The sequence below is a fragment of the Paenibacillus sp. J31R109 genome, assembly GCF_059692055.1.
Genome location: NZ_JCAUAR010000002.1, coordinates 574,882 through 631,025, shown reverse-complemented (window position 1 = coordinate 631,025; position 56,144 = coordinate 574,882). Strand labels below are relative to the sequence as shown.

Annotated in this window: 66 protein-coding genes (3 of these 66 cut by a window edge); 50 read left to right on the top strand and 16 right to left on the bottom strand. The window is 44.1% G+C overall.

Annotation, left to right across the window (positions count from 1 at the left end):
• Window positions 1-419: the 5' portion of an AraC family transcriptional regulator gene (locus tag AC58QT_RS08655; RefSeq protein ID WP_497408547.1), read on the bottom strand. Its footprint begins 376 nt before the window's first position; only the first 419 of its 795 coding nucleotides appear in the window; the start codon lies at window positions 417-419; the stop codon falls past the left edge of the window.
• A gap of 130 nt (window positions 420-549) precedes the next feature.
• Here AC58QT_RS08655 and AC58QT_RS08650 point away from each other — a divergent pair, with 130 nt between their 5' ends.
• Both AC58QT_RS08650 and AC58QT_RS08645 read left to right on the top strand, forming a co-directional pair.
• Window positions 550-1,320: a sugar phosphate isomerase/epimerase family protein gene (locus tag AC58QT_RS08650; RefSeq protein WP_497408546.1), complete on the top strand. Its 771-nt coding sequence runs from the start codon at window positions 550-552 to the stop codon at window positions 1,318-1,320.
• Window positions 1,321-1,373: 53 nt separating this feature from the next.
• The gene (locus AC58QT_RS08645) at window positions 1,374-2,393 is read left to right on the top strand and encodes a Gfo/Idh/MocA family protein (RefSeq protein WP_497408545.1); all 1,020 of its coding nucleotides are present in this window, start codon (window positions 1,374-1,376) and stop codon (window positions 2,391-2,393) included.
• Window positions 2,394-2,464: 71 nt separating this feature from the next.
• Here the strand turns inward: AC58QT_RS08645 and AC58QT_RS08640 are convergent, their stop codons facing one another.
• Window positions 2,465-4,582 (bottom strand): LTA synthase family protein, encoded by a 2,118-nt coding sequence (locus AC58QT_RS08640; RefSeq protein WP_497408544.1) that lies wholly within the window; start codon window positions 4,580-4,582, stop codon window positions 2,465-2,467.
• 210 nt (window positions 4,583-4,792) lie between these two features.
• On the opposite strand from AC58QT_RS08640, the gene AC58QT_RS08635 reads away from it, so the two are divergent.
• Complete coding sequence (locus AC58QT_RS08635) at window positions 4,793-5,659, top strand: YitT family protein (RefSeq protein ID WP_497408861.1); 867 nt, start codon at window positions 4,793-4,795, stop codon at window positions 5,657-5,659.
• Window positions 5,660-5,689: 30 nt separating this feature from the next.
• Here AC58QT_RS08635 and AC58QT_RS08630 read toward each other — a convergent pair whose 3' ends face one another.
• Window positions 5,690-6,379, bottom strand: coding sequence for a response regulator transcription factor (locus AC58QT_RS08630; protein ID WP_497408543.1), 690 nt, complete (start codon window positions 6,377-6,379; stop codon window positions 5,690-5,692).
• Between the two features lie 26 nt (window positions 6,380-6,405).
• Window positions 6,406-7,755, bottom strand: coding sequence for a sensor histidine kinase (locus AC58QT_RS08625; protein WP_497408542.1), 1,350 nt, complete (start codon window positions 7,753-7,755; stop codon window positions 6,406-6,408).
• A 146-nt stretch (window positions 7,756-7,901) separates the two neighbouring features.
• On the opposite strand from AC58QT_RS08625, the gene AC58QT_RS08620 reads away from it, so the two are divergent.
• Both AC58QT_RS08620 and AC58QT_RS08615 read left to right on the top strand, forming a co-directional pair.
• Window positions 7,902-8,825: a CPBP family intramembrane glutamic endopeptidase gene (locus AC58QT_RS08620; protein ID WP_497408541.1), complete on the top strand. Its 924-nt coding sequence runs from the start codon at window positions 7,902-7,904 to the stop codon at window positions 8,823-8,825.
• Window positions 8,826-8,838: 13 nt separating this feature from the next.
• Window positions 8,839-9,816, top strand: a complete 978-nt coding sequence (locus tag AC58QT_RS08615; protein ID WP_497408540.1) for an aldose 1-epimerase — start codon at window positions 8,839-8,841, stop codon at window positions 9,814-9,816.
• A gap of 1 nt (window position 9,817) precedes the next feature.
• On the opposite strand, the gene AC58QT_RS08610 is transcribed toward AC58QT_RS08615, so the two are convergent.
• From AC58QT_RS08610 to AC58QT_RS08600, 3 genes are all read right to left on the bottom strand, one after another.
• Entirely contained in the window at window positions 9,818-10,198 is a 381-nt protein-coding gene (locus tag AC58QT_RS08610; RefSeq protein ID WP_497408539.1) for a YmaF family protein, read from the bottom strand.
• A 57-nt stretch (window positions 10,199-10,255) separates the two neighbouring features.
• Complete coding sequence (locus tag AC58QT_RS08605) at window positions 10,256-12,349, bottom strand: LTA synthase family protein (RefSeq protein WP_497408538.1); 2,094 nt, start codon at window positions 12,347-12,349, stop codon at window positions 10,256-10,258.
• A 75-nt stretch (window positions 12,350-12,424) separates the two neighbouring features.
• Window positions 12,425-13,066 carry a DsbA family oxidoreductase gene (locus AC58QT_RS08600; protein WP_497408537.1) on the bottom strand — a complete coding sequence of 214 codons (642 nt, stop codon included), beginning with the start codon at window positions 13,064-13,066 and terminating at the stop codon, window positions 12,425-12,427.
• A 548-nt stretch (window positions 13,067-13,614) separates the two neighbouring features.
• Here AC58QT_RS08600 and AC58QT_RS08595 point away from each other — a divergent pair.
• From AC58QT_RS08595 to AC58QT_RS08560, 8 genes are all read left to right on the top strand, one after another.
• Complete coding sequence (locus tag AC58QT_RS08595) at window positions 13,615-14,199, top strand: transposase (RefSeq protein WP_497408536.1); 585 nt, start codon at window positions 13,615-13,617, stop codon at window positions 14,197-14,199.
• A gap of 91 nt (window positions 14,200-14,290) precedes the next feature.
• Window positions 14,291-14,515, top strand: coding sequence for a membrane protein insertion efficiency factor YidD (gene yidD, locus AC58QT_RS08590; RefSeq protein ID WP_310223216.1), 225 nt, complete (start codon window positions 14,291-14,293; stop codon window positions 14,513-14,515).
• A gap of 406 nt (window positions 14,516-14,921) precedes the next feature.
• Complete coding sequence (metG, locus tag AC58QT_RS08585; protein WP_497408535.1) at window positions 14,922-16,925, top strand: methionine--tRNA ligase; 2,004 nt, start codon at window positions 14,922-14,924, stop codon at window positions 16,923-16,925.
• A 120-nt stretch (window positions 16,926-17,045) separates the two neighbouring features.
• Window positions 17,046-17,468: a hypothetical protein gene (locus AC58QT_RS08580; RefSeq protein WP_497408534.1), complete on the top strand. Its 423-nt coding sequence runs from the start codon at window positions 17,046-17,048 to the stop codon at window positions 17,466-17,468.
• 171 nt (window positions 17,469-17,639) lie between these two features.
• Window positions 17,640-18,554 carry a metal ABC transporter substrate-binding protein gene (locus AC58QT_RS08575; protein ID WP_497408533.1) on the top strand — a complete coding sequence of 305 codons (915 nt, stop codon included), beginning with the start codon at window positions 17,640-17,642 and terminating at the stop codon, window positions 18,552-18,554.
• 23 nt (window positions 18,555-18,577) lie between these two features.
• Window positions 18,578-19,357 (top strand): metal ABC transporter ATP-binding protein, encoded by a 780-nt coding sequence (locus AC58QT_RS08570; RefSeq protein WP_497408532.1) that lies wholly within the window; start codon window positions 18,578-18,580, stop codon window positions 19,355-19,357.
• Between the two features lie 53 nt (window positions 19,358-19,410).
• Window positions 19,411-20,211, top strand: a complete 801-nt coding sequence (locus tag AC58QT_RS08565; RefSeq protein ID WP_310223227.1) for a metal ABC transporter permease — start codon at window positions 19,411-19,413, stop codon at window positions 20,209-20,211.
• 3 nt (window positions 20,212-20,214) lie between these two features.
• Window positions 20,215-20,928: a cytochrome c biogenesis CcdA family protein gene (locus AC58QT_RS08560; protein WP_497408531.1), complete on the top strand. Its 714-nt coding sequence runs from the start codon at window positions 20,215-20,217 to the stop codon at window positions 20,926-20,928.
• A 12-nt stretch (window positions 20,929-20,940) separates the two neighbouring features.
• Here AC58QT_RS08560 and splB read toward each other — a convergent pair whose 3' ends face one another.
• Window positions 20,941-22,002, bottom strand: coding sequence for a spore photoproduct lyase (splB, locus tag AC58QT_RS08555; RefSeq protein ID WP_497408530.1), 1,062 nt, complete (start codon window positions 22,000-22,002; stop codon window positions 20,941-20,943).
• A 158-nt stretch (window positions 22,003-22,160) separates the two neighbouring features.
• On the opposite strand from splB, the gene mntR reads away from it, so the two are divergent.
• Together mntR and AC58QT_RS08545 are read left to right on the top strand one after the other, a co-directional pair.
• A complete protein-coding gene (gene mntR / locus AC58QT_RS08550; protein ID WP_056614749.1) occupies window positions 22,161-22,586 on the top strand; it encodes a transcriptional regulator MntR in 426 nt (141 codons plus the stop codon).
• Between the two features lie 108 nt (window positions 22,587-22,694).
• A complete protein-coding gene (locus tag AC58QT_RS08545) occupies window positions 22,695-23,669 on the top strand; it encodes a patatin-like phospholipase family protein (RefSeq protein ID WP_497408529.1) in 975 nt (324 codons plus the stop codon).
• 2 nt (window positions 23,670-23,671) lie between these two features.
• Here the strand turns inward: AC58QT_RS08545 and AC58QT_RS08540 are convergent, their stop codons facing one another.
• Together AC58QT_RS08540 and AC58QT_RS08535 are read right to left on the bottom strand one after the other, a co-directional pair.
• A complete protein-coding gene (locus AC58QT_RS08540; protein WP_497282309.1) occupies window positions 23,672-23,929 on the bottom strand; it encodes a hypothetical protein in 258 nt (85 codons plus the stop codon).
• The gene (locus AC58QT_RS08535; protein ID WP_310225162.1) at window positions 23,926-24,816 is read right to left on the bottom strand and encodes a DUF1385 domain-containing protein; all 891 of its coding nucleotides are present in this window, start codon (window positions 24,814-24,816) and stop codon (window positions 23,926-23,928) included. Before AC58QT_RS08535 ends, AC58QT_RS08540 begins: the two co-directional genes overlap by 4 nt.
• Window positions 24,817-25,015: 199 nt before the next feature.
• On the opposite strand from AC58QT_RS08535, the gene AC58QT_RS08530 reads away from it, so the two are divergent.
• The 5 genes from AC58QT_RS08530 (at window position 25,016) to AC58QT_RS08510 (ending at window position 29,120) form a co-directional block, all read left to right on the top strand.
• On the top strand, window positions 25,016-25,507 hold the full coding sequence (locus AC58QT_RS08530; RefSeq protein ID WP_497408528.1) for a YqhR family membrane protein: 492 nt from the start codon (window positions 25,016-25,018) through the stop codon (window positions 25,505-25,507).
• A 79-nt stretch (window positions 25,508-25,586) separates the two neighbouring features.
• The gene (aroQ, locus tag AC58QT_RS08525; RefSeq protein ID WP_310223238.1) at window positions 25,587-26,018 is read left to right on the top strand and encodes a type II 3-dehydroquinate dehydratase; all 432 of its coding nucleotides are present in this window, start codon (window positions 25,587-25,589) and stop codon (window positions 26,016-26,018) included.
• A gap of 60 nt (window positions 26,019-26,078) precedes the next feature.
• Window positions 26,079-27,152 carry a M24 family metallopeptidase gene (locus AC58QT_RS08520; RefSeq protein WP_310223240.1) on the top strand — a complete coding sequence of 358 codons (1,074 nt, stop codon included), beginning with the start codon at window positions 26,079-26,081 and terminating at the stop codon, window positions 27,150-27,152.
• A 15-nt stretch (window positions 27,153-27,167) separates the two neighbouring features.
• On the top strand, window positions 27,168-27,731 hold the full coding sequence (gene efp, locus AC58QT_RS08515) for an elongation factor P (protein WP_171630165.1): 564 nt from the start codon (window positions 27,168-27,170) through the stop codon (window positions 27,729-27,731).
• 132 nt (window positions 27,732-27,863) lie between these two features.
• Window positions 27,864-29,120 carry an aspartate kinase gene (locus AC58QT_RS08510; protein ID WP_497408527.1) on the top strand — a complete coding sequence of 419 codons (1,257 nt, stop codon included), beginning with the start codon at window positions 27,864-27,866 and terminating at the stop codon, window positions 29,118-29,120.
• 9 nt (window positions 29,121-29,129) lie between these two features.
• Here the strand turns inward: AC58QT_RS08510 and AC58QT_RS08505 are convergent, their stop codons facing one another.
• The 3 genes from AC58QT_RS08505 to comA form a co-directional block, all read right to left on the bottom strand.
• Window positions 29,130-29,594: a DUF441 domain-containing protein gene (locus tag AC58QT_RS08505; protein ID WP_497282303.1), complete on the bottom strand. Its 465-nt coding sequence runs from the start codon at window positions 29,592-29,594 to the stop codon at window positions 29,130-29,132.
• A gap of 77 nt (window positions 29,595-29,671) precedes the next feature.
• A complete protein-coding gene (locus tag AC58QT_RS08500; protein WP_497408526.1) occupies window positions 29,672-30,391 on the bottom strand; it encodes a 2-phosphosulfolactate phosphatase in 720 nt (239 codons plus the stop codon).
• 3 nt (window positions 30,392-30,394) lie between these two features.
• Entirely contained in the window at window positions 30,395-31,198 is an 804-nt protein-coding gene (gene comA / locus AC58QT_RS08495; protein ID WP_497408525.1) for a phosphosulfolactate synthase, read from the bottom strand.
• Window positions 31,199-31,332: 134 nt separating this feature from the next.
• On the opposite strand from comA, the gene AC58QT_RS08490 reads away from it, so the two are divergent.
• The 26 genes from AC58QT_RS08490 (at window position 31,333) to spo0A (ending at window position 53,008) form a co-directional block, all read left to right on the top strand.
• Entirely contained in the window at window positions 31,333-31,596 is a 264-nt protein-coding gene (locus AC58QT_RS08490) for a YqhV family protein (RefSeq protein WP_497282297.1), read from the top strand.
• A gap of 72 nt (window positions 31,597-31,668) precedes the next feature.
• Complete coding sequence (gene spoIIIAA, locus AC58QT_RS08485) at window positions 31,669-32,637, top strand: stage III sporulation protein AA (RefSeq protein ID WP_497282295.1); 969 nt, start codon at window positions 31,669-31,671, stop codon at window positions 32,635-32,637.
• A gap of 21 nt (window positions 32,638-32,658) precedes the next feature.
• Window positions 32,659-33,177 (top strand): stage III sporulation protein SpoIIIAB, encoded by a 519-nt coding sequence (gene spoIIIAB, locus AC58QT_RS08480; RefSeq protein ID WP_497408524.1) that lies wholly within the window; start codon window positions 32,659-32,661, stop codon window positions 33,175-33,177.
• Between the two features lie 56 nt (window positions 33,178-33,233).
• Window positions 33,234-33,437, top strand: a complete 204-nt coding sequence (gene spoIIIAC / locus AC58QT_RS08475; protein WP_056614718.1) for a stage III sporulation protein AC — start codon at window positions 33,234-33,236, stop codon at window positions 33,435-33,437.
• 9 nt (window positions 33,438-33,446) lie between these two features.
• Window positions 33,447-33,836: a stage III sporulation protein AD gene (gene spoIIIAD / locus AC58QT_RS08470; RefSeq protein WP_310223261.1), complete on the top strand. Its 390-nt coding sequence runs from the start codon at window positions 33,447-33,449 to the stop codon at window positions 33,834-33,836.
• 25 nt (window positions 33,837-33,861) lie between these two features.
• Window positions 33,862-35,061 (top strand): stage III sporulation protein AE, encoded by a 1,200-nt coding sequence (gene spoIIIAE, locus AC58QT_RS08465; RefSeq protein ID WP_497408523.1) that lies wholly within the window; start codon window positions 33,862-33,864, stop codon window positions 35,059-35,061.
• Between the two features lie 13 nt (window positions 35,062-35,074).
• On the top strand, window positions 35,075-35,818 hold the full coding sequence (gene spoIIIAF / locus AC58QT_RS08460) for a stage III sporulation protein AF (protein ID WP_497408522.1): 744 nt from the start codon (window positions 35,075-35,077) through the stop codon (window positions 35,816-35,818).
• Window positions 35,819-35,822: 4 nt separating this feature from the next.
• A complete protein-coding gene (gene spoIIIAG / locus AC58QT_RS08455) occupies window positions 35,823-36,464 on the top strand; it encodes a stage III sporulation protein AG (protein WP_497408521.1) in 642 nt (213 codons plus the stop codon).
• An 82-nt stretch (window positions 36,465-36,546) separates the two neighbouring features.
• Window positions 36,547-37,290, top strand: a complete 744-nt coding sequence (locus AC58QT_RS08450; protein ID WP_497408520.1) for a SpoIIIAH-like family protein — start codon at window positions 36,547-36,549, stop codon at window positions 37,288-37,290.
• A 157-nt stretch (window positions 37,291-37,447) separates the two neighbouring features.
• On the top strand, window positions 37,448-37,945 hold the full coding sequence (accB, locus tag AC58QT_RS08445) for an acetyl-CoA carboxylase biotin carboxyl carrier protein (RefSeq protein ID WP_310223269.1): 498 nt from the start codon (window positions 37,448-37,450) through the stop codon (window positions 37,943-37,945).
• Window positions 37,946-38,011: 66 nt separating this feature from the next.
• Window positions 38,012-39,370 carry an acetyl-CoA carboxylase biotin carboxylase subunit gene (gene accC, locus AC58QT_RS08440; protein WP_497408519.1) on the top strand — a complete coding sequence of 453 codons (1,359 nt, stop codon included), beginning with the start codon at window positions 38,012-38,014 and terminating at the stop codon, window positions 39,368-39,370.
• Between the two features lie 184 nt (window positions 39,371-39,554).
• Window positions 39,555-39,968 carry an Asp23/Gls24 family envelope stress response protein gene (locus AC58QT_RS08435; RefSeq protein WP_310223273.1) on the top strand — a complete coding sequence of 138 codons (414 nt, stop codon included), beginning with the start codon at window positions 39,555-39,557 and terminating at the stop codon, window positions 39,966-39,968.
• Window positions 39,969-40,053: 85 nt separating this feature from the next.
• Window positions 40,054-40,614, top strand: coding sequence for an alkaline shock response membrane anchor protein AmaP (amaP, locus tag AC58QT_RS08430; protein ID WP_497282280.1), 561 nt, complete (start codon window positions 40,054-40,056; stop codon window positions 40,612-40,614).
• Between the two features lie 14 nt (window positions 40,615-40,628).
• Entirely contained in the window at window positions 40,629-40,856 is a 228-nt protein-coding gene (locus AC58QT_RS08425; RefSeq protein WP_310223276.1) for a DUF2273 domain-containing protein, read from the top strand.
• Window positions 40,857-40,976: 120 nt separating this feature from the next.
• The gene (nusB, locus tag AC58QT_RS08420) at window positions 40,977-41,438 is read left to right on the top strand and encodes a transcription antitermination factor NusB (protein WP_310223278.1); all 462 of its coding nucleotides are present in this window, start codon (window positions 40,977-40,979) and stop codon (window positions 41,436-41,438) included.
• A gap of 68 nt (window positions 41,439-41,506) precedes the next feature.
• Window positions 41,507-42,373, top strand: coding sequence for a bifunctional methylenetetrahydrofolate dehydrogenase/methenyltetrahydrofolate cyclohydrolase FolD (folD, locus tag AC58QT_RS08415; RefSeq protein ID WP_497408518.1), 867 nt, complete (start codon window positions 41,507-41,509; stop codon window positions 42,371-42,373).
• A gap of 7 nt (window positions 42,374-42,380) precedes the next feature.
• Window positions 42,381-43,751: an exodeoxyribonuclease VII large subunit gene (xseA, locus tag AC58QT_RS08410; protein WP_497408517.1), complete on the top strand. Its 1,371-nt coding sequence runs from the start codon at window positions 42,381-42,383 to the stop codon at window positions 43,749-43,751.
• Window positions 43,738-43,989 (top strand): exodeoxyribonuclease VII small subunit, encoded by a 252-nt coding sequence (xseB, locus tag AC58QT_RS08405; protein WP_310223283.1) that lies wholly within the window; start codon window positions 43,738-43,740, stop codon window positions 43,987-43,989. Before xseA ends, xseB begins: the two co-directional genes overlap by 14 nt.
• Window positions 43,985-44,899, top strand: a complete 915-nt coding sequence (locus AC58QT_RS08400; protein ID WP_497408860.1) for a polyprenyl synthetase family protein — start codon at window positions 43,985-43,987, stop codon at window positions 44,897-44,899. The genes xseB and AC58QT_RS08400 overlap by 5 nt, the downstream gene beginning before the upstream one ends.
• A gap of 114 nt (window positions 44,900-45,013) precedes the next feature.
• Window positions 45,014-46,906: a 1-deoxy-D-xylulose-5-phosphate synthase gene (gene dxs, locus AC58QT_RS08395; protein WP_497408516.1), complete on the top strand. Its 1,893-nt coding sequence runs from the start codon at window positions 45,014-45,016 to the stop codon at window positions 46,904-46,906.
• A gap of 32 nt (window positions 46,907-46,938) precedes the next feature.
• Entirely contained in the window at window positions 46,939-47,769 is an 831-nt protein-coding gene (locus tag AC58QT_RS08390; protein WP_497408515.1) for a TlyA family RNA methyltransferase, read from the top strand.
• A gap of 103 nt (window positions 47,770-47,872) precedes the next feature.
• Window positions 47,873-48,325 carry a hypothetical protein gene (locus AC58QT_RS08385; protein WP_310223290.1) on the top strand — a complete coding sequence of 151 codons (453 nt, stop codon included), beginning with the start codon at window positions 47,873-47,875 and terminating at the stop codon, window positions 48,323-48,325.
• Window positions 48,326-48,327: 2 nt separating this feature from the next.
• Window positions 48,328-48,777: a transcriptional regulator AhrC/ArgR gene (ahrC, locus tag AC58QT_RS08380; RefSeq protein ID WP_056614653.1), complete on the top strand. Its 450-nt coding sequence runs from the start codon at window positions 48,328-48,330 to the stop codon at window positions 48,775-48,777.
• A 15-nt stretch (window positions 48,778-48,792) separates the two neighbouring features.
• Window positions 48,793-50,520 carry a DNA repair protein RecN gene (recN, locus tag AC58QT_RS08375; RefSeq protein WP_497408514.1) on the top strand — a complete coding sequence of 576 codons (1,728 nt, stop codon included), beginning with the start codon at window positions 48,793-48,795 and terminating at the stop codon, window positions 50,518-50,520.
• A 117-nt stretch (window positions 50,521-50,637) separates the two neighbouring features.
• Window positions 50,638-51,978, top strand: a complete 1,341-nt coding sequence (gene spoIVB / locus AC58QT_RS08370; protein ID WP_310223295.1) for a SpoIVB peptidase — start codon at window positions 50,638-50,640, stop codon at window positions 51,976-51,978.
• Window positions 51,979-52,210: 232 nt separating this feature from the next.
• On the top strand, window positions 52,211-53,008 hold the full coding sequence (gene spo0A, locus AC58QT_RS08365; protein WP_310223297.1) for a sporulation transcription factor Spo0A: 798 nt from the start codon (window positions 52,211-52,213) through the stop codon (window positions 53,006-53,008).
• A 166-nt stretch (window positions 53,009-53,174) separates the two neighbouring features.
• On the opposite strand, the gene AC58QT_RS08360 is transcribed toward spo0A, so the two are convergent.
• Window positions 53,175-53,273 carry a YjcZ family sporulation protein gene (locus tag AC58QT_RS08360; protein WP_155993479.1) on the bottom strand — a complete coding sequence of 33 codons (99 nt, stop codon included), beginning with the start codon at window positions 53,271-53,273 and terminating at the stop codon, window positions 53,175-53,177.
• A gap of 246 nt (window positions 53,274-53,519) precedes the next feature.
• Here AC58QT_RS08360 and AC58QT_RS08355 point away from each other — a divergent pair, with 246 nt between their 5' ends.
• From AC58QT_RS08355 to AC58QT_RS08345, 3 genes are all read left to right on the top strand, one after another.
• Entirely contained in the window at window positions 53,520-54,620 is a 1,101-nt protein-coding gene (locus AC58QT_RS08355; RefSeq protein WP_497408513.1) for an MBL fold metallo-hydrolase, read from the top strand.
• Between the two features lie 86 nt (window positions 54,621-54,706).
• Window positions 54,707-55,132: a hypothetical protein gene (locus AC58QT_RS08350; protein WP_497408512.1), complete on the top strand. Its 426-nt coding sequence runs from the start codon at window positions 54,707-54,709 to the stop codon at window positions 55,130-55,132.
• 73 nt (window positions 55,133-55,205) lie between these two features.
• Complete coding sequence (locus tag AC58QT_RS08345; protein WP_310223304.1) at window positions 55,206-55,436, top strand: hypothetical protein; 231 nt, start codon at window positions 55,206-55,208, stop codon at window positions 55,434-55,436.
• Window positions 55,437-55,495: 59 nt separating this feature from the next.
• Here AC58QT_RS08345 and AC58QT_RS08340 read toward each other — a convergent pair whose 3' ends face one another.
• Window positions 55,496-55,762, bottom strand: coding sequence for a hypothetical protein (locus tag AC58QT_RS08340; protein ID WP_310223306.1), 267 nt, complete (start codon window positions 55,760-55,762; stop codon window positions 55,496-55,498).
• A gap of 146 nt (window positions 55,763-55,908) precedes the next feature.
• On the opposite strand from AC58QT_RS08340, the gene AC58QT_RS08335 reads away from it, so the two are divergent.
• Window positions 55,909-56,144: the 5' portion of a hypothetical protein gene (locus tag AC58QT_RS08335; protein WP_497408511.1), read on the top strand. 19 nt of this gene lie beyond the right edge of the window; only the first 236 of its 255 coding nucleotides appear in the window; the start codon lies at window positions 55,909-55,911; the stop codon falls past the right edge of the window.
• Window positions 56,142-56,144 carry the end of a ribosome rescue factor BrfA gene (brfA, locus tag AC58QT_RS08330; RefSeq protein ID WP_497408510.1) on the bottom strand. 216 nt of this gene lie beyond the right edge of the window, so 3 of the gene's 219 nt are visible here — the last part of the coding sequence; the start codon falls outside the window, past its right edge; it ends in the stop codon at window positions 56,142-56,144. The two genes, AC58QT_RS08335 and brfA, sit on opposite strands and share 22 nt — an antisense overlap.

The window sequence follows — 56,144 nt, the reverse complement described above, 5'->3', positions numbered from 1 at the left end:
TGAAGTAAGTAGCCGCTTAATTCAGGATTCTCGTCTTCCATTCTGCGCTTTTCTAGGCTTAATTGCCGCCAAAGGGAGATTAATCTGGGATCGATATCAATGCGCATGCAGGTTGGTTTATTGTTGCGTTTCCACCAATCATCAATCCATTCCCCTTTACAAAACAAGTAGTAGTCACCGCTGGCAATTTTATTTTCATTCGGAGTTAGTTGGTTACCGATGCGCAGCTCGTAGGGATCGCCAGGTTTAAAGAGCAGCAAGTGACCAGCTTCTATTGAAATCATGTGGCCGTCGACAAGCGCTTCGCTGGTACCTTCTGTTTGTAATCGAAAAAGATAAGATTGAAGTCCGGATTTGGTACTCACGTAAAACGGGTCCATGTGAAAAGAATACCCACAAACTAATAGTTCAGCATTCATGTAGTTTCGCCTTTCGTAGCCAAATAAGAGATGTTTTAATTATATCGTGAATGGTCATAATAGGCTAATCTCGCTATACTTAGGTCAAGGTTATTATTATCGATTTCACTATGAGAAAAGAGGAGAACAAATGGGACGTTTAGGAATTGGTCTTCAATTGTACACATTGAGAGATGATATGGCACGTGATATGGAAGGTACGCTACGCCATGTTGCGAAGTTAGGATATGAAGGCGTTGAGTTTGCTGGCTATTATGATATGCCTGCTGATCAGCTTAAGGGTCTTCTTGATGAGCTTGGATTGAAAGCTTTCGGAAGCCATGTTAGCTTGCAAAGATTCCGTGATAATTTCCAAGGTGAGATCGATTATTTGAAAACAATCGGTGCAAAATACGCAATCTGCCCTTATGTTGGTGCGGAAGAGCGTGAGTCCGTGGACCAATGGAAAGCACTAATTGCTGAGTGCCAGGCACTTGCAGTTGAGACGCAAAAACAAGGCTTGCAGTTCCTTTATCACAACCACGATTTCGAATTCCATTACAAAGTGGATAATGAGTTTGTTTTTGACGCGATGTATGCCAATAATGAGGCTATTAAAGTTGAAATGGACGTATGTTGGGTTCAATTCGCAGGACAAGATCCACTTGCGTACATTGCCAAATATGCAGGACGTCTGCCTTTAGTGCATTTCAAGGATTTTACGAAGGATGCTGAGGGTAAACTCGTTACTTTGGAGTTGGGCTTAGGCGATGTTCCATTAGATAAAGTTATCGTAGCGGCTGAACAAGCTGGTGTTGAGTGGCTAGTCGTTGAACAAGATCATTGCCAAAAAGCACCATTAACTAGTATTGAAAATAGCTTTAACTGGGTTAAAGAGCATTACTTAAATGTTCATAACTAATTCTACTAATTTCATTCCTATTTATATTTATAAGTCGAAGGAGTTTTCATCTCATGAGTAAAATTAAAGTAGCCGTTATTGGCTGTGGTTCTATTGCTAAACATAGACATATTCCGGAATATGCAGCAAATGCTAATGTTGAGTTAGTTGCATTCGTAGATCCAATTATCGAGAGAGCTGAGCACTACGCACAGCTGCATGGCGGCAAAGCATATAGCAACTATGTTGAAATGTTAAAAGCAGAAAAAGTTGACGCAGTTAGCGTATGCACACCAAACTACCTTCACGCTGAAATGACCATTGCCGCGGCTAACGCAGGTGCACATGTGCTTGTTGAGAAGCCAATGGCTACAACGGCTGCAGAAGCCGAAGCGATGATTGAAGCTACGAAGAAAAATGGCGTTTTCTTGATGGTTGGTCACAACCAACGTTTAATGCCTCCGCACGTGAAAGCGAAAGAAATTTTGGAATCAGGTAAACTGGGGAAAGTTCTTACTTTCCGTACATCTTTCGGTCATCCAGGTCCTGAAGGTTGGAGCATTGATGGTCGTGAGAGCTGGTTCTTCCGTAAGGAAGAAGCAATTATGGGCGCAATGGGTGATTTAGGCGTTCATAAGTCAGATCTTATCCGTTGGTTGCTTGACGATGAAGTTGCTCAAGTCGCAGCTTTCGTAGGTACGCTTCATAAAGAAGGTACAGACGTAGATGATAACGCAACTTGTTTGCTTCGTATGAAAAGCGGAGCTACAGGTTCCTTGGTAGCAAGCTGGACTTACTACAAAGGTCAAGACAACTCCACTGTTCTATGGTGTGAGAATGGTGTTATCAAAATCGATACAGACCCTAACGATCAAGTGATCGTTGAACTTCGTAACGGTACGGTTGAGCGTTACAAAGTAGGTCAAGTAGCAACGAATGAGAAACAAACATCCAGCGGAGTTGTCGCTGAGTTCGTTACTAGCATTCAAGATAACAAACCACCTCGTATTTCCGGCGAAGAAGGCTACCAAGCATTGAAAGTGATTCTGGGGGCATTTGAATCCGAAGCTACTGGTAAAATTATTAATCTTTAATTGATAGGATAGACAAAGAAGCTCACCCCTTACGGGGTGAGCTTCTTTGCATGCTGCCAGATCGTAGTGTATTAACGTCCACCGATATCAATCGAAACGGAGTTGGACTTGCCTACAATGGTTTCTTTGGAATCTTTCACCTGAACTTGAATGTCCCAAAGGCCAGTTTTGAGTAGAGTTCCTTCCACCAATGCTGTAGCCGTATGCTCATCTTTCCAAGTCGTAGGTAATGCTTTCCCATTTAAGGTCACATATCCGAGTGGGGGAAGGTTATTTCCTGAAACCGTCAGTGTAATGGATGAACGACCGGAAATATCTTGTGAATCTGCTTCAACTTTTTCTAAGCTTATAGGTCCGAAACCGAGCATGTATTTAGGATCGATAATCGGTGTCAAATAATTTTTGTAAGCATGACGGTCTCCGAAAAGAATATCATATTGCAAGGTTTCGTAGTTTTTCAAATCATCTTCCTTAATGTTCATTTCAGCAAAATGATCTTTAGGAGGAATGACCGGATACTTTTTAGCTAGTTCCGTTAAGAAGTTCGTGTAATAATTACCTTGTTGCTTAGATAGCCCGATCAAATAAGGCCCTAAGAAGGAAGGACTAATATTTAAATTATCTTTGCTCTCATGGTCAAAGTTATTCCAGACGACAAGCGGGACACTATACATCTTTTTCAGGAAATCAGGGTCATCTTTGCCGCTGATATATTTCGTATCAATATAAGTAGCATAATCATCCCCAAGCGCTGGAAGATGGTCTCCCCAGAAAGCAATAATCGTTGGCTCGCCTTTTTTCTCGTAATATTCCACTAATTCCTTCAACATATTATCTGCCCCATTAATACCTTGTGCAAGTGTTTCGAGCATCCCAATCGAGGATTGAGAAAAGTTGCCCGTTACATCGAAGGTATTTTTAGGGAACTTGCCAGGGAAGTAATGAAAGTGATTCTCCATCGTATTCGCAAAAACGAAATCAGATCCTGCGCTTTGCTCAGTTGCATGTATAATGTTAGCAGCAACTTCACTATCCGCGATATAAGGTCCGGAATACGTCGGTTTAAAATATTCAATTGGAATATACTTCGAAAAGCCGAAATCCTGATAGATTTTATTACTATTAAAATACCAATTATAGAAAGGACTTATTGCAGTAGACGTATAGCCTTGACGTGCATAAATACTTGCTAATGAATCGACTTCATTTGAAATATATTGATTGTAGGCAATGGAGCCTTGTGGTAGGAAACGCATCGAGTTCCCCGTTAACACCTCGAATTCAACATTAGCAGTTCCACCGCCATATTGTGGTGAAAGCATCGTTCCGCTCGTTCCTGTCCTTTGTAGCTTGTGAAAGAATGGAATCGGATCTTTACTGAACTTAGCGCCGGGAATAATGGTGGGATCCCAGAATGATTCACTTAAAATGACAATAACGTTTGGTTTTATTGGTGGTGTAGTTGAATCACCAGCTTTAATAGGTGGTGTCGGTGACGCATTCACGATGGCTTCAACAGCTTTATCATCGTAGCCTTCTCGCTTATCAGAGAACATGGCTTTGGTATTCAACACGGTTGCTAGGGCATACCCATTTGTTTGGGTGTTTTGCACTTGATTCCAGACAGCGGCTTCAATGCCGAACCACTTCTGAACGGGGAGCGGTAAATCTGTGTATACTGCCAAAAACATAAGTAAACCTATGCCAGCAAGAATTCCTCGTTCTTTTAACGCGACTTTTTTAATAAACATGGTTGTACGGTAGAGGATGAAGTAACTTCCTACAAGAAATAGGAGAATGACTGATAATACATTAAATGTCAAAATGTTAGATAAGTATTTCACCATATCGGAAGCTTCGCCCGCTACAACTAAGTCCCAAGGCGTCAGAGGCACGCCTAAAATTTTGAGCTTTACCCCGCTAATGAGCGCAAGGATGATAAGAAACCCCGAAATCACCCAGTAGGCTATTTTCGTTCGGCCAATGATTGCAATGAATATCAAAAGAAGACTTACCACAATCCATTCATTAAAAAAAAGCTCGAGAACATGTTTATAACTCCATGTCATCATCTCCATATAATTGCCGCGACTCAAAATCTCCATGATCAGTACAGGTATTACTGCAAGTAAAAGAAGCGGCAATCTCGGCCGAATAACCAATAGTAAACGTTCAATGTGTTGTTTCATAGATTCTCCTGTACAAATATAAGTTAAAAGTCCTTGAACATCTGATATTATATCATGCATTTCGACATTATTCGATGGTATCTCTATGAAAAATAGATAGATTGCAGGAAAATGGTGGTTATATCAAGAATACTTAAATCAATAAATAAGGTAGGAGGGGACTCGATTATGGCATCAAAACAACAATTGCAACTAAAGAGAGAAGCCGTTATGCAACTTCAACATCGTAAAATGACAAAAAGTGCGTTTTTTCGCCGTGGATTGTTCTTATTCATTGGTGCGGTTTTAATGTCTGTTGGATTAGAAATCTTTCTGGTACCTAATCGAATCATTGATGGGGGCATCACAGGGATTTCGATCATTTTATCTTATTTGACGCAAGTGCCGATCGGTGTGTTCTTGCTGCTATTAAATATTCCTTTCTTGTTTGTCGGTTATAAATTGATTGGTAAAACGTTTGCTTTATCTACACTCTTCGCTATCTTTATCATGTCAATAGGAACTGCCTTGCTGCATCCCGTAAAGGAGCTTACCAACGATCCGTTGTTAGCCGCGGTGTTCGGTGGCATTATTCTAGGCATTGGTGTGGGAATGGTTATCCGTTTTGGGGGATCCTTAGATGGCACAGAAATCGTTGCGATTCTAGTCTCGAAAAAGATACCATTCTCGGTTGGCGAGATCGTTATGTTTTTTAACTTATTCATTCTTGGTAGTGCAGGGTTTGTCTACACGTGGGATCGTGCCATGTACTCGTTAATTGCTTATTTCATCGCTTACAAAATGATTGATGTTACGATTGAAGGCTTCGACGAGTCGAAGTCCGTATGGATTATTAGCGACAGCTTCAGAGAAATTGGTGAAGCCATTCTGGATCGCTTGGGTCGTGGCGTTACCTACTTAGAAGGAGAAGGAGGCTTCTCCGGCGACAATAAGAAGGTGATCTTCTGTGTGATTACGCGGCTAGAAGAAGCCAAGCTGAAATCCATTGTCGATGGACTGGATCCCAAAGCTTTTCTCGCCGTAGGCAATATCCATGATGTAAAAGGCGGTAGATTCAAGAAGCGAGATATCCACTAGAGGGAAGTGGGATTTCTCCTTCTTCTCTTCCTACTCTTTATCTTTTTTCGTAGGACCACGCTCAAAGAAACCTAGATTTCTTAACTGCTGAGCGGCATCCTTGCTGCTCGGACTCCCTAACTTTTTCAGAATATGTCCCACATGGATTTTCACCGTTCGCAATGAAATAAAAAACCGATTGGCAATCTCCGTTTGGGTATGTCCTTGGTCAATCATATCAAGCACTTGAAGCTCGGTTGGGGTAATGAGATCACGAACTTCTTTGATCTTGAATTGCTGCTCCAGCCGCTTCAGTCTGCGGAACTCCTCACGCATCTGCTCTGCCACTGCTGCATTTATTGTGGATTGGCGTGCATGTGCCGCGCGAATGATACCTGGGAGCTCCTCGAATCGTGATTTGATTTGGTAGTCGATGGCCCCGGCTTGGAAGGATCGGAAGATGAAATCTTTCTCCTCCATCGAGGTCAACATAATAACCTTCGCTCCCCAAGATAAAAAGGCTTGCTCCGCCAGTCCGATGCCTGCAGGTTCATTTTGCAGCATAATATCCATAAGTACGACATCTGCCGAAGGTGCGGATTGTTGAAATAAGGCTTGCGCTTCCTCTGCAGTAGATCTGCTCTCCACGACAGTCAAATCCCCTTGCCGGTTCAAATAGTCAGTAAGACCGCGCAGCCAATCCAGATCATCTTCAACAATCAGTATACGAATCGCTTCCATGTGATATCTTCCCCTCTACTAGTCCTTTATCTCTGTCCAGGGAACGTTAGGTAGACACTTGTGCCTTTACCAGGTTCGCTACTAATTTCCAAGCTTCCTCCGTGTTTTTTCATAACACTGTAGCAGTAAGCAAGCCCCAGACCAAAGTTGTTCCGTTTGCTGCTTTTGGTGGTGAAGAATGGTTCCACAGCTTGTTTGAGCACAGTTTTTTCCATTCCGATCCCCGTGTCTTTGATTTCGAGAACGATATTTTTTTTATTCATAAAAGCTTTAATCGATAGTTGTCCGCCAGTCTCCATCGCTTCAATCGCATTCATCAGGATGTTCGTTAAGGTTTCTGTAACTTGTATCTGATCAAGGCGAAGTTCAAGATTATCAGGCAGATCTAGCTGAACTTGAATCTTTCCTAAGTAGCCTTCAAGAGGCTCCATGACTTCAATAATCAGTTGGCGTACATCCACTTGAGAAACGCGCAGAGGAAGCTCTTGCGTTTGTTCATGCACCCGACTAATCATATCTTGAATGTGTCTAGATGCGTTCATTACAACGTGTATATCTTGAATAAGTTCGGTTTGCCCAGTTTCAATGGCGTGATGTTTCATTTTTTCTAAAAATAGCCGCATTTTCCCTACATCATTTTTGATGGCATGATTAAGAATAGCTGTACCTGACGTGATGGCGCGGAGGGTGGAATCTAGTTTACGACGTTCAATAAGCAGTCGAATTCCAAGAAATCCGTATTTGAAAAAGGTGAATACAAAGAATGGCACAACAAACGCTAGAATCCACACGTGATAAATCCACAAACGATAAAAACCAAAGCTAGGCATGACATAGTTGAGAACGCCGACACAAAGTATTGGCGGAAGCAAGGCAAGGCAGGTGAACAAATGTGTCCTTTTCATCGCTGGCAATTGCTCTTTTTTGAGGACAATCAACAAAGAACCAATTAGGATATAGGGGAATGCCCAAATTGCCACGACACGGAAATCGATTGGCATTTCTTCGGTGTAACCAGGTAGTAAAATCAAACAAGCGATTGGTGGTATAAGTAATCCTAGCGGCAGCCAAGTTCGCAGGAGAGGCTTTTGCCAAGTGGAGTGATAGGCTACAGCTAGCATCGCAAAAGAATACGGCAAGCCATAATAGGAAAGCAATGAGCAGTAGCTCATAACACGATAAAAGAACGCGCTAAGTGACGGATTGGGTGCTGTGAGTTGGAAATATGGCAAGATATCTGCGGAAATGACGGCAGCTAAGGCACCCGATCCGCCAGTAAATGCAACTGCGCTCATCCATCGCATGGTGCGCGAAGTGGGGTCCACGATCAGCAAGCCTGATGCAATGAACCAAAGAGCAAATAAGACAAAAAGCATGTGTTCCTCCATCGTAGCGTCTGTTTGATAGTCCTATTGTGGCATGGCGTAATCGTTTGCACAAGAGTTTCCTTTGAAGCAAATGGGAGGATTTGGGAGAGGTTTCACGAATAGAAATGGAATGAGAGGAGTGAAAAGTTATTGAAATGAAGAAGCGAAAGTCGTTTCCTATCCTTCATATTGTGGGCAAAGTTCTATTAACCCTTATTTTCATCATTGTCATAACGGTCATACTATCGATTGCTGCTGCTGTGATAGCTGTCCGATTAAATCCGGATCTCATGATCAGTCTGGAGGCTGTTACCAGCGATCCCTTTTTTATAAAAGGATCATTATGGGCACAAATTGTAGGTTTTGTTAGCGGAGTTTATCTTTCTTTCTATTTCTTTGAGAGGAAAAAAGGCTGGTCATTAGGTCTGCATACCTTGCAATTTGGTCGCCGTTTAAGTGAAGGCTTCGTTTGGGGTGTTGCTCTGATTACCATTAGCAGCATGGGGATATGGCTGTTCGGTGGCATTCGAATCGTGAACATGGATCTGAGCTTGACGAAGGCATATGCGATTGGGGGAAGTTTTTTACTTTTTATTGGCGTGGCGCTTAATGAGGAGCTTTTTGCACGCGGTTATTTACAAGGTATCGTGAAACATCGCTTTGGTCCAAAGGTTGCGGTCGGCGTATCGACGATTGTATTTGCCTTGCTGCATAGTTTTAATCCAGGTATGTGGGGGACGCCATTTCCATTTATCAATATCTTGTTAGCTGGACTTTTGATGGGCTTATGCCGTGAGTTTACGGGGAGTCTATGGATGCCAATAGGACTGCATTTAGCTTGGAATTTCATGCAAGGCTGTGTATTTGGATTTGACGTATCGGGCATTCCCATGACGTCCTTCATAACGACAGAAACCGAAGGTGCACTGGTTGTATCTGGTGGAGCTTTTGGGGCAGAGGGAAGTCTAATCACAAGCGTTATTCTTGTACTTGGCATCATAATGATTTATAACTATTATCAAACCCGCATGCGGTTTAACAAAACAATTCAAATTAGCAAACATCACAATTTGCCATAAGGAGGATTTACCATTGAGTCAGTATGAACTTATACATAGTGAGTGGGAAGGGGAGTCGACGCTCAAACTCGTCGACCATCAAGCAGAGGCCGTGGCCGAGATTATTCCGGCCGTCGGTTTCCACCTGTTCCGCTTCGACGTGCGGAACGAGAGCTACATCGCGAAGCCCGACGACTTGTCGGAGCTTCGCGTCAATTCTTCGCGCTACGGCGTGCCCATTCTGTTCCCGCCGGGGCGCGTCAACAACGCGGCCTTCACCTTCGGTGGCCGCGAATACCGGCTCCCGATGAACAGGGAGCCTCATCACGCCCACGGCCAGCTGCGCGAGCGGCCGTGGAAGGTCGTCGCCAGCGGCGCGGACGCGGCTGGCGGGGCTTATGTCTCCGCGGAGTTTGACATCGCGGAGACGCCGGACATGCTGGCGTATTTTCCACACGCCGCATGCTTCCGCTTTACGTACCGTCTGAAGGACGGTACGCTGTCGCTCAGCGGTGAAATTGCCAACCGTGGCGGCGAGACCATGCCGCTGTCGCTTGGCTTTCACCCGTACTTCGCGTTCGCGGAGGGCGAAGCAGACCGCGTGCGGGTAACCATTCCCGCGGCGGCAGAATGGCCGCTGACCGCGGGTGGGTTTGCGGCAGGTGTACCTGTGCCGACAGCACTCACAGCGGCCTTGCAGAAGGGCGAGACGGTGTCGGCGCTACCTGTGTATCCGGGTGGCTCACAGATGCTCAGCATCGCTCCTGGGCCGCAAGTATGTGAGATCGCCTATGAGGCACGAGGGACGAAGCTTATCTTCGAGATGGGAGATAAATTTCCGATTCACGTACTATTCACTGCGCCATGGACGAATGCAGTTTCACTGGAACCATACACTAGCATCATGAACGTGTTCAATGAAACATTCCCAGCTGAACTATCAGGTGCGCAAGAACTTCAGCCAGGAGCTGCTTTCACCTTCAATTGGGCCATTCATATTCAAAAGATATAAGTCACCAGGGTTCATAACCAAATCCCGGGGACGAAAAGCCCTGATAAGAATGCTGGTGCAACTGCTTTATAAGCCCTTCCATTTGAGCAGATTTCACTAGATTACCACTTCTGCTCGTGTTATAAAGATTTTGGTCCAAGAGACCTTGCAGTAAATGAATATGATTCCCATTTGCTAATGCAATAGGTGGTCCTGTGAGACCATAGAATGCATGGTAATGCCCGTACTTAATGCCAGAAATACCTTGGTATTGATGAACGTGCTGGTCGTATGACGTACCGTTCACGTTGAAGGTGTACAGCCGCAAAAGATGGTGGTGCCCCAGTTCTTCCGAAGTCACGGTCGTGAAGAAGTGAACATGAGCGGGTGGAATGATGATCACTGCATAAAAGCCCCCTAAGCGTAGGATATCCTTCATCCTATTCATAGGGGGCTTTTGTCATGACGATGGGAGTGGATATAGATTGGATTGACCAATCTTCATCTTTTTATCATCATACACACGTACTTCAACTTGATGAGGTTTACCTGCTTCTAGAGCAGGATTCGTTGTTAAATCAACATAAAGTGTATCTTTACCATCAAAATTAGATTTCATTTCCGTCCCGTCAATATACACATTACATGAAGAAAAGAAGGGAGACCCTGTCACCAGAATTTTATTCTCAGCCTTAGTGACCTTACTAATCACTGGATCACCGTATCCAAGCGTATAAGCAGGTTGAACGATCGTGTCCTTGTAGCCTTTAGCTTCATAGCCATATCGGCCTCCAAAGAGGTTATCATACTGCAGCTTCTGGTAGCCTACAAGATCACTTTCTTGAATATGATATGTCGACCACATGTCTTGCGGAGGAATGACAGGGATTTTCTTGGATAACTCATACAAATAATCCGTATAATAGCTGCCCTTTATACCTGCCAAATGCAGCAGCATTGGTCCCAAAAAAGAGGGGCTTGATTTCAGATCCAACTTCTCTTGATCGGATGGCACAAAATTATTCCAGATCACAAACGGCGTGTAATGCGTCTTTGTATAGAGATCAGGATCGTTAGGAAGCACATATTTGGCATCGCGGTATACTTTATAATCTTCTTCAAAAAACGGAAAGTGGTCTCCAAAAAATAAAATGATCGTCGGCTCTGACTTTTTCGAATAATAATCAACTAGGGATTGCAGGGCCTGATCAGTTGCAGTGATGCCTTGCGCATAAGTTTCTAGAATGCTCTTCGATTCTGCTGATATATCACCCGTAACCTGAATCGTATTTTTGCTGAACTTTCCAGGAGGATAAGGGTGGTGATTTTCCATTGTGTTGGCAAAAACGAAATCAGGCCCACTGCTTTTTTCAGTTTCCTCAATAATTTTGTTCACAACAGCATGATCCGCATAATTCGGTCCTGAGAAATCATTTGGGAAATACTCACTTGAAATAAATCTCGAAAAACCGAAATGCTTATACACCTTTCTACTATCGAAAAAATAACTAAAGAATGGGTTTATCGCTGTTGCTGTATAGCCTTGCCTTGTTGTAATGCTCGCCAAGGAATCTACTCCGTGATTCATATATTCGATATAAGGAATGATCTTATCCGGTGATTTCCCGAAAAATCGCATTGAATTCCCCGAAAGCACCTCAAATTCAACATTAGCTGTACTCCCGCCGAATTGTGGAGATAACATTTGACCGCCAGTGAATTTTTTCTGAAGCTCATGCAAATGCGGAATCGGATCGCGGCTGAATGTTACGTTTTTCATCGTTGTCGGGTCGAAAAAAGATTCACCCAACAAAACGATTATATTCGGTTTTTTATCACTCGCAGCTGGTTTATCCGGGATCTGATCTATTAAAGCAGTGACTGCTTTTTTACTATAGCCATCAGGCTTCTTCACGTTAAGAAAGTTAAGCATCTGGACCGATGAGTACAGATAACCATTCTCGTCATACGTAATCGTTTGATCCCAAGGTACTGTATACATCCCATAAAGTTTTGTGAACGAAATTGGTTTATCCATATACAAACTGGTTGCCATGACAAGCGCGATTACACCGTAAATAGTGCGTTCAATCCAGTTAAACCGGATCTTATGCTTACGCAAAACAAGATGAAACAAAATTCCCACAACCATGATAAACAGCAACGTATAACCAATAATCCGGTTATTTAAATAACCATTTAAAAACTTCTTATACTCCATAAGCTGATTATTAAAATAAAGATCCCATGGATAGTAGGGCGAACCAATCGCTTTTAACTTACTGCCGCTAATCGCGCCGAGAGGTAATAAAACAGCACTCAAGAGCCAGAATGAGAGCCGAGTGCGCCCCGTCACCGCAATAAGTAACAAATACAAAGCCCCAACAACAAAATAAGCAAGCACCATAGCAAAAGGATAAGTAGTGATCCAATGATGCAGCTCTTTGTAGGAGCCCCTTTCCAAAAATTCAACCATAATCATCAAAATGAAAGGAAGAATTACAATCATTATGCGAGTAGGCACCTGCTTGAGCACCTTAAGTAAAGTAGACATCCGTAAAACTCCTTTGATTAGCTTATAAAAACCCGACTCTCCAAATGGAGATGCCGGGCGATAGGCAATCTTCGATCATGCTTCGTTCTTGCTTTCAGCACTAATTTGTTCCAAAGCTTGAAGAAACGTTGTTGCAGGTTGGGCACCGGTTAATGCATATTTACGGTTAACAACGAAGAAAGGAACACCTGTTACACCAGCTTGGCTGGCAAATTCAAGGTCATCTTCAACCTCTTCCAAGCCTTCCTTAGCGACTAAACGGAGGCGTGTTTGCTGCGGATCCATGCCTAGGCGACCTGCAACTTCTAGCAGGAAGTCCACATCACCGATATCTTTTCCATCTTCAAAATAAGCTTTGAACAGCTCGTCAACAAGCTCCTTTTTGACGTCGTTAGGAGCAATAGCAATAAGCTGGTGCGCCTTTAAAGTGTTTGGCATTTTGGCAACTTTCGAAAAATCAAAATGTAATCCCGATGCTTGTCCAGCCTGCGTTACTTGTTGAAGCATTGCTTGCAGTTTATCTTCATCCGCACGAAACTTAGTACGCATGAGCTTCTCAAAATCCACACCTTTTGCAGGTGTGGAAGGATCAAGTTGATAAGCCCGATAATGAATCTCCACAGGTTCAGTAGTGAAGTTTTGTAAAGCATCCATCAAATTCTTCTTCCCAATGCGGCACCAAGGACACACTAAGTCTTGAAATATCTCAATTCTCATCTCGAATAAACTCCTTCAATCCAAAATAAAAGTAAATAATGTCCAAATTGCTCAATTCATCCCCATTCAACATTATAACCTAAACCTGTTCAATGTCACTACGAGCGGTCCCAACCCAACGCAACGCAACCCACCCCTAACTCTATCAGTATATAAATTCATAATTTTCAAAATTTACATTATATTCCAATTTAGTTGGTGTACATCGTGAAACCCTACTTTCTGTGACATCTACAAGTCGCGCATGTTGGAAACATTTACTTCCCTTTTTCTCAAATTACTTAAAACAAGACTACCTTGTTCTTAAGGGGGGAATCCTCCAAGAATAATCAAGCACATGAAAATTGTTACAATGTTTGTTTTGACATTTGGACAATTTCAGCTCTAGAGAACCGACTTGTATATATCACAGATTTTGATGCAGAAAGTAATAGTGGCTCTGATATGATATGGATAATAATTCTAAAAATAACAATAATTTATTTACAACAGAACGTATGTTTGATATAATTAAAACAGAACATAGGTTCTGAGTGAGGGGTGAAAAAATGAAATTTGAATCCATCGTAAATGAAGCATCAGCTTGTCATACGGAAGTAGAATGTGAAGAGCTTCTCATGAAAATACGATGGTCAGATGGATTTCACTGCCCGCGGTGCGATTACCATGAAGCTTTTCAAATACAAACACGCCGATTATTAGAGTGCAAAGAGTGCAGAATGCAAATTTCGACTACAGCCGGCACGATTATGCATAAATCTAAATTACCCTTGTTAACGTGGTTCAGAGCAATTCAGATGCTGTTTGAACTTGGAGCGGAAGTTACCGCGTATGCTCTATCCGCAACTTTACAAATTAACTATAGAAGTGCGAAGCTGCTACTCCAGAAGATTTCTTATGCACTCCAAGTTGAAGAAAATCGATTACTGGCTTTTCGTAAGCTAAAAGCTGCGCGATCTGAAGCGGTGAAGCCTAAGATTTCTGTTCCGAACGTTAAAGTTAATATACGGAATCAATTTGAGTTCACAACTTATTTAGCTTCTAGAATATCTGAAATAAATAGGAAGTTAGTATTGAAGTCCTTGGTGTCGATTCATTTATATACGACGTTTTTAAAGTGTTTTCAGTTATGAAGGAATAAGGAAGGGCTGCATTTGACGTGTTTCCTATTTTCAGGCAAGATAGTTAGTGAAACTATTTTACTTAAGAATTAGGAGATTATAGATGAAGCGGGTACTTCTTGCACCCATCCATTTTTATCGTAAGTTTATTTCCCCACTGAAGCCTCCTACATGTCGATTTTATCCAACGTGTTCACAATATGCGCTTGAGGCAATTGAAGTACACGGGCCTATGAAAGGTTCTTGGTTATCCGCAAAACGAATTTGCAAATGCCATCCTTTTCATCCAGGTGGTGTGGACCATGTGCCTGTGAAGAAGAAAAATTAATTTAGAGAAATCTGTCCGCTTGACATGCGACTCTTTTTTTCGATATATTGTGCTTAAAGATGCTAAATATTGTTGATTTCGATGAACGGATAAGTACATTCAGATACCTATGAACAGAGAGCCGGGTGAGGTGAAAGCCGGTATAGGAACATGTTTGGAATATGGTCCCGGAGAATAGACCTTCGAGCTACTCGGTACATGTGTGTTTTGTACATCTCACACCCATGATGCGGAGAGTAAGCTGGTCTCGTGTCCCAGCGTTAATGGGCAAGTCGTAATAGACTTACTGAGCCCCGAGCTTGTGAAAGGCGGGGGAACCTGGGTGGTACCGCGTGAGTTCAACTCTCGTCCCAAGATGGATGAGGGTTTTTTGTGTTTTCTATTAATAGTTATGGAGGAATGGATCATGTCTGAACAATCCAAAACGTTTTACATTACCACGCCGATTTATTACCCGAGTGATAAGCTTCATATTGGTCATGCGTATTCAACGGTTGCTGGTGATGCCATGGCTCGATACAAACGTTTGCAAGGTTATGATGTTAGATATTTAACGGGTACAGACGAGCATGGACAAAAAATTGAACGTAAAGCACAAGAAAAAGGTACAACGCCACAAGCTTTTGTTGATAATATCGTGTCCGGCATAAAAGAGCTATGGGCGAAACTTGATATTTCCTATGATGATTTTATCCGTACAACGGAGGATCGTCATAAAGATGCAGTTGCTAAGATTTTTCAACGATTACTTGATCAGGGAGATATATATTTAGGGGAGTATGAAGGTTGGTATTGTATTCCGGATGAATCGTTTTTTCTTGAGAGTAAATTAGTTGATGGGAAATGTCCGGATTGTGGTCGTCCTGTAGAGAAGATGAAGGAACAAACGTATTTCTTCCGGATGAGCAAGTATGCAGATAGACTCGTTCAGTATTATGAAGAAAACCATGACTTCATTCAACCGGAATCACGGAAGAATGAAATGCTCAATAACTTTATAAAGCCAGGTTTAGAGGATTTGGCTGTTTCACGAACGACGTTTGATTGGGGTATTAAGGTTCCTGGTGATCCGAAACATGTCATTTATGTTTGGATCGATGCGCTTTCCAATTATATTACTGCACTTGGCTATGGGTCAGATGATGAGTCAATTTTTAAAAGATACTGGCCGGCAGATGTTCACTTGATGAGTAAAGAAATTGTTCGTTTCCATACGATTTATTGGCCAATTATGTTGATGGCGTTAGATTTGCCATTACCTAAAAAGGTGTTTGCGCATGGGTGGCTGCTCATGAAGGATGGCAAAATGTCCAAATCCAAAGGGAATGTTGTAGATCCTGTAACGCTTATTGACCGATATGGTTTGGATGCGCTTCGCTATTACCTGATGAGAGAAGTGCCATTTGGAGCTGACGGCACGTTTACGCCAGAGAGTTTCGTGGAACGTGTGAATCATGATCTGGCTAATGATTTGGGCAATTTGTTGAATCGTACGATTGTGATGATCGATAAGTATTTTGCTGGTAATATCCCAGCTTATGTCCCTGGGGCTACTGAGTTTGATGAAAGTCTTCTGGAGACGGTTCGTACGACAGTATCGAAGTACGAAGAATCGATGGAGAAGATGGAGTTCTCCATCGCGCTTTCCGCGGTGTGGCAGTTGATCAGCCGCACAAATAAATATATCGACGAAACGCAGCCGTGGTCGATGGTGAAAGATGAAGCCAAGCGCGATACGCTAGGCTCCGTCATGTATGTGCTGGCTGAATCTCAGCGCATCTCATCTGTACTTCTTCGTCCATTTTTGACGAAGACGCCAGAAATGATCTGGGCGCAGCTTGGCCTAGCTAGCGAGGATTTGCCGCGCCTGACTGCGTGGGAGAGCGTTCAGACCTTCGGGCATCTTCCTACCGGCACCAAGGTGCAAAAGGGAGAGCCCATGTTCCCAAGACTCGACGTAGCGGCAGAAGTCGCCTATATCGTCGAGGCAATGGGCGGCGGTGCTGCTGAAAGCACCGAGGAGCCTAAAGCGCCAGCAGCTGCCGTGGCTGCTGCGAGTGCAACTGTGCCCGCGCCGGAGCCCAAAGAAGAAATCGGCATCGACGATTTCGCTAAGGTGGAGCTGCGCGTTGCACAAGTGATCTCGGCGGAGCCTGTGAAAGGCGCCGACAAGCTTCTCAAGCTGCAGCTCGATCTCGGCTACGAGCAGCGTCAAGTCGTTTCCGGCATTGCGAAGTTCTACTCGCCGGAAGATCTTGCAGGACGCAAAGTTATTTGCGTCACGAACTTGAAGCCCGCCAAGCTGCGCGGCGAGCTGTCGCAAGGGATGATTCTCGCCGCTTCACATGGTGATCAGCTTACACTTGCGACCGTTCCGGATTCCATGCCGAACGGTGCAATTGTCAAATAATAGCCCCAACGCATAAGAATGACCCTTTCCCTTCATTTTAGGGAAGGGGTCATTTGTGGTTGAGGGTATTTTTATAAACTAAGGGCAAGCTAAAGGAAACTAACCCACGGAGTGAATGAGATGCTTATACGACGTATAGGAAAAGGGATAACTTTAGCAATATTGATCATCACTTTGACTGCTTGTTCGTTATTCGGTGGAGGCGCGAAGAAAAAGGAAGAAGAGAAGAAAGAGGCTGAAGCTAAAAGTAAAGAAAGTGTGATTGATCAAGAACTGAAAAAACAGTATCAGATGTATAATGAAGTCATCGAATACCAAAAAGCGCAAGATGTGAAACTCATCAAGGAATCGGAAGAGCGTTATAAAAAGTTAAAAGAACAGGCAGATAAGCCAACAAAAGGTAGCGGCGAGGAAAAGCAGAAAGCCAAGGAAGCTAAAAAAGAACAAGATGGCTCAGATGATTCAGGCTCAACAAACGACGATTCTCAAGGTTCTGATGAATCGAGTGGTTCAGGGGATTCTGGGAGCACTGAAGAGGAATAACACAAGCTAGGTCTTGTATAAAATCATAGTCAATTTAGAAATGGCCATGCTGTGAACAATGCAGCAGGCTTTTTTGACTTTCCTTTCTAGATATATTGACTTAGATAAACTCACCTCGTATAATCAAAACGTTAATAAAAAAAATTACGATTTAGAGTGGGTGTTAGTATCATGAAAAAACATGCTAAGCATTTTATCTACATAGTTTTATTGGTGATCGTTGCTTGTTGCATCGCGGGATGTAGTAGCTCGAAGCAGGGATTAGTAGAAGGTAAAGTGAACGTGGTAACTAGTTTTTATCCTTTGTATGATTTCACGAAGCAAATTGGCGGCGATTATGTCAATGTTATTAATCTTGTCCCTGCGGGTGTTGAACCACATGATTGGTCCCCCAAGAGCAGAGATATCAAAAATATGTCGGGTGCTCAAATCTTTGTCTACCAAGGTGCAGGTTTTGAAGGTTGGGTGAAAGATTTTCTTGGAAGCCTTTCAAGTCAAGCGACAGTTCGTGTTGTGGAAGCGAGTCAAGGTGCTAATTTGATCACAACGGATGATAATAAAAAAGAATTTGACCCACATGCCTGGTTAAGCCCGTTAAATGCACAGAAAATGGCTAATAATATTAAAACAGCTTTAATTGAAGCGGACCCTGCGCATAAAGAAGCGTATGAGAAAAACTATCAAGCTTATAGTGCTAAACTATCAGAATTAGATGGGAGATTTAAAAAGGAACTTTCTCAAACGGCTAAAAAAGAAATTGCTGTATCTCACCATGCATTTGCATATCTATGTAGAGACTACGGCTTGACTCAAATGTCTATCATGGGTTTATCACCAGAGGCCGAGCCAACGGCACAGGATCTAAAGCAAATCAATGCCTTTATAAGAGATCATAATCTCAAGTATATTTTCTTTGAAGAGCTCGTATCGGATAAGTTGGCAAAGACGTTAGCGAAAGATGCAAAGGTCGGTACGCTAGTACTTAATCCGCTTGAGGGTCTTACGAAAGAACAGCAAGAAGCGGGAGAAGATTATATCTCGATTATGGACAAAAATTTGAAAAATCTAGTCCTCGCTTTACAATAATTAGTTAGTCAGGAGTAACCCAGATGGAGATTAATAAAAGTATGTTATGCCATCAGAAGATCGTTTCAATCGATCAAGTTTCATTTGCCTACGAAAATAAGACCGTGATTAACAATCTTCAATTTGATGTGTCTGAACGTGATTTTGTTGGCGTGATTGGTTCCAATGGCGCTGGTAAAACGACACTTCTGAAAATGCTGGTTGGCTTGTTGAAACCAACAAGTGGTGAAATCCGTTTGTTTGACCGGCCTTTGAGTCAATTCAAGGACTGGGAGCGGATCGGCTACGTTCCACAAAAGAATGCCTTTAATCCATTATTCCCTGCGACTGTAAGGGAAGTCGTGCTTTCTGGCATGTATACGAAGAAAAACGTGTATCGCCGATTATCCAAAGCTGATCAGCAAAAAGCAGAAGACGCGATGCTGGCTATGCGCATTGAGGATTTAGCTGACCGGCGTATAGGTCAGCTCTCAGGTGGTCAACAACAGCGAGCCTTCTTAGCTCGTGCTATCGTGAACAATCCTGAGCTGCTCATCCTAGATGAGCCTACGGTAGGGATTGATGCTGAAACGCAGATCGGTTTCTTTCGAATGATTAAACATATGCATCAACATCATCATATGACCTTCATTATGGTATCTCATGATATGGACATGATTCAGTCATATCTGGGAACAGAGCCCAAACAATTAAGTGGCGGCATCAAGTTTTATGTGAAACATACCCATGATCCCGAGGATTGCCGTGAGACGAATTTAACGCATTCACTCGGCCAGATTCGAGAGATGATCGGAGTTCAGTAAGGTTATGCTTACGAAGTCAGTTTTCCTTTGGAAAACTTTAAGGAGCGGACAATTTGGACATATTTACAGAGTATTTTTTTCAACGTGCATTAATTGGTGGGATATTGATTGGGCTAACAGCGCCATTAATGGGCGTTTTTCTTGTTCTAAGACGGTTATCTATGATTGGGGACACGCTCGCACATGTTTCAATCGCTGGTGTAGCATTAGGCTTTTTAATCAATGTGTACCCTTTAGGGGTAGGACTTGTCTTTGCTTTACTTGCCTCATTTGCTATTGAGCGACTGCGCAAGGCTTATAAAACCTATGCAGAGCTATCCATAGCCATTATCATGTCTGGCGGCGTCGCGCTGGCTACGCTTCTTTTTACCTTAGGCAAAGGCTTTAATATGAATGTAATGAGTTACTTGTTCGGCAGCATCTATACGCTTGATTCCACGGATTTATGGGTGGTCTTAGTGGTTTGTGTGCTGGTTATCGGTGTCATTGCTTTTCATTTCAAAGAGTTTTTCTTGATGTTTTTTGACGAGGATGCAGCGAGTGTAAGTGGACTTCCTTTGAAGTTTTATAATATGATGATTACGATGCTGACGGCGCTTGTTATTTCTGTTGCAATCAAAATTGTAGGAGCACTATTAGTGTCTTCGTTGTTAACGATTCCGGTTGCATGCAGTTTATTACTTGCTCGTAGTTTCAAACATTCCGTTTTCTTAGCGATTTTGTTCTCTGAAATTGCCGTAATCGTTGGTCTAGTTGTTGCTGGGGTATGGGATCTAGCACCAGGAGGGACGGTTGTACTGAGCCTCATCGCTATTTTAATAGGGATTATCTTAAAAAGAGGATTGAGGATATAAAGCATGGATTCCGTAAATGTATGGATCGCCCTTTGGGCGGGAATAGCTTCTTTCATTTCACCTTGTTGTTTGCCGTTATACCCATCGTTCTTATCCTACATAACAGGTATTTCTGTCAGTGAATTGAAGTCAGGGAGAACTACTGCACAAGTTAGACGTCAAACGATGCTGCACACGTTAAGTTTTATTGTGGGGTTCTCAATCATTTTTTACGCACTAGGGTTGACTGCAGGCTTTGTTGGCAGCTTCTTCATTGACTATCGTGACTTGCTTCGCCAAATCGCTGCCCTTTTAATATTCGTAATGGGACTTTTTTTACTCGGTATTTTTCAACCGCAATGGTTAATGAAAGAACGCAAATTGTCGATTAAATTTCGTCCAGCCGGCTATGTGGGCTCAGTCTTTGTAGGGATGGGCTTTGCTGCCGGCTGGTCTCCTTGCGTTGGTCCAATTCTTTCAGCTATTCTTGCTTTAGCGGCAACAGAACCAGGAACGTGGGTTCAACTAACCACAGCCTATTCACTTGGATTTGCAATTCCTTTCTTCGTTCTTTCCTTTTTCATCGGTTCAACCAAATGGATTCTACGTTACTCTAACCTGCTGATGAAAATCGGTGGCGGGTTGATGATCGTTATCGCTATTCTTCTCTATAGTGGTAAAATGACACAAATTACACTTTGGTTGAATTCCATAACACCGGATTTCTTGAAATTTTAAGAAGTTAAGATGTCAGGTAAAATATTCAATTTTCGCTTGAGGGAATTTTTCGAAAATTTGTTCCGTGATGAATTCTCTCAACGCGATAGCTTGTTCATCTTTGTACACATATTTACCTTTCCCATATTTACCCCATTTGTATTTTCGTTTCTCTTCATCCATTTCTAGCTTCGTCTTTGGGTAACGCTTCTCGATAATATTCTTCGCTGTCTTTGTAAATCGATGCTGAATCATTTCGAAAGTAAGATCCACGGTAGCTTCTGCTGGAAGTGTATGATGCAGTTTCTCAAGCAACGTAGCGTAGCCGCTCTCCCAGCCTTCATGCCAAATAATTGGAGCAATGATGAAACCAAGCGGATATCCAGCCTTGGCTACTTTGCCTGCCGCTTCAATTCTCTCATGAAATCGAGACGTGCCGGGCTCAAAGTTTTTAATGACATAGTCGGCATTCACACTAAAGCGAAAACGGGTATGCTTGTTATGTTTAGCATCTAACAAAGGCTCAACGTGATGATACTTCGTGACAAACCGCAGACGACCGTGCTCTTGTTCACCCATAAACTCGATTAATTGTTTTAGCGAGCCTGAGATATGTTCAAGCCCTACAGGGTCTGAGGTGCACGCGGCTTCGAAACGTGTGATTTCTGGTTCCCGTTCCTCAATATAGCGCTTAGCTGCCCCGAGGATATCGTCGATGTTGACATAGACACGGATATAAGGCTTGGCACCCATGGTTGTTTGTAAATAGCAATAATGGCAATGTCCCATACAGCCTGTAGCAATAGGAATTGCATACTCGGCAGACGGCTTGGAAGTCTCGAATTTTAAAGTTTTTCGTATACCGACGACTAAAGTTCGCTTAGCAATCCGATATTTATCTAGTTCGGTTTCGCCAGGCAAATCGCGGATTTGATTATGGGACGTCGTCATATGAATCTCAAGGCCTTCTTGCTTCGCCCATTCATAAATCTGCTTACCTTTAGGATAATTCATGGCATCTGGTTCAAAATAAACAAGCTCTGGTACGAAAATGGTCGTACTGGGTTGAGGTCTGGTAAGCAATTCTGTAGACATAAGACCCTCCTTCATATGGCTGGATAACAAACTATTATTTTAGTGTGCCAAAGAGATGTGCTAAGGAAACATGGGAGATTTGACCGCATCTGGGTAGATGGATTATGATAGGAAAGCAGTATGGCTTAGAAATATGCACAGCAGGGGGAAATATAGCAATGGCTACGCCAAGTATGGAAGATTATTTGGAGAGAATATACAAGCTTATCGATGAGAAAGGTTACGCTCGTGTTTCCGACATTGCTGAAGGGCTTGAAGTGCACCCCTCCTCCGTAACTAAAATGATTCAAAAATTAGATAAAGATAATTATTTAATCTATGAAAAGTATCGCGGCCTCATCCTTACGCCAAAAGGGAAGAAGATGGGGAAGCGTTTGATGGATCGGCATGAGCTGTTGGAAAATTTTCTTACGACAATTGGTGTCCATGAGGACAATATATATAAGGATGTCGAAGGTATTGAGCACCACTTGAGCTGGGATTCAATTACTTGCATTGAAACCTTATTGGAATACTTCCGAAGAGATCCAAGTCGCGCGGATGAACTTATGAATGTTCGAAAAGAATTAGAGGCTGAGAATTAGGCAGGGTCCGTTTACGGGCTCTGTCTTTTTTTTGCGCATAGAAACAAACTGCTCCTGCATACATACCTAAGAAGCCCTATGAATGAGAGTTAGGGGAGGATGCAGCGGATGAAGATTAACGGTGTGTTTGAAGGTGGTGGTGTCAAAGGGATTGCTTTGGCTGGAGGTGTTAGTGCAGCCAACGAGCAAGGATATACCTTTCATGAAGTAGCCGGTACAAGCTCTGGTTCGATTGTGGCCGCATTCTTGGCGGCTGGATACACGGGCGAAGAGATGAGGGAGCTGATCCTACGAGCACCTTTTAAAACGTTTATGCAGCGCTCTCCTATATTCAATACAAAGATAATCGGCCCTGCGGCACGTTTGTTGATTAAGAAAGGTCTCTATTCTGGTGAAGCCCTGGAACACTGGGTAAATCAACAACTAGCGGCGAAAGGTATTCGCACTTTTGGAGATTTGGCACCTAATCAACTTCGGATTATAGCTTCTGATATTACACAAGGCAAGCTGCTAGTACTGCCAAATGATATTGCCCAATATGGCATCGAGCCTGGGAAACTATCGGTAGCCAAAGCGGTGAGAATGAGCACGAGCATTCCCTATTTCTTCGATCCTGTGCGAATTCGCCGGAATATAAAAAGCTCCGAGAAGGCTAAGCCTTTCTCAGAGCAGTTTAATTATATCGTGGATGGCGGATTGCTGAGCAACTTTCCGTTATGGGTGTTCGACAAGCAAATGTCTAACACGAAGCTGGTACCCGTCATTGGTTTCCAACTTGTTGGGAAGAGCGATACGCCTACGCATACGATCCGAGGACCGATAACAATGTTAGAGGCACTATTCAGTACCATGCTGAGCGCACATGATGAACGCTACATTGAGCAGAAGAATCGCTTCCGCACGGTCAAAATTCCAACGCTAGGTGTAGGTAACACGCAGTTTAACATTTCCAAAGAGTTAAGCATGTCGCTGTATGAATCGGGTTACCTAGCAGCTAACGCCTACTTCAAAGGCTGGTCAGCCAGCAACTATGAAGAAAATTACGCCAAGTTCGTCATGCGTCCGCCACTTAAAAAATCGTGATTTTAGTGATATTTTGGAAAATCATCTTTATCGGCATCTTTCGTGCCATTAATGACGCGGAATTTCGCGTTTTTTGTTTTGCCTTTATCAGCCCCGCGTGGCATGGATGGTTTCTTCCAGCGGGAAGGTGGGAATTTGTACAGTAGAAAAATTGCCCCAAGCACAAGAATAGGAATGAATAATACACGCAGACTAACGATTAAGCCTATGGCAATCAGAATTCCTATAGCAATCTCAATCGGGGAAAACTTTCTTCTCATACCCGTCCCTCCATAATTCGTTTTTCCGCTTCTAGCATGCGGTTAAATGATGCAATGGACACCTCAACTTGACTGTCTTCAGGCTCTTTGGTTGTAAGCAATTGCAGCCAAAGGCCAGGATAGCCTAAATAGCGAAGAACAGGTACTTCACGAAGGGAATTGGTAAATCGTAATACTTCATAAGAAACTCCGATTACCAGTGGCAACAAGATTAGACGTTGTACAATGCGCTCGACCATTCCGTCATAGTGTAGGAACGAGTAAATGACGACCCCGATCAAAACGGTGAAAACGATAAAACTGCTGCCGCATCGATAATGAAGTGTGTTGAATTTTTGAACGTTGCTGACGGTTAATTCCATGCCAGCTTCATAAGCGCTGATGACTTTATGTTCTGCGCCATGATATTGGAATAATCTCCGAATCATAGGTGTAAGTGAGATGAAGTAAATGTACCCCACCAACAAAATAATTTTGATTACACCTTCTATAAGATTATGAAGAATTTGATTGCTAAATACGTTTTGAAACAAAAACTGTTCAATTATAGCCGGAACTAAGGTGAAAATAAATTTTCCAAACAGAAAAGATAGGACACCAACGAAGGCTACGCCTAAAAACATAGATATGTTAGAGAAGATGCCTGATTTCTCTTCCTTCTTCGTCGCTTCAGCATCACCTTCTTGTTCGGCGAATGACTCTGCTGAGAAATTTAGATGCTGCGCACCTTTGGCACTGGACTCAACAATTCCTACAATGCCTCGGATAAAAGGAATTTTCTTAAGTGCTTGAACCCATGGAATCACTTTCTTAGGTACTTCTAGAAAATCAAGAGAACCGTCCTTTTTGCGCACAGCGGTTACATGCACATTTCTTCCTGCGAACATGACGCCCTCGATGACGGCTTGTCCTCCGTATATACTGTTTTGTTCTGCCACAAGATTCACCTTCTCATCTTTCTCGAATTCAGTTACTCACTTTCTTATTGTAACGGATTCAGGTGTTGAATGCTACCGATAGCGACAGAACATACTATGATTGCCAATGATAAGACAAGCCGTATCGGTAGAGAAAGGAAGATCGCAGATGAGCAGTGCGCATGCCGTGGAGAAAAAGCAGACAAATCGCTGGGTATTTGTGTTATATATCGGTTTTTTTGCTGGGCTAATTTGGGGTGCTCTCAAAATTGTCGAAAATTATTTTAAATTTACAACAATAGGTATTGGTTTTCTTGTTGAACCTTTTTTCAAACATGATTTCTTTAACACGTGGATGGGTTTGTTTACGGGGTGGATAGCGTTTGCATTATTTTCAATAGTCGCGGCCTTCCTATATATGGTGACCATGTGGAAACTGCGCAGTCCTTTCTGGGGAATAGGCTATGGGGCGCTCTGGTGGGCGATTATTTACTTGATCGTAGGTCCTATTACTGGAATGGTGTTTTGGATAACAGAGTTAGATCTAAATACGATAATAAGCGAAGTTTGTTTATTCCTCGTATGGGGGATGTTTATTGGGTATTCCATTGCTATTGAATATACAAGCGTTAGATCTTCAGAGGCTATACCCAAGACATGAAACTTATGGTAAAATATCAAAGGTTAATTAGCTGAAACGGGCTAATTGTCAATGACGATTGTTGCGGGAGGATTTCCAATTGAAAAGGATTCTAGTTTTGAATGGTCCGAATTTGAATATGCTTGGCATACGTGAACCTGGCGTATATGGAACGGTAACACTTTCCTCAATCATCGAGGGTTTGCACGAGCTTGGAACAGAGCTTTCACTTGAATTAGAGAGCTTCCAATCTAACCATGAAGGCGAGATTATTGATAAAATTCATGAAGCGTACGGTACGAAGGACGGCATACTGATTAATCCTGGTGCCTTCACTCACTACAGCTATGCGATCCGTGATGCTTTATCTACAGTTCAATTGCCAACGGTAGAGGTTCATATTTCGAATATTCATAAACGTGAAGAATTTCGTCATCATTCGGTCATCGCACCCGTTGTGATTGGTCAAATTTGTGGATTTGGCGCTGACAGTTATGCGCTTGGCCTACGAGCTTTACTACCCCATCTGTAAGCATTTGCTTACGAAGATCGTTTTGCTCTAGCAAAACTTTAAGAAGGAATGGTGATTTGGATGCAGGAGAAACGTATTGAACGTCTTCGCGAGGTTATGCAACAGCAGGATTTACCGGCGCTACTCATCACGAACGCATATAACCGTACATATGTATCTGGTTTCACAGGCTCTTCTGGCTATGTACTTATAACGTTAGACCGTGCCATTTTATTAACAGATTTCCGTTATATGACACAAGCGCCGCAGCAAGCCAAACTGTTTGAAGTGGTTGAACATAAGGCAAAGGCGATCGAGACAGTTACTGAGCTCTTGCAGAAGCAAGGGATCACGAAATTAGGCTTCGAACAAAGCGATGTGTCTTACGGTGATTTCTTGAACTATCAACAAGGTCTGCCAGGCATCGAGTTCGTTCCGACGTCCCGTCTTGTTGAATTGATTCGTATGGTGAAGGATGAAGCTGAGCTGCAAGTGATGCAAGAAGCGGCAGATTTGGCCGATCAAACCTTTTCACATATCCTTAACTTTATTAAACCAGGTGTCAAAGAGTTAGACATCGCGCTTGAAATTGAAGTGTTTATTCGCAAAAATGGAGGAACCTCAACTTCTTTCGAGACAATTGTGGCGTCTGGCGAACGTTCTGCATTACCGCATGGTAAAGCAAGTGATCGTATTCTCCAAATAAACGAATTTGTCAAATTGGATTTTGGAGCGTATTATAAAGGTTATTGCTCTGACATCACAAGAACGGTTATGCTAGGAAAGCCGACAGACAAGCATAGAGAAATATATGATATTGTCCTAGAAGCACAATTGCATTGCTTGGCTAACCTCAAACCGGGCATTACAGGCAGAGAAGGCGATGCTTTCGCTCGCGATGTCATTGTAAAGCGCGGCTATGGCGATTATTTCGGTCACGGGACCGGACACGGGTTAGGGATGGAGGTTCACGAATCACCTCGCGTGTCGAAAACCGAAGAAACGATTTTAGCACCTGGTATGGTTGTTACCGTCGAGCCTGGTATTTATCTCCCTGATTTTGGTGGAGTTCGAATTGAGGATGACGTTGTAATTACTGAGACAGGCATTAAAATACTTACACATTCTACCAAAGATTTTCTTATCATTGACTAGCGGAGGGATTTACAAGTGATATCAGTAAACGATTTTAAAACAGGTCTTACGATTGAAGTTGAGCATGACATTTTTACAGTTCTAGATTTCCAACACGTAAAACCAGGTAAAGGCGCAGCATTCGTGCGCTCCAAGCTGAAGAACCTTCGTAACGGCAACACGGTTGAACGTACTTTCCGTGCTGGTGAGAACGTTGGACGTGCTCACATCGAGAACCGTGAAATGCAATACTTGTACGCAGCTGGCGACGAGTACACGTTCATGGATACGGAGACTTACGATCAGATTTCCCTTGCTCATGAGCAATTGAAATGGGAATTGAACTTCCTGAAAGAAAACATGAACATCAAAATCATGAGCTATCAAGGTGAAATTCTAGGGATTAACCTTCCGAAGAGCGTTGACTTGAAAGTTGTTGAAACAGATGCAAGTGTCAAAGGAAACACAGCACAAGGTGCTTTGAAAAATGCGAAAGTGGAAACAGGTCTTAATGTGATGGTGCCGCTGTTCATTAACGAAGGCGATGTTCTTTCCGTTGATACAGATGACGGTAAATACCTTTCCCGCGCGAGCAACTAATCATTAATCAACAAAGCCTTTCTGACTCGTATGAGTTCGAAAGGCTTTTTTTCTTTTCTTACCACAGTCCGCCAATTATATGCTATAATATTGAATTGTTATGCACTAGTATGTGTTAGGAGTGGGTCAGCTTTGTCTCTTATAGTGATGAAATTTGGCGGTAGCTCTGTCGGTGATGCGGAGCGAATGAAACGAGTTGCAAAAAGAATCGTAGAGCGTAAACAAGCTGGACACAGCTGTGTTGTTGTCGTATCTGCGATGGGAGATACAACGGATGATTTAATCGACTTGTCTAAGCAAATTTACGATGGAGCCCCTCCGGCTCGTGAAATGGATATGTTGTTGACGACGGGCGAGCAAGTTTCCGTAGCACTTTTATCAATGGCCATACATAATCTTGGTGAACAAGCGGTTTCGTACACCGGGTGGCAAAGTGGCATTTTTACAGAGCCTGTTCATGGTAAAGCAAGGATTACAGATATTCAACCACAGCGCGTTCTGAATGCGATTGAACAAGGGAATGTCGTCATCGTAGCTGGTTTCCAAGGGATGACCGAAGCAGGCGAAATTACGACGCTGGGCCGCGGCGGATCGGATACAACAGCAGTTGCTCTTGCCGCAGCGATTAAAGCAGATCTTTGTGAAATTTATACGGATGTTGATGGCATTTATTCTACGGATCCTCGTATTGTCAAAGTAGCCAGAAAGCTTGCCGAAATTTCCTATGATGAGATGTTGGAGCTTGCCAACCTAGGAGCTGCAGTTCTTCATCCTCGTGCAGTTGAATATGCAAAAAATTACAACGTGACTCTCGTGGTACGTTCAAGCTTTAATTACAATGAAGGCACCAATGTGAAGGAGGAAGCAGTGATGGAGCAAGGAATCGTCGTTCGTGGCATCGCTTATGACAAAAATGTAGCAAGAATTAGTATTCTGGGTGTTCCTGAAAAGCCAGGCCAACTTGCGAAGGTTTTCCTAGCACTTGCTGAAGTGCAAATTGACGTTGACATCATCGTTCAAAGCGGTGTAATTAACGGATCTGCAGACTTCTCTTTCACAACGAACTTAGCGGATCGTGAGAAAGCTCTTGACGTTCTCGAGCAACTTCGCGCTGAAGTTGGTTACCGTGAAGTAACTTCCGAAGTTGATCTTGTCAAAGTATCGATTGTTGGTGCAGGCATGGTAAGTTCACCAGGTGTTGCTGCAACCATGTTCAAAGTCATTTCCGATCTTGGAATTACCATTTCTTTGGTAAGTACATCTGAGATTAAAATGTCATGTGTGATCGATAATTCGAAATTAACAGATGTGATTCGTGCGCTTCACACGGCGTACGGGTTAGATACAGCAGAGCAAGCTTTCGTTGGTGGTCCAGAAGATCGTAGATAACATTGACATCTATTGGAGCTTGTCCGCAATAAAATAAGCAAGCTTCATTAAAAATGCCGTTATTCCGGCAGCCATTAGTGGACCTACCGGAATGCCGCGCATAAATAAGATGCCAAATATAGAACCAAGGACAAGACCCACAATTAATTGTGGGTCTACTTTTAGTAGCTCCAAACCTTTACCGTTCATATAAGTCGCAATTGCGCCTCCAAGCAGGGCAATGATTCCAGGCCAAGTCGTAAAGACGGAGAGAATATCTTTCATTGAGATACGATCACTGGCAAAAGGAACCAACACACCGATTGTCAGGAACAGCAAGCCAAGTTCCAGTCCTTTGCGCTCCATGGTTGGGAAGTAGCGCTGAAGACCAATTAGTTTAACGGCAAGTAAAAGACAAGCCGCGGTTGTAATAATTGGCGAGCGACCTATCAGACCTATGATAATAAGAATCACCAATAGCAAATCACCGTTCATAAACAAAACCCCTCGTCGTCTTCAGTGTCGTCAATTTAGTTTATGAAGGGGGCTTGTATTTAGAACGAATGGGCAGCCTATCGTTGATAGAGCACCATTAGATCATGTTCAAGAACGGGCACACAATCCGTGATATTGACTTTGGCACAAAGTTCGACGTCCGCGAGGAAGCCGGACTTTTTCATTTTTTTACCATTCATGCAGGCGAGCAAGGTTTCCAATAATCGCTCTTTAGCTTCAAGATAACAGCCGCGCATCGCTAAGCCAAAATCATTCGTCATCATCTGATTCTCACCAAGTATAGATGCGATTTCATCTAAGATGAGACCGGCACAGAGGCCGTCCTCCAAAGAGAATACATCTTGCGTACCCGCGCAGACGATCACGGTGTCCCTTTTCAGGTCGATGGCTGCCTCAGCAGTAGCTTTACCATTGATTAAGGCTCCAGCCAGCACACGATCGGCTTTCGTCGCTTTTTGGATCCCTCTTGTGCCATTTGTGGTCGTCAAAATGATACGCTTGCCCTGTACGGCTTCCCGTGAGTATTCCAGCGGCGAATTGCCAAAATCAAACCCTGGAATTTTCTTGCAATAACGTTCTCCGCCAAGTAAATCGCCCTCTCGAGCTAATTCCTTCGCTTTCATAACCGTATCAACAGGGACTACGCCCTTGCAGCCATTCATCAGTGCGGTGATGATTGTGCTTGTCGCACGTAAGACATCGACGACAATGACGGTTTTATGGAGAAACTCGTCACTTCTTGCTTCGCAGATAGATGCGATCACCTCGATATGCATGTGTTAATCCTTTCTGGTACCTAAGAACAACGTGTCAGAACGCAGTCCTCTCCTCAAAGCTTCTAACGCGATGACTTCATCAGGCGATATATTGCCCAAATGAATATCAGGACCGAGTGAGTTAATCAGGTGAACCTGTTGCGTTTTTAGTGGCGCTTCCCACAAGAGCAGATCCCCTGAAATAGATGTAAGAACACGATGCAGCTCTTCATCTTTACATTTCCCCTGCCCATCAAAAATGCCAACCCCCATACCCGATTCACGCGCTTCAATCGTTACCAGGGAAGCACCTAATTCCGTATCGATGAGAACAGTCTCAATTAATTCAGATAATTCAATGGACGAGCCCCAACCTTTTTTTCCATACTCCGTAATGACTTCCAATCCTTCATCTAATCCTCGGATAATCAGCTCATTTCGCGTTCTGCGATCCATTTGAATGGTACCGTCAGATATTTCAACGCTATTAAAGCCAAGCGCACGAATCATGCCAAAAAAAGAATCTACCGCGTCCTGGCGCACGGCCACTTCCAGAAAAGTACCCCCCGGATAAATAAGGATGTTATTCTCTTTGGCCAGGTTTATTTTGCTTCGCAGCACAGCTAGTGGATAGAGCGGTGATGTACCGAAACCAAGCTTGATCATATCAACATGTGCATGAGAGGTGTGAAGTAAATCCTGATAGGCTAGCATGCCTAGCCCTTTATCCATCACCATCGTTTTCCCCAACGTTCTTGGTTTCAGTTGCCTTCTTCCTGTAGGGTCGGCTAGAACGGGGTTCCATTTTAATTGAGAGGTCACTTCCATCGGTATTTCTCCTCACTGTCCTTCGAAGGATCAATTATGTGTACAGCATATGCATGAGCGCAAATGGAGGTGCCCAGCATGCCTAAAATGAGACGAGCTCGCATAAGGTAGGGAAAAAGGAGGTGTATCCATTCATGAATAAGATCGTACTTACGATGGCTTCCTTACGTATGATGTCGGGGAGTATCGAAATTATTGCAGCTATTCTTATGCTCCGGCTAGCTACGATTGAGAAAGCGCTGCTGGTGAATTCGGCTCTAGCACTAGTAGGTCCTCTAGTACTATTAACTACCACAACAATTGGATTAGTAGGCATAGCTGAAAAACTATCATATGGAAAGATGTTATGGATCATTGCAGGTGTCAGTTGTCTGTTTATTGGGATTATTAAAAAGTAATCGGTCATATTTCTTTCTAGTAAGCATAGAAATAAATATAGAAGACTGGACAACTTGGAGGGCTGTCTCCCCATGCTAGCGAGTATTTCACACTTGTTGCCACAGAACATCCGATTAATGCTTAGCGAACTCCCGCCGAACGTACAAGCTAGCGTAGAAGAAATCAGGGTGAGAGAGTTGCGTCCCCTTGAAATCAGCTGGGCTGACCGTTATGCCTTCGTAAGCGAGCGTGGGCAAATGATCACGCAGGAAGCATTGGCTTACAAACCAACGAGGCAAGATTGCCTAACCTTGCTGGAGATGCTGACGAATCATTCACTCTACACCTTTGAAGAAGAACTGCGAAGAGGATATATCACCGTTTCAGGCGGTCATCGAGTTGGACTGGCTGGGCGAACGATTCTTGACCAAGGTCAAGTGAAGCAAATCCGAGATGTCAGTTCCTTTAACATTCGAATCGCGCGCGAGATTCAAGGTGTCGGTCAGGAGATCTTACCGCAACTGGTTGATCAGAGCATGGGTAACATCCATCACACCCTGATCATCTCACCGCCGCAACAAGGTAAAACCACATTACTTCGTGATCTGGCAAGACTGATAAGCCGAGGTGAATGGGGAGCAAGAAACAGCTCGCTATCTGGTAAAAAAGTAGGAATCGTTGATGAACGCTCCGAGCTGGCTGCTTGTGTCAAAGGAGTGCCTAGATTCGATTTAGGCCCTCGCACAGATGTGTTAGACGGTTGTCCGAAGGCGGAAGGCATGATGATGATGATTCGATCCTTATCACCCGAAGTCCTCATCGTGGATGAAATTGGACGATCTGAGGATGCTGATGCGATTCATGAAGCCCTGCACACGGGGATTCGTGTTCTAGCAACCGCACATGGCGCCAACTATGAGGATGTCCGTAGACGCCCCGTACTTCGCCAATTGATGGAGGAAGGCGTGTTTATGAAATATGTGATCCTCCAGAGAAGAAGAGGTGGTTCAGCTTCCTTTCGGATTCTGGATCAACAAGGTAAGGCAATGGGGGATGGATGACGAAAGCAAAGGACGATGGAGATGCTGAAATTTGTTGGTGGAGTTCTAATCTTTAGTGCAGCTTCCATGTATGGCTTTCTGCAGGCTGCCCATTATGTAAGACGTCCCAAGCAAATTCGCGCTCTTATCGGAGCACTTGGCCGAATGGAAACGGAAATTGCTTACGCACTTACGCCGCTACCAGAAGCGTTTGCTTCCTTAAGCAAGCAAGTAGCTGATCCGCTTTCTACCTTATTCCGTTTAATGTCGGAACGGTTATTAAGAAGTTATGGTGAGTCAACCAAAGATTTGTGGCAAAAGACGGTGAAGGAAGTCTGGGCGAGAACCTCCATGCGACAAGCAGAACAAGAAGTTATTCTTCAACTGGGGCCAGTGCTGGGGCTTTCAGATCGTAGTGACCAAATCAAGCACTTGCGACTAGCGATCAGCCAACTTCAATCAGAAGAATCGGACGCCAGAGATGAGCAGCAACGCTACGAGAAAATGTGGAAAAGCCTAGGTGTCCTAATTGGCGCGTTAGTCGTGATTTTAATGTATTAGTAGGGTCATTTATCCGTGCATGACAAGTTCCTTGAAGGCGGAGTGAGGTGCCAGGAATGAATGTAGATGTGAATGCCATTTTCCAAATCGCCGGCATCGGAATCATCATTGCTATGATTCATTCGGTGTTGAAGCAAATGGGAAAAGAGGATATGGCACACTGGGTCACGGTCATTGGCTTCGTGGTCGTGCTTTTTATGGTCGTCAGTATGTTGGATAACTTGTTTAAAGAAATTAAAACTATTTTCCTATTCCAATGAGGTGGTCTGATGGAAATCATCCAAATCGTAGGACTAGGACTCATCGTTACGATATTGACACTTATTATCAAGGAACAGAAACCGATGTTTGCCTTTTTGTTAGCCGCCTTTACTGGCATTGTGATTTTCTTGTTCTTAATAGGCAAAATTTCAGCGGTTATCCAAGTCCTTGAGGATATAGCAGTGAAGTCGAACGTGAACATCGTTTTCCTCAAAACGATACTGAAGATAATAGGCGTTGCTTATATCGCCGAATTCGGCGCACAGATCGTTCGAGATGCGGGTCAAGATTCCATCGCTTCCAAAATTGAGCTATCAGGTAAAGTGCTCATCATGGTCATGGCCATTCCCATCATAACAGTGATCATCGAGACAGTAGTTAAACTGCTCCCTGCTTAGAAGATTCACCTAAGGAGTGACACGCATGCCCCTACTTTATTCGCACCAGAAGCTGAACAACCGGTGGATCTTATTGTTTATTTTATCAATGGGCCTCTGGCTCGGATTGTCAGGTTCGTTAACTGCTGAATCGCCTACGGATATCATTATCCAGGAGCAAGCCAACCGCTTAAATACGGAACCGGTCGAGCAATATTGGGATAAGCTGATGAAGGAGTATGGAGGCTATTTTCCTGAAAATAAGCCACCAACCTTCATGGAGCTGCTCATGGGGACCAAGGGCATTAGCATGAAAAGTATCTTCAAAGGCCTTCTGAGTTATGTTTTCCATGAAATTATTATCAATGGCAAATTACTAGCTTCCATCGTCGTCTTGACCGTATTCAGCATGATTCTTGAAACACTGCAAAGCTCCTTTGAACGAAATACGGTTAGTAAATTAGGTTACACGATTACCTATATGGTACTGATTATCATTGCCATCAACAGCTTCAGTGTTGCTATCGGATATGCGAAGACAGCCATCTCATCCATGATTCAGTTCATGTTCGCGATAATGCCTTTGCTGCTGACTTTATTAGCCTCCATGGGGAATGTAACTTCGGTAGCCATCCTACATCCGCTGATCGTGTTCATGATCCACTCGGTCGGAACAGCCATTTATGTCTTTGTTTTCCCACTCTTGTTTTTCTCAGCTGTGCTGCACATTGTAAGTTCACTCAGCGATAAGTTTAAGGTCACACAGTTGGCTAATCTACTCCGTACCGTCAGTTTAAGCATGCTAGGCGTATTCGTAACTGTCTTCCTTGGCGTCATTTCCATTCAAGGCACGGCAGGAGCTGTAAGAGATGGGGTTGCGATACGAACGGCTAAATACATCACCGGGAATTTCGTGCCGGTCGTGGGGCGACTGTTCTCGGATGCTTCAGAAACCGTAATCGGAGCATCTTTATTAGTCAAAAATGCGATAGGGCTTGTAGGAGTTGTCATCCTCGTACTCCTATGCGCTTTCCCAGCTATTAAGATCTTAACCCTGGCCTTCATCTACAACTTATCAGCGGCACTGATGCAGCCTTTAGGTGATAGTCCGATCATAGCTTGTCTACAGACAATTGGTAAAAGCTTAATTTACGTTTTTGCAGCATTAGCGGCAGTAAGTTTAATGTTCTTTCTTGCCCTGACCATCATGATCACGATTAGCAATGTCTCCGTCATGATGAGATGAAAGGAGCCAGGCGATGGATTGGTTAGCAGGATGGCTGAAAACCGTCATTATGGTCATTATGCTCGCGACGTTTGTTGATCTTCTGCTCCCAAGCAATACGATGCAGCGCTACGTGAAGACGGTTTTGAGTCTTTTTATTCTCTTGACGCTGCTTACCCCAGTGCTTCAGCTGTTCCAGAAGGAATGGAACATGGATCAGCTGTTAAGCCAAGCAGAGAAAGCGCAGAATGAGAAAACAATGTTGGCTGGAGGCTTTGGAAATCAGACACACATGAAGTCACTAGAAGCTATTACAAAGGATGCATCCAAAATGCAAGATGCCGAGCAAAAGAAAACACAGCAAGTAGTTCAGACCCAATTAGCTGCATTGATCAAAGAAGACGTTCAGAAACAAACGGAATGGCCAATCGAGAATGTACAAGTGCAAGTGCAGGTAGACAATAACGGGAAGCCCAGCATTTTGAGTGTGAAGGTGACCCTTGATGATATAGAAGCGAAGAAACAACCGGTAACCGGAAGTAAAAGCATAGCTGCCATGGAGCCTGTTAAGCCCGTAGATCCAATTAAAATCGGGTCTGCAGCGAGTGGGCAAGATCGTATGGCAAGTACACAGGGCGATACACAGGCAAGCTCAGCAGTAACGCCAAGTGAGCAAGAAAAGGATCGACTTAAGCAAGGGATTTCACGCAATTGGCTAGTTGATCCTGCCAAAATCGAGATCGCAGCAGCACAAAGCAAAGGATGGATGGCGAGGTGAATCGATGGGAACATTGCTGCAATGGATGGAGCACAAATTCGGCGGCGGACCAGGTGGACCTAAACGTAAAAATACGTTGCTGTGGATCATCATGGTTGGGCTTTTAGGAGCCGCGCTAATGATAATCAATGCCTTTATAAATGTAAAAGATCTGGATCCCATTGGCACAGGCAGGGCGTCTCCACCAGTAGAGACTAAAGAAACATTTGCGGGAAGCTCATCAAAGGAAAACGCAAGCTTTCATGATTACGAACAAGCTTATGGAGACCAACTGAAAAGCATCCTACAAAAGATTGTGGGTGTCGGTGAGGTGGAAGTACTCGTTACCATTGAATCTACGGAGGAAATGACCGTTGACAAAAACTATAACGATAATCAAACCATGACGACAGAACGCGACAATGGCGGGGCAACGCGCAATATATCCCAGGTAACGCGAAGCGGTGAAGTCGTTATATATCAAGTGTCAGGTGACCAGAAGCCGCTTGTGCTCAAATACATTAAACCCAAAATTAGAGGTGTCATCGTTGTTGCAAAAGGGGCAGAAAATCTCACGGTGAAGAAGATGATTATGGAAGCCGTTGAGCGAGGAATGGATGTTCAAGCGAGTAAAATTTCGATTTTACCGCGCAAAACAGGGGAATAAGTTCAGGAAATCATTCAACTATTCTAAGGCTTATGCTTACGCTGCCAGTTTTCTGGCGAAAAACTTTGAGGAGGAATAAACAATGAATGCAAAAAGACAAACAATTTGGCTCGTATCTATGCTTAGCTTGATGGTGGTACTCTCCGCGTATTATCTGTTCACTGAAGATGTTAACAAACTAGACCTAGCATCAACGGAGACGGTTTCTAAATCACAAGAAGTAAAAATTGATATGACGCAAGTGGATCCGGTCACAGGTGCCAAAACAGATGTAAAAGCAACAAATGGTACTACGACACAATCCGACACGAAAGCGACAACGCCGCAAACTTCAACAAAAACAGATACGAAGGCAACAACGACACAAGATAGCTCCAAAACTACGACAAAAGACGCGACAAAAACAACGACTACGACATCCAAAACAGACGATCAAGTATTGAAACAAGTTGAGGAGCAAGCCAAAACAACTTCAGCTAACGACTATTTCACGAATGAACAAGTCAAACAAAATAACTACTTCAGCAAAGTTTCGACAGACCTAATGACCATCATTTTGGATGCCAAGAAAACGCCTGAAGCCGTAGCAAAAGCAACGAACGATTTGTCAGCTCTAACAGATCTGCAAGAGAAAATCGAAAACCTGCAAGATCTGCTCATTCAAGACTTCCCGCAAGCAGTTATTAATCAAGATGGTAGTAAATGGAAAGTGACGGTTCAAGCTGATAAATTAGAGAAAAGTCAAGGTGTTTCCATCGTGGATATGGTTGTGAAAGAACTAGGAGCAACGCCAGAAAACATCAAGATCCAATACGTTCGTCCGTAGGGATTTTAGTGAAGTTTTCGCTTCTCAAATTGCCAATGGAAAGGGTCCGGATAAACTGGACTCTTTCCATTTCGTGCGTTTATGGGTATAATACATACGTTGCGGCTATGAAAACGCATTTTTAAAGGATTCACCAACGTCTAAAGGAGTGACTTGAATGTTTAAATTGAGTGAAATCAAAGAGTTAATTAAACTCGTCGATCAATCCTCTTTACAAGAACTTGAAATTGAAAATGAAGGTGCACGCCTTTCTATTCGTAAGCCGAATAAAGCGGAGCCTCTTTATGTATCCGCCCCAGTTCAACACACATACGCACCGATTGGTCAACCTAACTATGCTAACCCGGCGCCAGCATCTGCTGCTCTTGAAGCACCAGTTCATGCGAACGGACAAGCCAAACAAGAGGATTCATCTTTACATAAGATTGTATCTCCGATGGTAGGGACTTTCTATCAGTCTGCATCACCAGGATCCGCGCCATTCGTAAGCATCGGCTCTAAAGTAACGGATAAAAGTGTTGTATGTATCGTGGAAGCTATGAAATTAATGAACGAAATAGAAGCTGAAGTGAAAGGCGAGATCGTTGAGATTCTCGTTGAGAACGGACAGCTAGTAGAGTATGGACAACCTTTATTCTTGGTTAGACCGGAGTAGTTGCGTGTGCAAGCTTATGCTGACAGCGTAAGTTTTTCGCACGAAGAGCTCTTAGGAGGGCAAATCATGAAATTTCATAAAATTCTTATAGCGAACCGTGGAGAAATCGCAGTTCGTATTATCCGTGCATGCCGTGAACTTGGCATCTATACGGTAGCTGTATACTCAGAAGCAGATCGAGATGCCCTGCATGTTCGATTGGCGGATGAAGCCTATTGTATTGGGCCTACAGCATCCAAAGACAGCTATTTGAACTTCACTAACTTGATGAGTGTAGCAACGTTGACGGAATGTGATGCCATTCATCCTGGATATGGCTTCCTAGCTGAAAATGCGGACTTCGCAGAAATTTGTGAAAGCTGCAACATCACGTTTATTGGTCCATCGCCAGATGCGATTTCTCGTATGGGGGATAAAGCGGTTGCCAAGCAAACGATGAAGGAAGCGAGAGTTCCGATTATTCCGGGTTCCGATGGCTTAGTTGAGGATATTGAGGATGCTGTAGTCATTGCACGCGATATCGGCTATCCCATTATTATTAAAGCAACAGCTGGCGGCGGGGGTAAAGGTATCCGTATTGCTGAGAACGAGGAAACGCTTGTACAGCAGATTACTGCCGCTCAACAAGAAGCACAGAACGCATTCGGAAATGCAGGTATCTACTTGGAGAAGTATTTAACCGGTATGAAGCATGTTGAAATTCAGATCCTAGCTGATAAACACGGCAATGTCGTCCACTTAGGCGAGCGTGATTGTTCCGTACAACGTCGTAGACAAAAGCTTGTTGAAGAAGCGCCTTGTCCGATTCTAACGGAGGAAACACGTAAAGCGATGGGGCAAGCAGCGGTACGTGCGGCGAAAGCTGTGAATTATTCCGGAGCGGGAACGCTGGAATTCTTGTTGGGTCCAGATGGTAATTTCTATTTCATGGAAATGAATACACGGATCCAAGTGGAACACCCGGTTACAGAAATGATTACAGGCGTTGATATCATTCAAGAAATGATCCGCGTGGCTGAAGGCAATCCGTTGTCATTCGCACAAGAGGACGTTCGCATTAATGGATGGGCAATCGAATGCCGTGTCAATGCAGAAGATCCGAACCGGAACTTCATGCCATCGGCTGGCCAAGTGAAATTTTATTTGCCGCCTGGTGGATTTGGTGTTCGTGTGGATAGCGCTGTGTACCCGGGGTATACGATTCCGCCGCATTATGATTCCATGATCGCGAAGTTGATCGTTTGGGGAAGCACACGTGAAGAAGCCATTAACCGTATGAAAAGAGCGCTTAATGAGTTCGCGGTCGATGGTGTGAATACGACGATACCGTTTCATTTGAAGTTGCTTGAACATAAGAAATTTATCAAGGGTGACCATGATATTAAGTTCTTAGAAGAGCACGATGTGAACGATCCAGAATCGTAAGACAATCATTTGTCATATTTTTACCGAAATGTTATACTAATAAATTAAGATGGCTTATCCCATTTATTTCAAAGCCAGCATGAGCTGGCCCCAATTTTTTAGCTTATATAAGTAAATTTGCTTCAATTTTGTTTATGCTTTCGAAGCCAGTTTTGCTGGCGCAAAACTTTTAGGAGGTGCCACAATGAGCACAATCGCTCCGGATTACGTCAAGACAGACATGGGCAGCATCCAGATTGCCCCCGAGGTTATCGAAATCATTGCCGGTTTGGCAACGGTGGAAGTGCAAGGTGTAGCGGGGATGAGTGGCGGATTAGCTGGCGGCATTGCTGAATTACTTGGGCGCAAGAATTTGTCCAAAGGCGTAAAGGTAGAGGTCGGACAACGTGAAGCTGCCATTGACGTCTCCATCATTATTGAGTATGGAAATCGTATTCCTGAAGTTGCGAGTGATATTCAGAATAATGTGAAAATGGCCATTGAATCAATGACGGGTCTTAACGTTGTTGAGGTTAACGTTCATATTCATGATGTGCATTTTAAGCAGGCGGATAAACCGGTTGACGAAGAACCAGCGGCTACCCATCGTGTAAAATAGGCGGTAATGCTGAGCCATATGGATCAATTGAAACCCCCTACAGGTTGCAGGGGGTTTCCTCTAACTTAGGAAGGGGACAAGCGTAGTGGGTAAAATTGTGGACAGGCTCTTACTACTTTTCTATAGCCTGATTATTTTCGTCGCATCGATCTTTGTATTGTTCACAGCATCTAGCTGGATCCCACTTGATCAAGCAAGTAGTACGCTTAGCCATTTTTATTACGAGAAGAGCTATGCTTATCCGGGCATTATCATTAGTTTGATTATGCTGCTGATTTCTGTGCGTTTCCTCATCGTAACGCTTCGCCGCGGACGCTCACAGGCGCCATCAATTGATCAACGTACTGATTTCGGGGATATTCGTATTTCCATCGAGACGGTTGAAAACCTTTCATTGAAAGCAGCTGGTCGTACGAAAGGTGCGAAGGATCTGCGAGCACGCGTGAGAGTGAATCAATCTGGGTTAGAAATTACGATTAGAACCATTGTAGATGGAGAAAGCTCGATACCGGAATTGACTGAAGACATGCAAGGTACAGTGAAAAGTTACATAGAAGATATTACCGGTATTCCTGTAGCTTCCGTAACCGTATTTGTAGCGAACATCGTGCAATCTGCCCCAACGTTTAAAAGCCGGGTCGAATAGAGGTGAATCCACATATGTGGAATGAACTATGGGAGTTCCATAGGGGCAAAGTAATCGGAGTGACAGCAGGAATATTCTTCGGTTTTATTTACTTATTCTTCGGATTTTGGGATATGCTGATCTTTGGATTTATTGTTCTTATCGGTTTTTATGTTGGAAATAAGTTGGATCGCAAGGAAAGTTTCGTCATGCTGGAAGACATTTGGCGCTATCTCACACAAAAATGGAGAATGTTTCGCTAAAATCCCTGGTTCAACCATGGATTTTTTTGTTTGGATTGGCTCTATTTTGACGTATACTAGGATAAAGAGTTTTTTAGGAGAAGGTCGTTTTGCACGAGCGAGACGCTTAGGAGGAACAGAATGAAACGCAGAGTTGCACGTGAAATTGCTATACAAAGCTTATACCAAATCCAAATGAATGAGGCTACTCCTCAGGAGGCTGTTCAAATCGCGATTCATGAAGCTGAGCATGATAATGAATCGGAGTTGGATTTCTCCGGAGATAAGATAGATCCGGTCTATATTGTTGAGCTTGTTGAAGGAACTTACAAGAATAAAGTAAGTATCGATGAGTTGTTGGAGGAGTACCTCAAAGGATGGGCAATGGACAGGCTGTCTCGGATTGATCGGGAAGTGCTGCGCCTTGGTGCTTATGAAATGTTGTATCGTGATGATGTGCCGCCAAAGGTTGTTGTCAATGAAGCGATTGATTTGGCTAAGCATTATGGCACGGATGAATCAGGGAAATTCGTTAATGGTGTACTAGGGAAGATGTTGAAAGAAATTGATGAACTGAAAGAAAAAGTTTTGCGTACGCAGTGAGTTAAGTCGAAGCAAGTAGCACTTTACTTTTATAGAGGTATGGCTTAAATGGCTAAGGGGGAAATAACATGTCAGCACAAGTTATTAATGGGAAAGAACTCGTGAGCTCTATTCGTGAAGAAATCAGATCTGATGCAGCGCAGCTTACAGCGCAGGGAAACCAACCAGGTCTTGTCGTTGTTATTGTTGGTGAAGACGCAGCCTCACAAGTTTATGTGAGAAACAAAGCAAAAGCTTGCGATGATGTCGGCATCTATTCCGAAGTACACCGCCTGCCTGAACAGACGACACAGGAAGAATTAATTGCACTCATCCATGGTTTTAACAACAATCCTCGCATTAACGGCATTCTTGTTCAATCACCATTACCAAAACATATCAATGAAGAAGCGGTTGTTGATGAAATTGATCCAGCGAAGGATGTGGATTGCTTCCATCCGGTGAATGTGGGTAACCTCATGATCGGTAAAGACGGCATGAAGCCTTGTACGCCGCATGGTGTCATTGAAATCCTCAAGCGGACGGGTGTTGAAATCGCTGGTAAGCATGCAGTTGTTGTGGGCAGAAGTAATATCGTAGGGAAACCGATGGCGATGTTGTTGCTTCGTGAACATGCAACGGTATCTGTCGTACATTCCCGCACGCCTAACATGGAAGATATTACCAAACAAGCAGATATTCTCGTTGTCGCGGTTGGTAAAGCACATTTGATTAAAGCACATCACGTGAAACCGGGTGCTGTCGTAATTGATGTGGGGATGAACCGCCCTGCTGATGGTAAGTTAACGGGTGATGTTGATTTTGAAGCTGTGAAAGAGATAGCAAGTGCCATTACACCTGTTCCAGGTTGTGTGGGGCCTATGACGATTACGATGCTCCTTCGCAATACCGTTGATGCGGCTAGCCGTGCAGCTCATGCGAATGTGAGCGTATAGTCAGCTTATGGCTAGAAATGAGACGAAGATTTTATCCGTTAAGGACTTAAATCGTTATATTAAGCTATTGCTGGAAGGAGATTCACGTCTCCAGGATGTGTGGGTGCGGGGTGAAATATCTAATTTCACGCATCATTCTAGTGGTCATATGTATTTTACATTAAAGGATGCGGATGGCCGGCTGAAAAGCATCATGTTTGCTTCGCATAATCAGAAGCTGGGATTTATCCCGAAAGAGGGCACCAAAGTCATTGCTCGGGGGAACATTTCTGTCTATGAGCGAGACGGTGCTTATCAATTCTATGTGACGGCGATGCAACCGGACGGCATCGGCAGCTTGTATTTGGCTTTCGAGCAGCTAAAGAAGAAGCTCGAAGGCGAGGGGCTGTTCGCGCCAGAGCGCAAGAAACCGATTCCTCGGTTTCCACGCGCGATTGGCGTGATCACGTCTCCGACGGGCGCGGCCATTCGTGATGTCATCATCACGCTGCAGCGGCGGTTCCCGTCGATCCCGATCTTGCTGTACCCTGTCCTCGTACAGGGTACGCAGGCGGCGCCTTCGATCGTCAAAGCGATCGAAGCGATGAACCGGCTCGGTGAGGCCGACGTGCTCATCGTGGGCCGCGGAGGCGGCTCACTGGAAGAGCTGTGGGCCTTCAACGAGGAGATCGTGGCGCGGGCTATTGCAGCGTCCACGATCCCGATCATCTCGGCCGTCGGCCACGAGACGGACTTCACGATCGCCGACTTCGTCGCCGATCTGAGAGCGCCGACGCCTACGGCGGCGGCAGAGCTCGCGGTGCCGCACCACCTCGAGCTGAAGCAGCAGCTATCTCAGCAGGCACAGCGCCTGCATTACGGGCTGCTGCAGCAGCTGCGCCGCAAGCAGGAACGGCTGGAGCGCGCGAAGCGCTCGCCGTTCCTGACGAACCCCCGCAGGCAGCTGCTTATGCAGCCTGCGGAGCGACTCGACCGGCTGGCGGAGCAGCTCGGTTACCGCATACGCCAGCGCCTGACGGAGTCGGCGCAGCGCAGATTGAAGCTGGAGCGGCGCTTATCCAGCTTCAATCCAACCGAGCAGGCCGTGGCGGCAAGACGGCGTTTGGACACGTCCAAACGCCAGATGCTCACGGCCATGCAGACCCTCCTGCGCTCGAAGAAGCAGGAGTGGCAGTCCAGCGTCCGACATCTGGACGCGCTCAGCCCGCTGAAGGTCATGCAGCGGGGCTACAGCCTTGCCTATGACGAACAAGAGAAGCAGCTTGTGAGATCGATATCGCAAGTGAAGATCGGGGATCGGCTATCCATACGTCTTAAGGACGGTAAAATACAATGTCAAGTTTCGGAGATGGAGGCGAACATTGATGTCAACAAGTGAAGCGGAAGTAAGCTTTGAAGTGGCAATCGAGCAACTAGAACGTATAGTAAGTCAGCTGGAAAGCGGCGACGTACCTTTAGAGAAAGCGATTGAATTGTATCAAGAAGGCGTAAGACTCTCCCATTTATGCGGCGTTAAGCTGGAGCAAGTGGAGAAGAAAATTGAGATGCTGGTTGAAGGGGAAGCTGGGGTAACAAGGAAGCCTTTCCAGCCTGTCTTGGAAGATAAGGGGAATTAGTTTGAATAACACGACGTCTAATATTCATACATATATCGCTTCCCATGCCCAATTGGTTGAAGCCGCATTACGTCAATCATTACCTACTGCGTGGGAAGTGCCAAGCTCACTTCGTGAGTCTATGGATTACTCCTTGATGGCAGGCGGCAAACGACTGCGTCCTATCATGGTTCTAGCTGCTTCTGAGGCACTAGGGGGTTCTCTTGAGGCTGCCATGCCAGTTGCGTTAGCTATTGAGTGCGTTCATACCTATTCCTTGGTACACGATGATCTGCCAGCGATGGATAATGATGATTATCGCAGAGGCAAGTTAACGAATCACAAAGTCTATGGCGAGGCTATGGCTATTCTAGCTGGCGACGCATTGCTTACGCACGCCTTCTTCTGCATTGCGCAATCTCACAAACGATTTGGTGTTCCTGCAGAGCGTGTGCTGGCAATCACAGAAGAACTTGCTGTGTTGGCAGGTGCTCGTGGAATGGTTGGCGGGCAAGCTGCGGATATGCTGGGGGAGCAAGGCTTAACGAAATTGGAAGAGCTTACTTATATTCATACGCACAAGACAAGCGATTTGATCGTTTTCTCTTTACGTGCTGGCGGACACATTGCTGGCGCGACAGAAGCGCAATTAGAGGCTCTTAGTGAATTTGGTCATGCCTTAGGACTAGCGTTTCAGATTCAAGATGATATTTTGGATATTATCGGCGACGAAGCGAAGCTAGGTAAGCCTGTGAAGAGCGATGAGAAACAGCAGAAGGTAACGTTCCCTTATTTTATCGGCATGGAAGCTTCTGAGCAAAAGGTAAAAGAATTGACGAACCAAGCCAAAGAAGCCTTAATTCGTTCCAATATTCCGAACCCAGAGCGGTTACTTCAGATCGCAGATTACCTAATGAAACGGGATCATTAAGCATATGTTTAAAGTAGAGCGTCCTCATCGAGAGGTAGTTTTACACGAAATGCCCAATTATATGATATAATGGTGAAATCTTAGTATTTTCACATTGAAAGTGAGGAAACAAGCGTGCTGCTCGAACAAATCAATCGGCCTGCAGATTTGAAGCGGTTATCCTTGACGGAGCTTGAAGAATTGGCGGGAGAAATCCGTCAATTTCTTATTGAGAAGCTTTCCGTTACAGGTGGACATCTGGCCCCGAATTTAGGCGTGGTTGAACTCACAATTGCATTACACACCATGTTTCACAGCCCGTATGATAAATTTATTTTTGATGTGGGTCACCAGGCGTACGTGCACAAAATTTTGACTGGACGCAAAGACAAGTTCGATACTTTACGCAAGTACAAAGGGCTCTGCGGATTTATTAAGCGGTCTGAGAGCGAACATGATGTCTGGGAAGCAGGACATAGCAGTACTTCCCTGTCCGCTGCCATGGGTATGGCGATGGCGCGTGATCTGAAAGGCGAACATAATAAAGTAGTTGCCATTATTGGTGATGGTGCGCTTACAGGCGGTATGGCGTTAGAAGCCATGAATCATATCGGTCACGAGAAGAAGAATATTACGGTCATTCTGAATGACAATGAAATGTCTATTGCGCCCAATGTCGGGGCTCTTCATAATTATTTAAGCAAGATTCGTTCGGATCGTCATTATTTGAAAGCTAAAGAAGAAGTCGAATACTTACTGAAGAAAATTCCTGCCATCGGCGGAACGCTGGCCAAAACAGCGGAGAAGCTGAAGGATAGTCTTAAATATTTTGTATTGAATGGTGTTTGGTTTGAAGAATTAGGCTTCACCTACATTGGCCCTGTTGATGGACATAATCTGCAAGTGCTTATGGAAACGCTCAAACAGGCTGAAAAGGTTCAAGGTCCAGTCCTTATTCATATCGTTACGACTAAAGGTAAAGGCTATAAGCCAGCAGAAAATGACTCTCATACGTGGCATGGCTTAGGACCCTATAAAATGGAGTCGGGTCAAGTACTTAAGTCTTCGGGACCGCCGATGTATACACAAGTTTTCGGAGATACCTTAATTGAACTTGCAGAGAAAGACTCCCGTCTTATTGCCGTTACACCAGCAATGCCAGGTGGATCTGGACTGTTGAAATTTGCGAAGCAATTCCCGAATCGGATGATCGACGTTGGTATTGCGGAACAGCATGCGGCTACTTTATGTGCAGGACTCGCGAGTGAAGGCTTGAAACCGGTATTCGCCGTATATTCAACGTTCTTACAGCGTGCATATGATCAAGTGGTTCATGATATTTGTCGACCTAAATTAAATGTTACCTTTGCGATCGACCGTGCAGGCTTTGTTGGCCCAGATGGTGAGACGCACCAAGGGGTTTATGATATTTCATTTTTGCGTACAATTCCTAACATGGTCTTGATGATGCCGAAGGATGAGAAAGAATTGCGTGATATGATGCAGACGGCGCTAGAATATAACGACGGGCCGATTGCTTATCGTTATCCGCGTATCAATGGGACTGGTGCTAACATTGATGAGGCACCCAAAGCAATTCCTATCGGCACTTGGGAAACGGTGCGTGAGGGAGATTATGCAGCTATCCTTGCAGTCGGACCTATGGTTCAAGTTGCGGAAGAGGCAGCAGCGTTGCTATCACAAGAAGGCATCGAGCTTCGCGTCGTGAATGCGCGATTTATCAAGCCGTTAGATGAAGCTTATCTGCTGCAATTAGCGAAAGAATCCATGCCAGTGATTACGATGGAAGAAGGCTCTATTCAAGGTGGCTTCGGAAGTGCTGTCCTGGAGTTTTATGCGGAGAAACGTGTCGTTGGTTTACAAGTGGAATTGATGGGGATTCAAGATTATTTCGTTGAGCATGGCAGCGTGCCAGAGCAACGCAATGAGGTTGGCCTTACGGCTCAAAACCTAATTACGGAAGTGAAGAAACTAGTGCCTCGTAAGGCCTTGCGGGCTAAGGTCTAGTAACCGATTGGAATAGGAGCAACACAACATATATGTCATCGGATAAAGAACGATTAGACTTATTGCTACTAGAGCAAGGCTATTTTGAAAGCAGAGAAAAGGCAAAGGCCGCCATTATGGCAGGCCTTGTTTTTGCGGATGAAGAGCCAGTTGATAAAGCCGGAATGAAAATTAGTCGTAAAGCTGTTCTCAAAGTAAAAGGAGCGCTGCATCCTTACGTAAGTCGTGGCGGACTAAAGCTTGAAAAAGCGCTAAAGCAATTCGAAATTGATTTGCAAGGTGCGGTAATGTTAGACATTGGCGCTTCTACAGGAGGATTTACGGATTGTGCGCTCCAAAATGGCGCCGCTTCTGTCTATGCTGTCGATGTTGGCTACAACCAATTGGATTGGTCACTTCGTAATGATGAACGTGTTCATGTGATGGAAAGAACGAATTTTCGTTACACCAAATTGGAAGATTTGAACGGACCGAGACCAACCTTTGCGAGTATCGATGTATCGTTTATTTCATTACGGATTATTTTGCCGCCGTTGAAGGAAATTTTAGGTGATCAAGGACATGTTGTCGCGCTTATTAAGCCACAATTCGAAGCAGGCAGAGAGAAAGTTGGCAAGTCAGGGGTTGTACGAGACACAGATGTACACATTGACGTTCTGACAACGGTACTTTCATTTGCGGAGGAGCTGGGCTTCCGGTTAAAAGGATTGACGTATTCACCAATAACAGGCGGAGAAGGGAACATAGAATTCCTGGCCTACTGGTCGAGTAACGAGAGCGATGCATCACTTGCAGCACCAGAATCAATGAAAGCTCTAATCGCGGAGACTGCGCGAGGGTCTCAGAAATTACATGGCAAATAAACTCATCTTTGTGAACGCCTTTTGCGGCCCTGAGATGGGTTTTTTCACATAACAGAAAGGATTTTCCTGTCGGATTCGCGAATACTATGGCGAGGTGAAGGACATGGAACAAGGCGATGTAAGAGTCATTTTGTTAATCCTGATCGTTGTTGTTTGTGTAGTCATTTGGCGATTTCAGAAATGGTCAGCGGGTTCAAATCGAAGAAGAGGGCGAATTCCGAGGCATGCGAATATCCCTGAGGACGATGTTGTTGATCTGCTTGAAGGTGCTGGTTTCGAGGTGCTTGCGGGTAAGACCAAAATACCAATTACGATGACCGTTGGTGAAAGAGATCAGTTAGAAAGTCGCTTGTTTATCGATTACTTTGTACAAAAGGAAGATCATGTTTATCTTGTGAAAGTGGCCAAAGATCGTAAACCACTTGAGATGACAGGGAGCGCTGTTCGTGACATGCTGCTGCCATACACCCTCATTTATCCTGAGGCACAGGGTATCCTTTACGTTGATATGAGCATAAGCAAAATCAAAAAAATCATTTTTCACATAGAGGTGTAAGGATGAAGGGTCAAAGGCATGTAAAAATTAGAGAAATTATTACAAATCATGAGATTGAAACACAAGATGAACTGGTTGAAGCGCTGCGCGCGGCAGGATTCCATGTCACGCAAGCGACGGTTTCAAGAGATATTAAAGAACTCCATTTGATCAAAGTTCCGTTAGATGATGGCAGGTACAAGTATTCAATGCCGGCAGATCAGCGGTTTAATCCTATGCAACGGCTTCGTCGTGCGTTAAGTGACCATTTTGTCAGCATCGATTATACCGACAATTTAGTTGTGATGAAGTGTTTACCAGGGACTGCAAATACGATTTGTGCCTTAATTGATAACTTGGAATGGAACGGTGTGATGGGAACCATTTGTGGTGATGATACGATTCTTGTTATTTGCCGCGGGAAAGAGAACAGTGTAACTTTTGTCAATGAAGTCATGTCCTTATTATCATAATTTCAGGAGGCGTTCATGCTTACAGAGCTTTCAATTCGTAATTTAGCTGTTATTGAACATGTACATATTCGGTTTAAGGCAGGTTTTCACGTGTTGACAGGGGAAACGGGTGCTGGGAAATCGATCATCATAGATGCGTTAACACTCATTGTCGGCGGTAGAGGTTCAGCAGAATTGGTGCGGTATGGTGCAGATAAGGCGGAGATCGAAGCCATGTTCGATTTACCAGCTTCACATCCTGTTTGGCATACGCTTACAGAGCTTGGAATCGAGGCGGATGCTTCTGAGCATCTCATCATTCGTCGAGAGATTACGGCGACAGGTAAAAGCTCAAGTCGCATTAACGGACAGCTAGTAAATATGACGATGCTGCGCAAGACAGGTGAGTGGCTCGTTAATATTCACGGTCAGCATGAGCATCAGTCTCTACTTCATGTGGACGAGCATATTCACTCGCTTGACCTATTTGGAAGTGCAGAAATAGAACTAGCGAAAGCGACGTATCAAGCGAGCTACGACAAGTACATGAAGCTGCAAAAAGAGCTGAATGATCTACAGGAAACGAGTAAGCAAGCTTTGCAAATGTTAGATCTGTATCGGTTTCAGATTGACGAAATATCTGCTACCAAACTCAAGATTGGTGAAGATGAGTCCTTAGCTGAAGAGAAGCGGAAACTGGCGAATGCAGAGAAGCTGTATCAAAACTCCTCCGAGGCTTATGATTTTCTGTATGCAACGAATCGGGGATTAGATGCGGCAGGGAAAGCCGTCTCACGCTTGCAGGATATTGTTCAGTTAGATCCGACTAATCTAAGTCCTCTTCTCGAACAGGCGCAATCGGCCTTTTATCAATTAGAAGATGCCGCTTATCAGATCCGAGATTATCGTGACGGCATCGAATTCAATTCCTCCCGTCTTGATTTTATTGAACAAAGATTAGATACCATCACGTCTCTTCGGCGAAAATATGGAGAGAATATTAAAGAGATCTTAGCCTATCTCGAGAAGATCAAGAATGAAGTCGATACGATCGAAAATAAAGATGAAATCATTCGTAAATTAGAAGATAAGCTTGCACTTGCTGAGAAACAAGTTGGCCTGCATGCTTTGGACTTATCCAACCTTCGTAAGGGGATTGCGAGCGATCTTTCCGCTCAAATTGAACACGAATTACGTGATCTACAAATGGAACGGACACAGTTCCGCGTGCAGATCGCCCATATTATCGATGATCGAGGAATTGAGGTGGACGGCAATAAGGTCCGCTTTTCCAGACAAGGGATTGATCAGGTGGAGTTCCTGATGGCACCTAACCCGGGAGAACCTTTGCGTGGACTTAGTAAAATTGCTTCAGGCGGTGAGCTCTCTCGTATTATGCTCGCCATGAAAGCCATTTTTGCCCGAATTGATCAAATTCCTGTACTCGTTTTCGATGAGGTTGATACAGGGGTGAGCGGACGCGCGGCACAAGCCATTGCGGAGAAAATGTCGGTTCTTTCGCAGAGCTGCCAAGTATTCTCCATTACGCATCTGCCACAGGTTGCAAGTTTTGCTGATGTTCATTTCTACATTCGCAAAGAAGTGGATCATGAGCGTACGTTCACACGGGTTCAAGATATGCCAGATGCTGGCCGAATTGAGGAGCTGGCGAGGATGCTTGGCGGTGTAGAAGTAACAGAAACAACGCTGCATCATGCGGGAGAAATGCTTACCATGGCAAAAAATAAGAAAGCAAGGGTATGAAAGTATAGATAGTCATCATTTACAGTTATAAAAGAGAGGGACTGGGGTTAACTTATAGGTACGCATTTGACGAGTTGTTCGTCAGGGCTCAAGGAATCTTGAAGGAGCGTGTTGATAGTGCAATCCAACAAAAGAAAAAGATTGTTCGGACTCTTGCTCGTCTTCTTCGTTTGCTTGGTCAGTGTGTCCCCGCCTTTTCAGAGCTTTGCCTCCTTCCCACAGGAACTACGCTTATTTAGTGGACAAGGAAAGCAGCTTCAGCTAACGATGCCGGTCAGTGCCCAGGTAACGGTCAAGGATACGGATATTGTGAAGGTAAATGGCAACGCCAAGCACTCATTTCAAGTTAATTTGAACGAACCTATTTCTCTGCAATCCGATCATTCTGGACAAACGGAAATGAAGCTCAAGCTTTTTGGAGCCATTCCAATCAAGACTGTCAAAGTAAATGTCGTACCTGACTTAAAAGTAATTCCAGGGGGACAGACGATCGGTGTTAAAATTAAGTCCGCGGGTATTCTAGTCGTGGGTCACCATCTCGTAACGGTTGCCTCCGAACAGAAAGTTTCACCTGGGGAGGAAGCGAAAATTCAAGTCGGCGATTTAATTACCAAAATTAATGGCAAGGATTCTAAGGATGTAAGCAAGGTCGCAGAGCTAGTGGCCAAATCGGGCGAAAGCAAGAATCCGCTTGTTCTGCAAATTTTACGCAATAATCAAGAACTTGTTGTCAAGCTGCAGCCAGTGTATGACGTTGTAGATAAGTCTTATCGCTTAGGATTGTACATTCGTGATTCCGCGGCAGGTGTTGGAACATTAACCTTCTATGCACCCGATCAAGGCGTCTATGGGGCTCTTGGACATGTTATAACAGATATGGATACCCAGACACCCATTATTGTAGGCGATGGTGACATTGTCTATTCGAATGTTACTTCGATTTCCAAGAGTCATAACGGAGATCCGGGTGAAAAGCATGCTACTCTTTACAAAGACAGTAAAGTGATTGGGAACATTGAACGAAATACGGCTTTCGGCATTTTCGGGAAAATGTATGGTGCCCCGGATCATAGCTTAGATAAAGAAGCGATTCCTGTAGCTTTTGCTGAAGAAGTGAAGGAAGGGCCGGCGCAAATCTATACGGTGCTCGAAGGACAGAAGGTCGAGAAGTTTGATATCCAAGTGGTTCACGTATCTAAACAAGACGTACCAGGTACGAAAGGTATGGTTATCAAAATCACAGATCCTCGTCTCTTAGATAAAACAGGTGGCATTGTACAGGGGATGAGCGGAAGCCCAATTATCCAGAATGGCAAATTGATCGGGGCGGTCACACATGTGTTCGTGAATGATCCAACGAGCGGCTATGGATGCTTCATCGAATGGATGTTGCAGGATTCGGGCATTATCCTTCGTCCAACATCTGGGGACATCAACAAAGAACTAAAGGTGAGCTAGTGGCCTTTAGTTCTTTATTTCTTTTTTACCGGATGCGACAGTGAAATAGCGAGTTTAGTGGCTTCGTGTCGAAAAATGTTGGAATCAGAAGATAAATATTATATTATATAAGAAACTCAAACAAAAGAAAAGAAAAATAATATTCGACAGAAGGATTTTAAAATGAGCTGTCGAATAGCTTACTTAAGAGAGAAAATACCAACTTGTTTAGTAGCTAAAGGAGGAAATTCAGTTGCAAAAAATTCAGGTGTTACTTGCAGACGATAACCGAGAATTCACCCATTTATTATCAGAGTTCATTGGTGAGCAAGAGGATATGGAAATTATGGGCGTTGCGTATAACGGTAACGAGGTCCTTCGGTTTCTGGAGCAACAGCGTGAGCTACCCGATGTTCTCATTTTAGATATTATTATGCCTCATCTAGATGGACTTGGTGTTCTGGAAAAAATGCGAGAAATGAATCTTCCTTCACAGCCCAAAATCATCATGCTAACAGCTTTTGGTCAAGAGAATATTACACAAAAGGCTGTGCAACTGGGAGCTTCCTATTACATATTGAAACCATTTGATATGGAAACCCTCACGAATCGGATTCGTCAGCTTGCAGGAAATTCAGCAACAACAACAACGTCAACCTCAACGCCGCGTGCGAATGTTGTGCATATGCCAAAAGGTAAAAATTTGGATGCCAATATTACAAGTATCATTCATGAAATTGGTGTACCTGCCCATATCAAAGGCTACCAATATTTGCGTGAAGCCATTACGATGGTTTACAACAATATTGAAATCCTAGGTGCAATCACGAAAACGCTCTATCCGGCTATTGCCGAAAAATATAAAACAACGCCTAGCCGCGTTGAACGTGCGATCCGTCACGCGATTGAAGTCGCTTGGACGCGCGGCAACATCGACAGCATCTCCTTTATTTTTGGATACACGATTAATATCTCGAAATCTAAACCGACCAATAGCGAATTCATCGCGATGGTGGCGGATAAGCTCAGAATTGAGCATAAGGTTTCTTGAGACAGTTAGAATCAATAGAAAATGTGTAACATATATGTGAGAAGGGACGCTCAACGCTGAGCGTTCTTTTTCTTTTGTTCATCAGCTGCGGGGGCGCAGTGGGGAAGCAGTGGGAAGCAGAAAGACTACCTAGAAGGTCTAGGTAGTCCCCCTGTATGGTTTTAGATTACCAAACAAATGCGCTAGTGATAATAACCAACAAGATGAAAAGTACCAACACAGCAGCTGCAGACGTTCCATAACCTACGCCAGTTCCACAACTCATTCGAATCAACCTCCAATGGTTATTTGGTTTGTGTTTCGAGATAGCTTATGACTATTTCGGCGGAATGTTTGGGCGAAACGACTGATTGTGCTCCTGTCCCTGTCCTCTGAAATAATTTTGGAGCCCATGAAGCGCATCCTGAAAACTTGGAACCAAGGGATAAGTTGTTACGTTATTACAACGTAGCTTATTCTTTCTTGGATGAGAATGTGTAAGTAGAACAGAGATTACATGGAGGCAACGAGGATGTTACTAACGCTAGGAATTATCGTGGGTTTGGTTGGTGTCTATTACTTAGTTATGAATGTGTACCCGATTTTCGGCCGAAAGCCTTCACGGGATGAGATGAAGAAATTTGCGGAATCACCTCAATATGGGCTAGATAAGTTTGAAAATCCAGTCCCGGCGATGATGAATATGAGCTTTTCAACGACACTTGGAATCTTGCGCGATATGATCAAAGGAAGCCCGAATCGACGCCCTGCATCCTTCTTACCGATGGATAAGCCTCACTTCACAGGGAATGGGGATACAAGCGTTACTTGGTTCGGTCACTCGGCTAGTTTACTGATGATCGATGGCAAATCCTTGCTGCTCGACCCCATGTTCGGCCGAACACCGTCACCGTTTCCTTGGCTGGGGAAAAATAGATACAGCAATGGGATTCCTTTTGAAATTGCAGAACTTCCTCACATCGATGCTGTCATTTTATCTCATGATCACTATGATCATTTGGATTACGGCTCTATTATGAAATTGAAAGACAAAGTGAATCGCTTTATTGTGCCGCTGGGTGTTAGCGGTCATCTCATCCGTTGGGGTGTGCCGGCGGCCAAGATTGAGGAACATGATTGGTGGGAGGAGTTCACTTACCAAGGTTTAGAGCTGGCATGCACGCCTGCTAACCATTTCTCAGGACGCAGTGTGAATGACCGCGGTGCAACCTTGTGGTGTTCGTGGGTGATCAAAGGGAAACAGTCCAACATCTATTTCAGCGGTGACAGTGGGTATACGCCTCATTTTAAACATATTGGGGATAAATATGGCCCTTTTGACCTCACGCTAATGGAATGCGGACAGTATGATGAGCGTTGGGCGGATATCCACTTGATGCCGGAGGAAACCGTTCAAGCGCATCTTGACGTGAAAGGTGAGGTTATGCTACCCATTCATTGGGGGGCCTTCACGTTAGCTATGCATGATTGGAATGATCCTGTCACTCGAGCAGTAAGAGCTGCTCAGGAGAAAGGGGTCAAGATTGTGACGCCACGAATTGGGCAAACCATCACCTTGCGGGGATCCGATATAGGGAATTACACAAAAACCGATTGGTGGGTGCAGGCTTAGTTCGATCTGAACTGGCTAGTAGGGTTTCCACATGGTATTATGGATGAGGTTACTAGATAGAAGTGAGCAGGAGAGAAGAAGAGTCTATGTCGGAACAAAAAAGTGTGCGGAAATTTCATTTCCTAGCCGTGTTGCTGGGAATAGCTATCGATAATATCGGAACGATGTTGTCGTCAGGATTGATCGGGAGTTTGTATTTTGCAAACGCTCCTGCGTCGGATCAAGATGTAAATGCCATATATGCGAATGTAGGTCTATTACTCTTATTTTTAGTCGTTGGCTTGTTCTGGACGTTCTTAGGTAGTTATTTTACTGCAAAAGTAGCCAAACGCGCTGAACTCTTCAATGCAGCAATCATAGGTGTCATTGGAGCCGGGATTGGATTTGATTCCATATTAACGCAGGATATAATTCCGCTGTGGTATGAGTTGATTGGTTTAATTGCCATCGTTCCCGCGTCACTCTTGGGTGGATATCTGGCTTTGAAGAGAAAGAAAACATCACAGTCTTAATTAATGGCTAGGAACGATAGACATGCTAATCAATTGAGATGACGGGGATGAATGGTCATTAGGAGGTGACAGTGTGCCGAAGTTCGCAAATGAGAGTGAAGAAGCAACAGCTTTTCTACGGAACCAAACGGGCAGCAGTCAGTTAGTATGCTATACGTATATTGACGCTGATGATAGTTCGGACAGCTTTTTCATTGTTAAAACAACCAACAAGGTCATTCATGTCTCCTTTGCGGAGATTACGTATGACCCTAGGAATTACCAAAGTTTGCTAGAAGGACTCTATCGAGTGATTTACGAATAAATAGCGAGTCATACAATGAAACCCCCTGAGCCATCGGCTCAGGGGGTTTCGTTGTGTTGTTACTTAATGAGCGTTAAAGCTTGATCTGCAATAGAGTGCTTGTAACGGTCCAGACAGTTGCATAGGTAATCTTTGCGGCAAATCGGGCAAGGCTCTTTCATCAATCGGTTCAAGTCGGTTACTCGGCCGATACCTGTTTCTGCGTCTCTTTCAAAGAATAGACGGCATTTGTTGCGGTCTTTCAAAGACACAACAACTTCGAAGAGACCATTCTTTTTATTATCACTCACTATTGTTGCATCAACTACTTGCGGATCGTAAGCCATATGTATTTCCTCCTAAGAGTTTGCTCAGTATCTAACAGGACTACTTCGCAAATTCATAAATTAGCATGCTTTCACTTTGTTAGCTCGGTTGCATTAGTATATTATATAAATAAAAAAGATTTTATTCAATAGGAGGTCATTTAGACATGATCATGGACTATTGTGAACAGGAAATATCTGAGGGGAAGACGTACTTACACATCGGCCTGCAGTTTGAAGATGAGCCTGATTCGTTATATGTTGCGGAGTTAGAAGTAGATGAGCACAGAGTTGTCAGGAGTTGGCAGTTATTTTTCAACGGGTTCGACTGTAAATATACGTTCCGACCCTCGGAAAGGGAAGAAATGATCCATTTTGCTGCTCAGCAGGGGATCTCAATTCA

Excerpts from the sequence above, each read along its gene's own strand:
- spoIIIAA (WP_497282295.1), top strand. The coding sequence starts at position 31,669 with ATGCTAGCGAGTATTTCACACTTGTTGCCACAGAACATCCGATTAATG.
- AC58QT_RS08650 (WP_497408546.1), top strand. The coding sequence starts at position 550 with ATGGGACGTTTAGGAATTGGTCTTCAATTGTACACATTGAGAGATGAT.
- AC58QT_RS08640 (WP_497408544.1), bottom strand. The coding sequence starts at position 4,582 with ATGAAACAACACATTGAACGTTTACTATTGGTTATTCGGCCGAGATTG.
- AC58QT_RS08645 (WP_497408545.1), top strand. The coding sequence starts at position 1,374 with ATGAGTAAAATTAAAGTAGCCGTTATTGGCTGTGGTTCTATTGCTAAA.
- AC58QT_RS08625 (WP_497408542.1), bottom strand. The coding sequence starts at position 7,755 with ATGCTTTTTGTCTTATTTGCTCTTTGGTTCATTGCATCAGGCTTGCTG.
- folD (WP_497408518.1), top strand. The coding sequence starts at position 41,507 with ATGTCAGCACAAGTTATTAATGGGAAAGAACTCGTGAGCTCTATTCGT.
- AC58QT_RS08450 (WP_497408520.1), top strand. The coding sequence starts at position 36,547 with ATGAATGCAAAAAGACAAACAATTTGGCTCGTATCTATGCTTAGCTTG.
- AC58QT_RS08580 (WP_497408534.1), top strand. The coding sequence starts at position 17,046 with ATGCTTATACGACGTATAGGAAAAGGGATAACTTTAGCAATATTGATC.
- spoIIIAF (WP_497408522.1), top strand. The coding sequence starts at position 35,075 with ATGGATTGGTTAGCAGGATGGCTGAAAACCGTCATTATGGTCATTATG.
- AC58QT_RS08575 (WP_497408533.1), top strand. The coding sequence starts at position 17,640 with ATGAAAAAACATGCTAAGCATTTTATCTACATAGTTTTATTGGTGATC.
- AC58QT_RS08355 (WP_497408513.1), top strand. The coding sequence starts at position 53,520 with ATGTTACTAACGCTAGGAATTATCGTGGGTTTGGTTGGTGTCTATTAC.
- AC58QT_RS08545 (WP_497408529.1), top strand. The coding sequence starts at position 22,695 with ATGAAGATTAACGGTGTGTTTGAAGGTGGTGGTGTCAAAGGGATTGCT.
- AC58QT_RS08390 (WP_497408515.1), top strand. The coding sequence starts at position 46,939 with ATGTCATCGGATAAAGAACGATTAGACTTATTGCTACTAGAGCAAGGC.
- AC58QT_RS08630 (WP_497408543.1), bottom strand. The coding sequence starts at position 6,379 with ATGGAAGCGATTCGTATACTGATTGTTGAAGATGATCTGGATTGGCTG.
- AC58QT_RS08435 (WP_310223273.1), top strand. The coding sequence starts at position 39,555 with ATGAGCACAATCGCTCCGGATTACGTCAAGACAGACATGGGCAGCATC.
- accB (WP_310223269.1), top strand. The coding sequence starts at position 37,448 with ATGTTTAAATTGAGTGAAATCAAAGAGTTAATTAAACTCGTCGATCAA.
- comA (WP_497408525.1), bottom strand. The coding sequence starts at position 31,198 with ATGGAAGTGACCTCTCAATTAAAATGGAACCCCGTTCTAGCCGACCCT.
- AC58QT_RS08340 (WP_310223306.1), bottom strand. The coding sequence starts at position 55,762 with ATGGCTTACGATCCGCAAGTAGTTGATGCAACAATAGTGAGTGATAAT.
- AC58QT_RS08635 (WP_497408861.1), top strand. The coding sequence starts at position 4,793 with ATGCAACTTCAACATCGTAAAATGACAAAAAGTGCGTTTTTTCGCCGT.
- AC58QT_RS08425 (WP_310223276.1), top strand. The coding sequence starts at position 40,629 with ATGTGGAATGAACTATGGGAGTTCCATAGGGGCAAAGTAATCGGAGTG.
- AC58QT_RS08490 (WP_497282297.1), top strand. The coding sequence starts at position 31,333 with ATGAATAAGATCGTACTTACGATGGCTTCCTTACGTATGATGTCGGGG.
- accC (WP_497408519.1), top strand. The coding sequence starts at position 38,012 with ATGAAATTTCATAAAATTCTTATAGCGAACCGTGGAGAAATCGCAGTT.
- recN (WP_497408514.1), top strand. The coding sequence starts at position 48,793 with ATGCTTACAGAGCTTTCAATTCGTAATTTAGCTGTTATTGAACATGTA.
- AC58QT_RS08605 (WP_497408538.1), bottom strand. The coding sequence starts at position 12,349 with ATGTCTACTTTACTTAAGGTGCTCAAGCAGGTGCCTACTCGCATAATG.
- AC58QT_RS08595 (WP_497408536.1), top strand. The coding sequence starts at position 13,615 with ATGAAATTTGAATCCATCGTAAATGAAGCATCAGCTTGTCATACGGAA.
- spoIIIAD (WP_310223261.1), top strand. The coding sequence starts at position 33,447 with ATGGAAATCATCCAAATCGTAGGACTAGGACTCATCGTTACGATATTG.
- nusB (WP_310223278.1), top strand. The coding sequence starts at position 40,977 with ATGAAACGCAGAGTTGCACGTGAAATTGCTATACAAAGCTTATACCAA.
- metG (WP_497408535.1), top strand. The coding sequence starts at position 14,922 with ATGTCTGAACAATCCAAAACGTTTTACATTACCACGCCGATTTATTAC.
- xseB (WP_310223283.1), top strand. The coding sequence starts at position 43,738 with ATGTCAACAAGTGAAGCGGAAGTAAGCTTTGAAGTGGCAATCGAGCAA.
- spoIIIAG (WP_497408521.1), top strand. The coding sequence starts at position 35,823 with ATGGGAACATTGCTGCAATGGATGGAGCACAAATTCGGCGGCGGACCA.
- spoIIIAC (WP_056614718.1), top strand. The coding sequence starts at position 33,234 with ATGAATGTAGATGTGAATGCCATTTTCCAAATCGCCGGCATCGGAATC.
- AC58QT_RS08505 (WP_497282303.1), bottom strand. The coding sequence starts at position 29,594 with ATGAACGGTGATTTGCTATTGGTGATTCTTATTATCATAGGTCTGATA.
- AC58QT_RS08530 (WP_497408528.1), top strand. The coding sequence starts at position 25,016 with ATGAGCAGTGCGCATGCCGTGGAGAAAAAGCAGACAAATCGCTGGGTA.
- AC58QT_RS08560 (WP_497408531.1), top strand. The coding sequence starts at position 20,215 with ATGGATTCCGTAAATGTATGGATCGCCCTTTGGGCGGGAATAGCTTCT.
- mntR (WP_056614749.1), top strand. The coding sequence starts at position 22,161 with ATGGCTACGCCAAGTATGGAAGATTATTTGGAGAGAATATACAAGCTT.
- AC58QT_RS08570 (WP_497408532.1), top strand. The coding sequence starts at position 18,578 with ATGGAGATTAATAAAAGTATGTTATGCCATCAGAAGATCGTTTCAATC.
- splB (WP_497408530.1), bottom strand. The coding sequence starts at position 22,002 with ATGTCTACAGAATTGCTTACCAGACCTCAACCCAGTACGACCATTTTC.
- spoIIIAE (WP_497408523.1), top strand. The coding sequence starts at position 33,862 with ATGCCCCTACTTTATTCGCACCAGAAGCTGAACAACCGGTGGATCTTA.
- AC58QT_RS08520 (WP_310223240.1), top strand. The coding sequence starts at position 26,079 with ATGCAGGAGAAACGTATTGAACGTCTTCGCGAGGTTATGCAACAGCAG.
- AC58QT_RS08360 (WP_155993479.1), bottom strand. The coding sequence starts at position 53,273 with ATGAGTTGTGGAACTGGCGTAGGTTATGGAACGTCTGCAGCTGCTGTG.
- AC58QT_RS08535 (WP_310225162.1), bottom strand. The coding sequence starts at position 24,816 with ATGTTCGCAGGAAGAAATGTGCATGTAACCGCTGTGCGCAAAAAGGAC.
- AC58QT_RS08385 (WP_310223290.1), top strand. The coding sequence starts at position 47,873 with ATGGAACAAGGCGATGTAAGAGTCATTTTGTTAATCCTGATCGTTGTT.
- AC58QT_RS08350 (WP_497408512.1), top strand. The coding sequence starts at position 54,707 with ATGTCGGAACAAAAAAGTGTGCGGAAATTTCATTTCCTAGCCGTGTTG.
- AC58QT_RS08500 (WP_497408526.1), bottom strand. The coding sequence starts at position 30,391 with ATGCATATCGAGGTGATCGCATCTATCTGCGAAGCAAGAAGTGACGAG.
- ahrC (WP_056614653.1), top strand. The coding sequence starts at position 48,328 with ATGAAGGGTCAAAGGCATGTAAAAATTAGAGAAATTATTACAAATCAT.
- spoIIIAB (WP_497408524.1), top strand. The coding sequence starts at position 32,659 with ATGCTGAAATTTGTTGGTGGAGTTCTAATCTTTAGTGCAGCTTCCATG.
- yidD (WP_310223216.1), top strand. The coding sequence starts at position 14,291 with ATGAAGCGGGTACTTCTTGCACCCATCCATTTTTATCGTAAGTTTATT.
- AC58QT_RS08600 (WP_497408537.1), bottom strand. The coding sequence starts at position 13,066 with ATGAGAATTGAGATATTTCAAGACTTAGTGTGTCCTTGGTGCCGCATT.
- xseA (WP_497408517.1), top strand. The coding sequence starts at position 42,381 with ATGGCTAGAAATGAGACGAAGATTTTATCCGTTAAGGACTTAAATCGT.
- AC58QT_RS08620 (WP_497408541.1), top strand. The coding sequence starts at position 7,902 with ATGAAGAAGCGAAAGTCGTTTCCTATCCTTCATATTGTGGGCAAAGTT.
- AC58QT_RS08540 (WP_497282309.1), bottom strand. The coding sequence starts at position 23,929 with ATGAGAAGAAAGTTTTCCCCGATTGAGATTGCTATAGGAATTCTGATT.